The organism is Micromonospora sp. NBC_00858 (assembly GCF_045207365.1).
Taxonomy (GTDB): domain Bacteria; phylum Actinomycetota; class Actinomycetes; order Mycobacteriales; family Micromonosporaceae; genus Micromonospora.
In genome coordinates, this window is the sequence record NZ_CP108828.1 from 3,892,343 (window position 1) to 3,950,013 (window position 57,671).

The window sequence follows — 57,671 nt, forward strand, 5'->3', positions numbered from 1 at the left end:
GGCGACGCGATCCGGTTTGCCGCGTCCGTCCCTCCCGCCCCGCCGGGCACAGTGACATCGCCCGATAAGGGCTGCTGGCGGCGGGGTGGACCTCGTACACCACATTCCCAGTCGCTAGCCGTACACTCTGGCGGGCGTGTGGCGCGGCACACGTGACGCCTGATGGGCCGGGACGCCCGGCCGCCGGCGACGACCAGGTAGAGGAAGGGGAGCACGGGTGGCTTCCAGCAGGGACCGGCAGCGCAAACTGGCGCGGGCCAAGCTCGACCGGCAGTTGGCCCGCCGAGCCGCCTCCACGCGGCGCCGTCGGCAGATCCAGGCCGGTGTCGGCGCCGCTGTGGTCCTCGTGCTGATCGTGGCCGGCTCGGCCTGGGCGCTCGGGGCCTTCGACTCCGACCCGAAGCAGAACACGGCCGCGGAGGACATCTGCCTCTGGACGCCGCAGGACGCGACGGCCAACACCAACCTCAAGGACGTCGGCACGCCGGAGACCAAGGGCCTGCCCACCGACGGCACCCGGGCGATGACCGTGACCACCAACCAGGGCGCGCCGATCACCGCGGAGTTGGATCTGACCAGCTCCCCGTGTGCCGCGGCGAGCATCACCCACCTGGCGAGCCGGTCGTTCTACGACAACACCAAGTGCCACGAGATCACCGCCGACGGCGCCCTGCGCTGCGGCGACCCCAGCGGCACCGGCCTCGGCGGGCCGACCTACTCGTTCTACGACGAGGACGTGCCGACCGTGCCGTCGGCGTCGCCGTCGGCCAGCCCGGCGCCCGGCCAGCCGCCCACGTACCCGAAGGGGACCGTGGCGATGATCTCCAACCCGCCGGGCAGCAACGGCAGTCAGTTCCTGATCTTCTTCAAGGACTTCACCACCACCGACCCCAAGTTCCCGGTGATCGGCCGGGTGACCGGCGGGCTGGACGTGGTGGAGAAGATCGGTGCCCTGCCGACCGTGGACAATGGGACGGGGGCCCAGGTCAAACCCAAGACCGACGTGGTGATCCAGAGCCTCACCGTTGGTGAGCCGGTCACCGCCGCGGCACCGTCGCCGTCGGCCTCCGGCGCCCCGGCCAGCAGCCCGAGTGCCGGCTGACCGGTCGCCCCACCCCACCCGAGCGGCACCCAGCAGCAGACAGCCAGGAGGATCCAGGCGTGACGTCCACCAGAGATCGGCAGCGCGCCGCGGCACGCGCCCGGCTCGAGAAGGAGATGGCCGAGCGCTCGGCCAAGGCCCGCAAGCGCCGGCAGACGCAGGCGATCATCGGCGCGGGCGCTGCGCTGGTGCTCGTGGTCGCCGGCACCGTCTGGCTGGCGATGAGCCTCGGCGGTGACGACGACAAGACCGACACCGCCGCCCAGGCGCCCGGCGCGTCCGAGTGCGTGTACAACCAACTGCCCGCGGACCAGCGGAGCCCGCAGATCAAGGACGTGGGGCTGCCGAGCAACCAGCAGTCCGGCACCGGCGTGCAGACCATGACGATCGACACCAATCTGGGCCCGATCACCGCCAAGGTCGACCGGTCGCTGGTGCCGTGCACGGCGGGCAGCTTCAGCTACCTCGCGGAGAAGAACTTCTTCGACAACACCAAGTGCCACCGTCTGGTGACCGAGGGCATCAAGGTGCTGCAGTGCGGTGACCCGAGCGCCACCGGCAACGGCTGGCGGGAGACCGACGGCATGGGTGGCCCGAGCTACAAGCTGCCCGAGGAGAACCTGCCCACCGACAAGCGTCCGCCGTACCCGGAGGGCGTCATCGCGATGGCCAACTCGGGCCAGCCGGGCAGCACCGGCAGCCAGTTCTTCATCGTGTACGGCGACTCACCGCTGGACCCGGCGTACACCGTGCTCGGCACCGTCACCGGTGGCCTGGACATCGTCAAGGACGTGGCCAAGACCGGCGACGACGGGGCGTTCGCCCAGCAGGCTGGCGGTGGCCACCCGAAGAAGGAGGTCATCATCAAGGACCTCGCCATGAGCGCGCCGCAGGGCTGACGCCCGAGAAGACGACGAAGCGCCCGCCGGCTGAGCCGGCGGGCGCTGTCGTGTCCGGTAACTCTGTCGTGTCCGGGGATCGGCGCCGCCCGGGGACGGCGGCACGCGGTCAGGCGCCGGAGGTGACCCGGTACGCGTCGAAGACGCCGTCGACCTTGCGGACCGTGGCCAGCAGGTGGCCCAGGTGCTTCGGGTCGGCCATCTCGAAGCTGAACCGGCTCACCGCCACCCGGTCCCGGGTGGTGGTGACGGTGGCGGAAAGGATGTTGACCCGCTCGTCGGAGAGCACCCGGGTGACGTCGGCCAGCAGCTTGTGCCGGTCCAGAGCCTCCACCTGGATGGCCACCAGGAACGTCGAGGCGGAGGTGAGCTTCCAGCTGACCTCGACCACCCGCTCGCTCTGGGCCCGCAGGTCCTCGGCGTTGGCGCAGTCGTCGCGGTGCACGCTCACCCCGCCGGAGCGGGTGACGAAGCCGAACACCGAATCCGGGGGGACCGGGGTGCAGCAGCGGGCCAGCTTGATCCAGACGTCGCTGACGCCCCGGACCACCACGCCCGGGTCGTTGCTGCTCTGCCGGCTGCGCGGCGGCCGGGTGGCGACGGCGGTCTCGGCGATGTCCTCCGCCGCGCCCTCCTCGCCGCCGTACGCGGCCATCAACTTCTGCACCACCGACTGCGCGGAGACCTGGCTGTCGCCGACCGCCGCGTAGAGCGAGGCCACGTCGGCGAGGTGCAGGTCCCGAGCGATCGACATCAGCGCGTCAGAGGTGAGCATCCGCTGCAACGGCATGCCCTGCTTGCGCATCGCCTTGACGATCGCGTCCTTGCCGGCCTCGATCGCCTCCTCGCGGCGCTCCTTGTTGAAGTACTGGCGGATCTTCGTACGCGCACGCGGGCTCTTGACGAAGCCCAGCCAGTCCTGAGTCGGGCCGGCGGTCTCGGACTTCGAGGTGAAGATCTCGATCACGTCGCCGTTGGACAGCGTCGACTCCAGCGGCACCAACTTGCCGTTGACCCGCGCCCCGATGCACTTGTGCCCGACCTCGGTGTGCACCGCGTACGCGAAGTCCACCGGCGTCGAACCCGTCGGCAGCGGGATGACGTCACCCTTCGGGGTGAAGACGTACACCTCCTGGCTGGACAGGTCGAAGCGCAACGCGTCCAGGAACTCGCTCGGGTCGGCCGCCTCCCGCTGCCAGTCCAGCAACTGCCGCAGCCAGGTCATCTCGTCGATGTGCGCCGGCGGGCCGACGATCTGCGTGCCCTTGTGCTCCTTGTACTTCCAGTGCGCGGCGATGCCGAACTCGGCGGTGCGGTGCATCGCGTACGTGCGGATCTGCATCTCCACCGGCTTGCCGGTGGGCCCGATGACCGTCGTGTGCAACGACTGGTACATGTTGAACTTGGGCATCGCGATGTAGTCCTTGAACCGACCCGGCACCGGCTGCCAGTTGGCGTGGATCACACCCAGCGCCGCGTAGCAGTCCCGAACTGTGTCGACCAGGATCCGCACCCCGACCAGGTCGTAGATGTCGTTGAAGTCGCGACCCCGCACGATCATCTTCTGGTAGATCGAGTAGAGGTGCTTCGGCCGACCGGTCGTCTCCGCCTTGATCTTGGCGGCCTTGAGGTCGGTCTGCACCTTCTGGGTCACCTGCCGCAGCAGTGCCTCACGCTGCGGCTGGTGCTCCCCGATCAGCCGGTTGATCTCCTCGTACCGCTTCGGGAACAGCGTGCCGAAGGCGAGATCCTCCAGCTCCCACTTGATGGTGTTCATACCCAGCCGGTGGGCCAGCGGGGCCAGGATCTCCAGCGTCTCCTTGGCCTTCTGCTCCTGCTTGGGCCGGGGCAGGAAGGTCAGGGTGCGCATGTTGTGCAGCCGGTCGGCCAGCTTGATCACCAGCACCCGCGGGTCCTTGGCCATCGCCACGACCATCTTGCGGATCGTCTCGGCCTTGGCCGCGTCGCCCAGCTTGACCTTGTCCAGCTTGGTGACACCGTCGACCAGCAGGGCGACCTCGCCGCCGAAGTCGGCGCGCATCTGGTCGAGGGTGTACTCGGTGTCCTCGATCGTGTCGTGCAGCAGCGCGGCGACCAGCGTGGTGGTGTCCATCCCCAGGTTGCCCAGGATGGTGGCCACCGCGAGCGGGTGCGTGATGTACGGGTCGCCGGACTTGCGGTACTGCCCGGAGTGCCACCGCGCGGCCGTGTCGAAGGCGCGCTGGAGCAACCGGGCGTCGGCCTTGGGGTGGTTTACCCGGTGGCTCGCGATGAGCGGCTCCAGCACCTCGCTGACCTGCGAGGTCTGCCACGGCGCGTTGAACCGGGCCAGCCGGGCCCGGACCCGGCGGCCGGTGGGCGCGTTGGACAGCCCGAAACCACCGCTGGGCGACGGGTCGATGCCGGCATCGGTCGGGAACGGGACCACGACACCGTCGGCACCGGGGGACGCCTCGACGGCACCCGATGCGGCACCGATCGGAAGCACCGTGCCCTCGGCCGGAGCCCTGCCTGAGCCGTTACCGGTGCCCGTCACCCGGGCCGGCGCGTCACCGTTCCGGTCGGTCACCGAGCCGTCAGCGTCGCCTGTCGGGTGCACCGTGCCCTCCACCGGAGGGACGACATCGTGGGACACCGGCCTCCTCACCGCTCGCCGGAAACACACCGGCCGTACGTCGGCCGGCCTGGTCTCGCGCCGCCGGACGGCGTACCGCCGGCGTCAGCAAAGGGCAATGCTACCCGCACGGACGGTCCCCTGCCGCTCCGCCGGACGGTCGGCGCCCGGTCCGCCCGACGGGTCGCTGTTCAAACGGTCAGCAGGGCATGGACGGGACGCGGGGCCAGCCGCTCGCGGGCGCCCAGGAAAGCGAGCTCCAGCAGAACAGTGAAGCCGGTGACCGTCCCCCCGGCCCGCTCGACCAGGTCCAGCGTCGCCTCGGCGGTGCCGCCGGTGGCCAGCACGTCGTCGACCACCAGCACCCGGTGCCCGGCGGTGAAGGCGTCCTCGTGCACTTCCAGGGTGGCCTCGCCGTACTCCAGCGCGTAGGAGACCGAGTGCGCCGGGCGGGGCAGCTTGCCGGCCTTGCGCACCGGCACCACGCCCACCCCGGCCGCGTACGCGACGGCCGCCGCGACGACGAACCCGCGCGCCTCGATGCCGACCACCACGTCGAAGCCATCCCGCCCGTGGTACGCGACGATCCCGTCGACCACCTCGCGGAACACCTTGCCGTCGGCGAACAGCGGCATCAGGTCCTTGAACATGACACCGGGCTGGGGAAAGTCGGGCACATCCAGCACCCGGCTGGCGATCAGCTGGGCGGCCTCCGGGCCGCTGTCCCCGCGCGCCGCGGTGCTGTGGGTCTCCGTCACGGCTGTTCCGCTTCCTCTCCAACGACGACGGCGTCCGGCAATGCTGCTCGCACAGCATGCCGGACGCCGTTCGGGCGTTTCCTCCCGGGTCTGCCCCCGGGGGCCGTCAGCGCCGCTTGGCGCCACCCGGCCGGTTGCCGCCGCCACCCGGGCGACCGCCCCGGGCACCGGTCGGCCGCTTGCCGGCCGGCCGAGCGCCCACCTTGGGGGCGGCACCGGCCAGCGCGGCGGAATCCGAGTCGAGCTGGGCGTCGGTCGCGTCGGCCTGGGCCGGGTTCGGGGCGCCCTTCGGGGTGACCTCGCCACGGGCCAGCGCGCCCCGGCGGGCCAGCACCCGCTTGTTGTGCGCCTGGATCCGCGGGTCGTAGTTCTTCAGCAGCGCCAGCAGCGGCGTGGCCACCAGGATGGAGGTCACGAACGCCACCGCCATACCGACGAACAGCACCAGGCCGAGGTCCTTCAGCGTGCCGGCGCCGAGCAGGCCGGCACCGATGAAGAGCAGACCACCGACCGGCAGCAGGGCGACGACCGAGGTGTTCAACGACCGCATCAGGCTCTGGTTGACGGCCAGGTTGGCCGCCTCGGAGTACGTCTGGTTGTTGTTGGCCGTGATGCCCCGGGTGTTCTCCTGGACCTTGTCGAAGACCACCACCACGTCGTAGAGCGCGAAGCCCAGGATCGTGAGGAAACCGATGATCGTCGACGGGGTGACCTCGAAGCCGACCAGCGAGTAGATGCCGGCGGTGAGGATAAGGTTCATGAACAGCGAGGAGACGGCGGCGACCGCCATCCGCCACTCGAAGCGCAGGATCAGGTAGACCATCACCAGCGCGATGAAGATGACCAGGCCGAGGACGGCCCGCTCGGTGACCTGGCTGCCCCACGCCTCGCTGACCTGGTTGCCGCTGACCTGGTTGACGTTGATGCCGAAGTCCTGCGCGATGCGCGTCTGCACCGCGTTGGCCTGCTCGGCGCTGAGCTGCCCGGTGCGCAGCTCGTAGGAGTCGCCGCCGGGGCCGCCGACCTTCTGCGCGGTGGCCACCTCGATACCGGTGTTCTCGGCGGCGAGAGCCGAGTTGACCTCCTCCTCGGCCTGTTCCAGGGTGCCGACGCTGGCCGGCACCTGGAACGAGTTACCACCGGCGAACTCGATGCCGAGGCTGAACCCACGGATCGAGAAGCTGAGGATCGCGATCAGGATCAGGATCCCGGCGACGCCGAACCAGAGCTTGCGCCGGCCGACGACGTTGAGACCGGCCTCGCCGTTGTAGAGGCGGCTCGCCAGACCATTCTGAGCCATCTCAGGCCTCCTTGGCGCGCGGGTTGCGGGGCTGAGTCTGCTGGCTGCGGGCCGGAAGTGCCCGGCCCAGACCGCTGACCCGCGGGGACAGGAACGCCCGGGTCCGGGCGAACATCGTCATGATCGGGTGCCGGAAGAGGAAGACCACGACCAGGTCCAGCACGGTGGCCAGGCCGAGGGCGAACGCGAAGCCCTTGACCGTGCCGACCGAGACCACGTAGAGCACCACCGCGGAGAGCAGGGTGATCGCGTTGGCCGAGATGATCGTCTTACGGGCCCGGATCCAGGCCCGGGGCACCGCGCTGCGCGGACTGCGCCCCTCCCGGATCTCGTCCTTCAGTCGCTCGAAGTAGATGACGAACGAGTCCGCCGCCACACCGAGCGAGACGATCATGCCGGCGATGCCGGCGAGGGTGAGCGTGAAGCCGATCTGCCGGCCGAGCACCACCAGCGCACCGAAGACGAGCAGCGCCGAGAGGATCAGGCTCAGGAAGATGACCGAGCCGAGCAGCCGGTAGTAGAAGAACGCGTAGATGATGACCAGCAGCATGCCGATGCCGGCCGCGAGCAGACCCGCCCGCAGGTGGCTGGCGCCCAGGGTGGCGGTGACGTTCTGCCGCTCCTGCTGCTCGAAGGTCACCGGCAGCGCGCCGTAGCGCAGCTGGCCGGCGAGCGCGCTGGCGTCCTTCTGGGTGAAGTTGCCGGTGATCTGGGAGTTGCCGGTCAGTACGCCCTGGATCTCCGGGGAGGAGACGATCTCGTTGTCCAGCACGACGGCCACCCGGCACTTGCCGTCCTGACCCAGCGCGGTCGCGTCGCAGGCCTGGCCCTCGTTGTTGAACGCCTCACGGGTGAGAGCGGTCCACTTGCCCTGGCCGTCACCGGTGAAGTCCAGGCTGACCACCCAGGCGTTGGTCTGGTCGAGCACCGCGTCGGCGTCGTCCACGTCGGTGCCGAGCACCTTGGCCTGGTCGAGCAGGTACTTCGAAGCGCCGTCCTCGCAGGAGACGGCCTGCTGCTTCGGGTCGGAGATCGACGCTGGCGGGCGCTTGTCGAGCTGCGCGCAGCCGATCGTCGGCACGTTGAACTGCATCTGCGCCGGCAGCACGGCCACCTCTTGCGGCGACAGCGTGCCGAACGGCTTGAGCTTGTCGGCCAACGACGGGTCGGCGGTCAGGTCGGCCGGGGCCTGCAAGCCGTTGGCGGCCTGCCACGACGCGGCGCCGACCTTCTGCTCGACGGCCTTGCGCTGCTCCTCGATGCTGGCCGGCACCGGCTCCTCGCTGGCGCTCGGCGACGGCGCGGCGGCACTCGGCGAGGCCGAGGCGGAGGGGGACGGCGTGGCGCTGGCGCTGGGCGCCGGGGCCATCCCACCCTGCCCACCGCTGGGTGACGTGGTCACCTTCGGCGCGGCGCTGCCGGACGGGGTCGGCAACGCGCTGCCGGACGGGGCGGGGCTGGCGCTGCCCGACGGGGCGGGCGTGGCGGCCGGCGGCGGCACGGCGGCCGTCCCGCTGCCGTCGGCGGCCTTGAGCACCTTGCGGAAGCGCAGCTCGGCGGCGCTGCCCACGTCGGTGAGGTCCCGGTTCTCACCGGGCAGGGAGATGACGATGTTCCGGTTGCCCTCGGTGACCACCTCGGCCTCGGCCACGCCGAACGCGTTGACCCGACTCTCGATGATCTGGCGGGCCTCCTCGAGGTTTTCTGCCGTCGGGGGCTTGCCATCGACGCTGTTGGTCGCCTCCAGCGTCATCCGGGTGCCGCCGATCAGGTCCAGGCCGAGCCGAGGCTCGAGCCGGTCCTTGAAGCTGCCGCTGGCGCCGCCCGCGAAGAACACCAAAAGGTAGAGGACGACGAAGATGAACCCGAGCACGGCGAGCTGCCTGCCGGGCCGCATCTGTCCCTGAGGTGGTGCCACGGTTGTCCTGTCTCCCTGTACGGTCGCGCCGCTGCGCGCGGCGGCGGCGGGTGTCGGGCCGGGGGTCCCGGTCGACGGTCTGACCTGGGCCGGCGAGGTGCCGACACGATGGCCGGACGCGCCGACGCGAGACGCCGACGGTCACGGGGACGTGCCGATGCCCGGCGTCGACCCAACTATCCAGTTTTCACGTCGCGTCCGCTGCCCCATCGGGCGCGGTGGCCCCGGGGGACTGGTCGACCGGCCGTACGCCGGACCCGCCCCCGGGAGGAAGGATCACTCCTTGGTGGAGTCCGCGTCCTCGGTGACCGGCTCGCTCGGCAGCTCCGCACGGGTGATCACCCGGGCGATGGCCGGCCGGGCGTACCGGGTCTGCACGCCCGGAGCGACCTCGAGCAGGACACTGTCGTCCTCGATGCCGGTGACGGTGCCGTAGAGCCCGCCGATGGTCACAACCTCGTCGCCGGGGCCGAGGTTGGACTGCATCGACTCCGCCTCGCGGCGCCGCTTCTGCTGGGGTCGGATCATCATGAAGTACATGACACCGAAGAGCAGGGCGATCATCAGGATCGGCGTAAAGCTGCCGGCCCCGCCGCCCGCTGCTGCGTAATACACGGTTACTGAACCTTCCCATTGGCCACCTGCCCGGCACGTGGGGGTGCCGGAGCGGAGGCGGATTCTCACGTCCTGTACAGACCGCGGCGAAGTCTAATCCCTGCACCTGAGAACACCGAATGCGGCACAGATCACGTTCACATCACGCCTGATCGGCATCCGACGAGAACAGATCGGGCGCCGATGGGACATCCGCCCCAAATGTACCATTCGGCGGCGTACGCCCCAGATGCCGCCAGGCGGCCTCGGTGGCCACCCGACCCCGCGGGGTACGGGCCAGCAGACCGGCGCGGACCAGGAAGGGCTCACAGACCTCCTCGACCGTGTCCGGCTGCTCCCCCACCGCCACGGCGAGGGTGGACAACCCCACCGGACCACCCCGGAACGAGTCGACCAGCGCGGTCAGCACCGCCCGGTCGAGCCGGTCCAGGCCCAGCGCGTCCACGTCGTACACAATCAACGCGGCACGGGCGGTGGCGAGATCGACCACCCCGTCGGCCCGCACCTCCGCGTAGTCGCGGACCCGACGCAACAGCCGGTTGGCGATCCGCGGTGTCCCCCGGGACCGGCCGGCAATCTCGGTCGCGCCCTCGGCCGTGATCGGCACTCCGAGAATCCGCGCCGAGCGGTGCAGCAGCGTCTCCAGGTCAGCCGGGGCGTAGAAATCCAGGTGTGCCACGAAGCCGAAACGATCCCGCATCGGCCCGGTCAACAGACCCGACCGGGTGGTCGCGCCGACCAGGGTGAACGGCTCGACGTCCAGCGGGATGGCGGTGGCGCCCGGCCCTTTGCCGACCACCACGTCGACCCGGAAATCCTCCATGGCGCTGTAGAGCAGCTCCTCGGCAGGCCGGGCGATCCGGTGGATCTCGTCGATGAACAGCACGTCGCCCTCGCCGAGGCTGGTCAGGATGGCCGCCAGGTCACCGGAGCGCTCGATCGCCGGGCCGCTGGTCACCCGGATGCCCGCGCCCAGCTCGGCGGCGACGATGTTGGCCAGGCTGGTCTTACCCAGGCCGGGCGGGCCGGAGAGCAGGATGTGGTCCGGCGGCGAGCCCCGCCGCATGGCGCCCTGCAACAACAGGTCGAGCTGGTCGCGGACCCGGTCCTGAGCGATGAACTCGGCCAGCCTCCGGGGCCGGACGGTGGCCTCGGCGTCCCGGTCCGCGTCGCTGACGTACGCCGAGACAAGCCCCTCGGTCTCACTCATCGGTTGCGACCCAGCAGGCGGATGGCCTGCCTGAGCAGGACCGGCACGGGCGGAGTCTCGCCGTCGACGGTCTCCGCAACTGCGGCCACCGCCTGGTCGGCCTGCCCAGCCGTCCAGCCCAGCCCGACCAGCGCCTGGCGGACCTGCTCGGGCCAACTGCCCCCGGTCACGCCGCCCACGCCGTCGGCGCCGATCGCCACCGGGCCGATCCGGTCGCGCAGCTCCAGCACCAGGCGCTCGGCGCCCTTCTTGCCGATCCCGGGCACCCGGGTCAACGCGGCGGTGTCGGCGTTGGCGATCGCCTTGCGGACCGCGTCCGGGGTGTGCACGGCCAGCACCGCCTGGGCCAGCCGCGGGCCGACCCCGCTGGCGGTCTGGAGCAGCTCGAACAGCGCCTTGGCGTCGTCGTCGGCGAAGCCGTAGAGGGTCAGCGAATCCTCCCGGACCACCAGGCTGGTGGCCAGCCGGGCGGTCTGGCCGACCCGCAGGTCGGCCAGCGTCCCCGGGGCGCAGTGCACGGCCAGGCCGACCCCGCCGACCTCGATCACGGCCTGGTCCGGACCTGTCGCGGTCACCGTGCCGCGCACGCTGGCAATCATCGTGCCCCTCCTCGTCGTGCCCGGTCGGCCGCCGCGGCCAGTTTGGAACGGGTGCCGCCCCGCCACACGTGGCAGATGGCCAGGGCGAGCGCGTCGGCGGCGTCGGCCGGCTTGGGCGGCTCGGCCAGCCGCAGCAGCCGGGTCACCATCGCGGTCATCTGCGCCTTGTCGGCCTGACCGGAACCGGTCACCGCCGCCTTCACCTCGCTGGGGGTGTACGTCTGCACCGGCAACCCGGCGCGCGCCCCGGCCAGCACGGCGATGCCGCTGGCCTGCGCGGTGCCCATCACCGTGCGCACATTGTGCTGGCTGAACACCCGCTCGACGGCGACGCTCTCCGGCTGGTGCTCGGCGACCAACTCGGTCAGCGACCGGTCCAGGTGCAGCAGCCGCAGCGACAGGTCGTCAGCCGGGTCGGTGTAGATCACGTAGTAGGCGACCAGGGTGCAGGGCCGACCGGGCACGCCCTCGACCACGCCCACCCCGCACCGGGTCAGCCCCGGGTCGACACCGAGCACCCGCACGCCGCCCCTCCCCAACCATCACCAGTACGTGTGTTCGACACCCTACTGCCCGCCCTCCCACCCGCCTCAACAGACACGCCCGCCCCAGTCGATCATGGATTTGTGGTGGGTGACAGAGGCCGCAAATCTGGATCGATCGGGCACCATAACACCATGATCGACGGGAGCGGGGGTGGCCACACAGCTTTGGTTCGGAGTATGTGTCGCTGCCCCATGTGCCCAGGGCCACACAGCTCGTAACTTCTTGCGCCATGACGGCAGAACCCGTGGCGGTCCCCCACGTCGTACAGGTCGACCTCGCCGGTCGTACCGCCCTGGTCACCGGGGGCGGCAGCGGCATCGGGCGGGCCTGCGCCCTGCGACTGGGCGCGGCCGGCGCCAAGGTGCTCGTGGTGGATCGCAACCTGGAGGCGGCCGAGGCGGTGGCCGCAGAGGCCGGCGGCCACGCCGAGGGGATGGACCTGGCCGACACCGCGGCGGTGGACCGGCTCGACGTGGACGTGGACATCGTCGTCAACAACGCCGGGCTCCAGCACGTGGCGCCGCTGCAGGACTTTCCCGTCGAGCGTTTCGAGTACATCCAGCGGGTGATGGTCGAGGCGCCGTTCCTGATCATCCGCCGCGCCCTGCCGCACATGTACGCCCGGGGCTGGGGCCGGATCATCAACATCTCCTCGGTGCACGGGCTGCGCGCCTCGCCGTTCAAGGCGGCCTACGTCTCCGCCAAGCACGCCCTGGAAGGGCTGTCGAAGGTGGTCGCGCTGGAAGGTGCCGCGCACGGGGTGACCGCCAACTGCATCAACCCGGCGTACGTGCGCACCGCGCTGGTGGAGAGCCAGATCGCCGACCAGGCGGCCAGCCACGGCCTCCCGGAGACTGAGGTGATCGAGAAGATCATGCTGACCCGGGCCGCCATCAAGCGGCTGATCGAACCGGAGGAGGTGGCCGAGCTGATGGCGTACCTCTGCTCCGCGCCGGCGGCCTTCATCACGGGCGCGTCGATCGCGCTCGACGGGGGCTGGACGGCCAACTAGTGGGCCCGAGCACAATGTCGACCATGTCGTCGCCGGTGGAGTTCCTGGAACTGCTCGCCCGCGAGGCCGCGCCGGTCGAGTTCGAGGGACCGCTGGTGGCCGCGCGGGCCGCCGGGCTGCCCGCCGACCGACTGGCCGAGCTGGAACAGGCCAGGACGGTGGCGCTGCGGGTCCGCGCGCTGCTGGAGCGCCGGCGCCGCCGGGAGACCGAGCTGTCCGGCCTGTACGACACGGTCAGCGACCTCGCCGGGCTGCGCGACCTGGACGACGTGCTGCGGGCGATCGTGCACCGGGCCCGCAACCTACTCGGCGCCGACGTGGCCTACATGACGCTCGACGACGAGGAGCGCGGCGACACCTACATGCGGGTCACCGACGGGTCGGTCTCGGCCCGCTTCCAGCGGCTGCGGCTGCCGATGGGCGCTGGCCTCGGCGGCCTGGTGGCCCAGTCCGGAGCCCCGTACGTCACCGCCAACTACGGCGAGGACGAGCGCTTCCACCACACCGGGGAGATCGACGCCGGGGTCGGCGAGGAGGGTCTGGTGGCGATCCTCGGGGTGCCGCTGCGGCTCGGCTCCACCTCGATCGGGGTCCTCTACTCGGCCAACCGCTCGGCCCGCCCGTTCGCCCGGGAGGAGGTGGCGCTGCTGGTCTCCCTGGCCGCGCACGCCGCCGTGGCGATCGACACCGCCCGACTGCTGGCCGAGACCCGCTCGGCGCTGGCCGAGCTGTCGGCGGCGAACACCACCATCCGCGCGCACAGCAGCTCGGTGGAGCGGGCGGCGGCCGCACACGACCGGATGACGGGGCTGGTGCTGCGGGGTGGCGGGGTGGAGGACGTGGCAGCCGCGGTGACCGAGGTGCTGGACGGGGCGCTGCTGGCGCTGGACGCCGAAGGCCGGCTGCTGGCCCGGGTCGGCGAGATCGACGAGCCGGACCGGGCGGACATCGTCGAGGCGGTGGCCGCGTCTCGGACCGAGGGGCGCAGCGTGCGCCGAGGCCCGCTCTGGTACGCGGCGGTGGTGGCTGGCACGGAGAACCTGGGCGCCCTGGTACTGCGACCGGACGACGAGCTGGTCGACGCCGACCAGCGAATCCTGGAACGGGCCGCGCTGGTCACCGCACTGCTGCTGCTGTTCCGACGCACCGTGGCCGAGGCCGAGGGGCGGGTACGCGGCGAGCTGCTGGACGACCTGATCGCCCGGCCGCTGCGCGACACCGACGCCCTGCACGACCGCGCCCGCCGGCTCGGGGTGGACCTGGACGCGCCGCACGTGCTGGTGGCGGTGGGCGACGACGCGATCGCCGCCACCGGCTCTGCCCGGCAGCGGGTGTTCTCCTGGGCCACCACGTACGCCTCGGCCCGGGGCGGCCTGGCCGCGGCGCGCGACGGCCGGGTGGTGCTGATGCTGCCCGGGCGGGACGCGGGTGCCAGCGCCCGTGCGGTGGCCCGGGACCTGTCCCGGGTGACCGGCCGGCCGGTGACCGCCGGGGCGAGCGGCCCGTCGACCGGGCCGGCGTCGCTGGCCGGCACCTTCCACGAGGCGGACCGCTGCCTCACCGCACTCGGCGCGCTGGGCCGCTCCGGCCAGGGGGCGAGCACCGCCGAGCTGGGCTTCGTCGGGCTGCTGCTGGGCACGGTCGGTGACCGGGGCGAGAAGGACGTGGCGCAGTTCCTCACCGCCACCGTCGGGCCGGTGGTCGACTACGACGCCCGGCGGGGCACGGCGCTGGTGCGGACGCTGGAGGCGTACTTCGGGGTGGGCGGCAGCCTGGCCCGGGCCGCCGAGCAGTTGCACGTGCACGTCAACACGGTGACCCAGCGGTTGGAACGGGTGGGGCAGTTGCTCGGCGCCGACTGGCAGAAGCCCGAGCGGGCGTTGGAGGTGCAGCTTGCGCTGCGCCTGCACCGGCTCCGCGCCCCCGCCGGCTGACCACCGGCCGGCAGGCCGGACCGGTCAGCCAGCGGGCCGGGTCAGCGGGCCCGGATGCCCTCCAACACGGTGTCGACGACCTGCTCTGGCAGGGTCCGCTCGTCCAGCTCCGGGTTCCACTGCAGCACGCGCTGGATCAGCATCGGCCCGGTGAGCAGCGCCATGGTCACCTCCAGGTCGAGGTCGGGCCGGAGCACCCCCTCGCTGACGCCCCGTCGCAGCACCTCGCGCATCAGCTGCCGGCGCGGGGCGATGATGTTCTGGTAGAGCTGGAACTGGTCCGGGCTGCGGTTCACCGCGGGCACCAGGCAGGGCATGATCTTCGCCGCGCGCGGGTCGACGTTCTTCCCGATCGCGCCGACCAGCAGGATCAGGTCGTCCCGGACGGTGTGCCCCTCGGGCTGCGGCAGGACGCCCTTGAGGCGGCGCAGCGCGTCCAGCAACAGGGCGTCCTTGCCGGCCCAGCGGCGGTAGATGGTGGCCTTGCCGACCCCGGCGCGGGCAGCGATCGCCTCGATCGAGAGCGCTTCGATGGTGCTGCCCTCGGCGAGCAGGTCGAGGGTGGCCTCGATGATCGCCTCATCGGCGCGGAGGCTCCGCGGTCGCCCGGGCGACCGCGGAGCATCAGCTGTGGACGTCATGTCGGACATTGTCCCCGAACCTAGGCCGTCCCGGCCAACTCGGGCTCTGCGGCCGGCGCCGCCGGTACGGCAGCCGCGGCCTCCCGGCCCGGCATCCAGCGCAGCACCACGAGGATCCCGAGCGCGGCGACCACCGCGGACAGCGCTGCCGCCCAGTGCATGGCGGTGACGAAGGCGTCGTTGGCCGCCGAGATCAGCGTCGGCGCCGCCGGGCCGAGTTGCCCGGCCGCCGCGTACGCCCCGGAGATCGACTCGTTGGCCGCCTCGCGGGCCTGCGCGGGCAGGCCGGTCAGCGCACCGTCCACGTCGGCCCGGTAGACCGCGGAGAGCACCGAACCGAGGACCGCCACGCCGAGCGCGCCGGCCACCTGGCGGACGGTGTTGCTCACCGCGGAGCCCACGCCGGCCTTCTCGCGAGGCAGCGCCGACATGATCGACTCGGTAGCCGGCGGCATGATGTTGGCCATTCCGACGCCCTGGAAGAAGAACACGACCAGCACGATCCAGATCGGGGTGGTCGCGTCGACGAAGGCGAACGCGGCCAGTGCCACCGTGGTCAGCGCCAGCCCGACGGTGGCGACCGCCCGGCCGCCGTAGCGGCGGACCATCGCGGCGCTGCGCGGCGCGAAGATCAGCTGGGCGCCGGCGAACGGAAGGAAGAGCAGGCCGGTCTGCAGCGGGCTGTAGTCGCGCACCAGCTGCAGGTAGAACGAGCTGAAGAACATCACGCCCATCGCGGCGAAGAACACCAGACCGACGATGGCCACCGGTGCGGCGAACCGGGGCAGCGTGAACAGCCGGACGTCCAGCGACGGGTGGTCGCTGCGCCGCTCGTGCTGCACGAACCAGGCCAGCACCGCCAGGCCGACCAGGATCGAGCCCCAGGCCACCGGCCGGCCGAAGCCGTGCTCGCCGCCGTCGATGATGCCGTAGGAGAGTGCGACCAGGCCGATCACGGAGAGCAGGACGCCGGGCACGTCGACGCGGCCCGGGCGCGGGTCGCGCGACTCGGGGACTAGCAGCGCGACCAGGATCACGCCGGCGGCCACCACCGGCACGTTGATCAGGAAGACCGAGCCCCACCAGAAGTGCTCCAGCAGGGCGCCGCCGAGGATCGGGCCGATCGCCACGGCCAGCCCGACCGCACCGGCCCAGACGCCGATCGCCCGGCCGCGCTCACGTGGGTCGAAGACGTTGGAGATGATCGACAGCGTCACCGGCATGATGGCCGCGCCGCCGACCCCCATCAGGGCGCGGGCCGCGATCAGCTGGGCCGGGCTCTGGGCGTACGCGGAGAGCAACGACGCCAGCCCGAACAGCGCCAGGCCGATCATCAGGAAGCGCTTGCGGCCGGCGCGGTCGCCGAGCACCCCGAAGGTGAACAGCAGCCCGGCGAAGACCAGAGTGTAGGAGTTGATGGACCACTCCAGCTCGCCCTGGCTGGCGCCGAGGCCGTGCACCGGGTCGGCCAGGGTGCGCAGGGCGACGTTGAGGATCGTGTTGTCGAGGACGACCACGAGGAGGCTGATCACCAGCACCCCCAGGATCGCCCACCTCCTCGGGTGTCCGGTGTTGTCGTGCAGCTCCATGCCCGGTTCTCCCCCCGGTTTCACCCGCCGCGCAATACGATACGGGCCAGACTCGTAACTGCGGACAGCGTAAGGCCGGCATTAACGATACGGAACGGATCCGTATCGTATGTGGTGGGCGTCACGCTCGGCCCACGCCCGCTCGATGCGGTCGGGAGGTCGCCGGGCAGGCTGCGGCCCGGCTCCGGCAGTACACGTCCAGCCCGACCCGGACGCCCTCGCACGGCATCCGCCAGCATCGGATCGGTCAGCACCAGACGCACCCCCGGGTAGGTGTTCCCTACTACCCGGGGGTGCGCTGAAACAGCGCGCGGTGGACGCGCCGTCGCGGGATTTACCGGCGGCGCGCCGCCAGTCTGCGGGCCAGCGCGGCGGCGCTGCCCCAGATGCCGCGCCGGAACAGCACCACGACGAGGACGAAGATGCCGCCGGTGACCAGGCCGATCGCCTCGAACCCGGAGAACGACAACCAGTCCTCCAGCCGGACCACGATCCCGGCGCCGAGCACCCCACCCCAGAGCGTGCCGATCCCGCCGAGCACGACCACGATGACCGCCTTGCCGGAGGTGGTCCAGTGCAGCACGTCCAGTGAGACGAAGCGGTGGCCGACCGCGAACAGCCCGCCGCCGAGCCCGGCGATGAACCCGGAGAGCACGAACGCGGTGAGCTTGTAGCGGTGCACCGGATAGCCCAGCGCCCGCGCCCGGGCCGGATTGTCCCGGATGCCGACCAGCACCCGACCGAACGGCGAGTGCACGATCCGCCAGGCGGCGGCCAGCCCGAGCAGCACGATCGGCAGGATCGCGTAGTAGAAGTAGTAGTCGTCGGTGAGGTCCCAGCCGAACAACTCCCGGGGCACCCCCTGCAGGCCGTTCTCGCCCTGGGTCACCGAGCGCCACTCGTTGGCGACGTAGTAGACCATCTGCGCGAAGGCCAGGGTCACCATGGCGAAGTAGATGCCGGTCCGCTTGACCGCCAGGTAACCGATCGGCACCGCCAGCACGGCGGCGGCGAGCGCCCCGGCCAGCACCGCCAGCGGGAACGGCAGGCCGGCGTGGATGGCCACCAACCCGGTGACGTACGCCGAGGTGCCCCAGAACGCGGCGTGCCCGAAGGACATCAGCCCGGTGAAGCCGAGCAGCAGGTCCACGGCGACCGCGAACAGCGCCCAGCAGAGGATGTCCACCGCCACCGCCGGGTAGAGGCCGTTGGGCAGCCAGGCGGCGGCGGCCAGCCCGACGGCGAGCAGCGCGTACCGCACCCAGCCAGGGGCGCGGGCCACGGCGACCAGTCCGGACGGTGGCGCCGCTCGGGGCGCGTCCGCCGGGGTGTCCACAGTGCTGGTCATGCCGGCGCCTCCTCACGACCGAACAGGCCGGCCGGCCGCCAGAGCAGCACGACGGCCATCACGATGAAGACGATCGTCTGCGACACGATCGGAAAGTTGGACAGGTACGCCTCGCCCCACGCCTGGACCAGGCCGATGCCGAAACCGGCGGCGACCGAGCCGAAGATCGAGCCCAGCCCACCGATCACCACCACCGCGAAGACCACGATGATCAGATCGGCGCCCATCAGCGGGTTGACCGCGCGCATCGGCGCGGCCAGCACGCCGGCCAGCCCGGCCAACCCGATGCCGAAGCCGAAGACCGGCGTCACCCAGCGTCCGACGTCGATACCGAACGCCCGGGTCAGGTCGGGCCGCTCGGTGGCCGCGCGGACCACCATGCCGATCCGGGTCCGGGTGAGCACCCACCACACCGCGACGCAGAGCAGCACCGCGAAGCCGAGGATGAACACCCGGTAGGTCGGGAAGTCGAAGAGCCCGAAGTTCACCGTCCCGCTCAACAGCGACGGGGTGGCGTACGGACTGGACTGCACGCCGTAGCGCAGCTTCACCAGATCCTGCAGGATCAGCGTCAGGCCGAAGGTGAGCAGGAAGTTGTAGAGCGGGTCGAGTCTGGTCAGTCGGTGGATCACCGCCCGCTCCAGCGCCATGCCGAGCAGGCCCAACCCCACCGGCATGATCACCAGAGCCGCCCAGAACGGCACGCCCGCCTCGGTGAGCAGCACGTACGCGCCGAACGCGCCGAGCATGTAGAACGCGCCGTGGGCGAAGTTGACCACCCGCAGCATGCCGAAGATGACCGCGAGCCCGAGGGCGAGCAGGGCGTAGAACGCCCCGCTCACCAACCCGTTGAACGTGTTCTGCGCGAATCCTGACACAGCGTCACACGCTCACAGCTTGCAGTCCGCTGACGGCGCGCGGAACGCCTCCGCGGCGGGGATCGTCTTGAGAACCTTGACGTAGTCCCACGGCTCGGTGACCTCGGACTGCGGCTTCACCTGGGCCAGGTACGCGTCGTGCACCACCCGGTGGTCCTCGGCGCGGATCTTGCCGTTGCGCAGGAAGACGTCCTCGATTGTCTTGCCTTCCAGGCCCTTGACGACGGCGTCCGCGTCGTCGGTGCCGGCGGCCTGCACCGCCTCCAGGTACTGCAACGCCGCCGAGTAGTTGGCCGCGTGCGCGAAGGTCGGTCGGGTGCCGGCCTTCTGCTGGAACCGGTCGGCGAACTCCCGGTTCTTCGCGTCGAAGTTCCAGTACCAGGCGTCGGTGTACGTGGTGCCGGCCAGCGCCGCCGGGGTGAGCGAGTGGATGTCGGTGAGGAACATCAGCCCCACCGCGAGGCCGACGCCCTTGTCCCGCAGCTTGAACTCGTTGTACTGCTTCACCACGTTGACCAGCTCCGCACCGGCCTGCATGGTGCCCAGCACGTCCGGCTTCGGGTTCAGGTTCGGCGCCTTGAGCAGGAACGTGGAGAAGTCGCCGCTGGTGTTCGGGAACGGCGCGCCGTCCTTGCCGACGACCTTGCCGCCGGCCGCCGTGATGGCGGTGGAGAAGCTCTTCTCCATGTCCTGACCGAAGGCGTAGTTCGGGTACAGGATGTACCAGTTCTTGCCGATCTGCTCGGTGGTGGTCTTCCCCGTGCCGTTGGCCAGCATGTACGTGTCGTAGGCGTAGTGGAAGGTGTACTTGTTGCAGCTCTTGCCGGTCAGGTCGGTCGTCGCGGCGCCGATGTTGAAGTAGAGCTTCTTCTTCTCCTTGGCCACGTCGGCGACCTTCAACGCGGCCGACGAGGTGGGCACGTCCAGGATCAGGTCGACGCCCTTGCGGTCGTACATCTCCTGGGCCTTGGAGTTGGCCACGTCCGGCTTGTTCTGGTGGTCGGCGGTCTCCACGGTGATGTCCTTGGTCACCGCCTTGTCGCCGTACTTGGCGGTGAAGTCGGCGATGGCCATCTCCACCGCCGTCACCGAGTTCTTCCCGGACAACTCCGAGTACGCCCCCGACTGGTCGTTGAGCACGCCCAGCACGATCTTGTCGCCGGTCAGCTTCTGGTCGCCGCCCGCCTGGGGTCCACCGCCGCCACAACCGGCGACCAGCACCACCGCGGCCGACGCCGCGGCCACACCCACCGTCCTGCGCATGCCCACTCCATCCATTCCGCGCTTCGTCGCGCGGATCGTTGTTGAGAGAAAAATCAGATCCCGAGGTACGCCAGCAGCTCGCGTTCCCGCGAGCGCACCTCGGAGTTGTCCATCGCCTCGGCGACGCGTCCCTCGGCCAGCAAGTAGTGCCGGTCGGCGACACCGGTGGCGAAGTGCAGGTTCTGTTCGACCAGCAGCACGGTCACCCCGTGCCGCTTGGCCTCCCGCAGCAGGTCACCGACCTGCTGCACGAGCAGTGGGGAGAGCCCTTCGGTGGGCTCGTCGCAGAGCAGCAGCCGGGCACCCATCCGCAGCACCCGGGCCAGCGCGAGCATCTGCTGCTCGCCGCCGGAGAGCATGGTGGCCGCGGAGTCGCGCCGGGTGTAGAGGGCGGGGAACGCCTCGTACACGCGCTCCAGCGACCACGGGTCGGGACCAACCCGGGGCGGCAGCGTCAGGTTCTCGGTGACGGTCAGCGTGGCGTACGCCCCGCGGTCGTCGGGTACCCAGCCCAGCCCGAGCCGGGCCCGCCGGTGCGCCGGCAGCTTCCCGACGTCGCGCCCGTCCAGTTCCACCGTGCCGCGCTGGCCGGAGTGCAGGCCCATCACGCAGCGCAGCAGGGTGGACTTGCCGGCGCCATTGCGCCCGACCAGGGTGACCACCTCGCCGGCGGCGACCTCCAGGCTGGCGTCCCGCAGCACCTGCGCCTCGCCGTACCAGGCGGAGAGGTTCTCAATGCGCAGCATCAGCGGCTCCCAGGTAGGCGGTGATCACGCGTTCGTCCGCGCGGACCTGCTCGTACGGGCCCTCGACCAGGACCTTGCCGGCCTGCAGCACGGTGACCGTGTCGGCGAGCCGGCCGACCACGCTCATGTTGTGCTCGACCATCACCACGGTCCGGCCCTGGCGGACCCGGCCGATCAGCTCGACGGTGCGGTCGACGTCTTCGAGGCCCATCCCGGCGGTCGGCTCGTCGAGCAGCAGCACCTTCGGGTCCAGTGCCAGGGCGATCGCCAGCTCCAGTGCCCGCTTGCGCCCGTACGCCAGCGACTCGGAGGGGGCGTCCGCCAGGTCGGCCAGCCCCACCATGGCCAGCAGCTCGTCGGCACGCTCGGTGTAGCGGCCCATCAGCTTCGCCGAGCGCCAGAACCGCCAGCCCAGCCCGCTCGACGACTGGAGGGCCAGCGCCACGTGCTCCCGGGCGGAGAGCTGCGGGAAGAGGCTGGTGATCTGGAACGAGCGGGCCACGCCGAGCCGGGCGACCTGCTCCGGGGGCAGCCCGGTGACGTCCCGCCCGGCCAGCTCGATCCGCCCGCCGCTGGGTCGCAGGAAGCCGGTGAGCAGGTTGAACAGGGTGGTCTTGCCGGCACCGTTGGGGCCGACCAGCGCGTGCACACTCTCCGGCGCGACGTCGAGGTCGACGTCGTCGACCGCCCGGAAGCCCCGGAAGTCTCTGGTCAGCCCTCGGGCCGACAGGAGCGCTTGCCCGGTCATCGCCTCATCCTCCGCATGGTCGCGGCGACGGTCGATTCGGTGACCGTGGTCACAGGGCCGTCGCGTGGAGGAAACGTACGGCCGCCCCCGCGAGTCGAGCCATGTCGATGGCATCCATATTCGGCCGGCAGGAGACGTGCGCAAACGCCACTCCCCGGCGTCGCCGCCTTGACCGAGCCACCTAGGTTGATGATCCACACAGCCCAGCGAAAGGCCCCCAACCCATGCCCGTCGGCTTCACCATGGCGATCGTCTTCGCCGTCGCCCTGGCGATCAGCGCCGTCCTGGCGCTCGTCGCCCCCAGAAGCGCGGTGAAACGGACGGCAGCCCTCGCGGCGCTCGGCCTCCTCGCCGTCACCGTGCTGATCGGCGTCGCCTCCAGCGCCCACTCGGTGCCCATCCGCTCGGTCGGCATCGTCACCAGCTTCGGCAAGCCCACCGGCGAGGTGACCGGATCCGGCCTGAAGTGGGTGGCCCCCTGGCAGAAGGTCGGCGAGTGGGACGCGGGCCGGCAGAAGTACGACCACATCGGCGGCAACAACTGCGTCCGGGTCCGCACCGGCACGCTCGCCGACGCCTGCGTCGAGGTGCTCATTGAATGGCAGGTCAAGCCGGAGAACGCGCCGAAGCAGTTCATGGACTACAAGGGAGACTTCACCAGCTTCCGGGGCCAGCGGGTGGGCGTGCAGCTCGACAGCGCGGTCAACGACGCGTTCGCCGCGTACAACCCGCTGGAGAAGATCGACGCACAGACCGGTGACCTCAACGTCGACCTGAAGCCGTTCGCGGCGAACATCAAGGCCAGCGCGGACACCCGGCTCGCCACCGACGTGGACATCCTCTCGGTGACCATCACCCGGGTGAACCACGACGAAAAGACCGAGAGCAACATCAAGGCGTTCCAGGACAAGCTGGCACAGACCCGCAACCTGGAGCAGGACCGCAAGAACGCCGAGATCTCCAAGCAGATCACCGAGACCAACGCGAAGGTCGACAAGGTGACCCGCTGCCTGGAGATCGCCGAGAAGAACGGCGCCAACCCGGGTCTCTGCATCAACCCGGGCATCGTCACCGGCAAGTGACCGGGACCGGCCCCACCCGCACCGGGTGGGGCCGGGTCACCCGACGATCGTCACGCGCTGACGGCGTAGTCCGGCAGGGCCAGCCCGCCGGCCTGGCTGAAGACGAGCCGCGCGGTGAGCTTCCGCAACGGGCGGGAGGTCATCGCGCGCATAGCTGTGTCGCGCAGGCGAATCGCGGTCCGGGTCGCCGGCAGGAAGCCGGAGATGCCTCCACCCGGAATTTCCTGCCCGCGCGCCACGTGCGCCCGCAGCATCTCCTCGTAGCCCCGAGCGGCCGGACGTACGCCGACTCGGGGCCGAAGGCCAGCGCCCGGGTACGCGAGTGCGAGCCGTCTGCCCCGACGACCAGGCCCACGGTGCGCGGGGCGGATCGCGCGAAGGTGAGCCGCACCCCGTCCCCGGTCTGCGTGAGCGTCTCGATCGAGTCGTCGAAGAGGTACTCCACGTCGGCGCGGGTCTCCTCGTACAGCAAGCGGGCCAGGTCGCCGCGCTCGATCTCGATGTCCGCCACGACGCCCTCGCCGTCGAAGGCGTGCACCGGCATCCGGCTGCGCACCCGACCCCGCACGTCGACGTACGCCATGCCCTGCTCCCGGACGCACTCGGCCCGTATCCGGGCGGTCAGCCCCATCCGGTCGACGACCTCACGGGCGGTCCCCCGCACGTCCACCGCCTGCCCGCCGGGGCGGAGCCCGGCCGCTCGCTCCACGACGGTGACGGCGAAGCCGTGCCGGCGCAGCCGCCGCGCTGATCGAGCAGCGGCCGCCGGCCGGACCTCAGCTCAGCCCGGGAAGCTGACCACCCAGCGGGCGCCCTCGCCCCGGGTCAGCCGATCGAACGCGGCTGGCGCCTCGTCGAGGGTGACCACCCCACTGACCAACGGCGCGAGGTCCAGGGTGCCGTCGAGCGCGGCCCGGGCCAGCTCGGGCACCTCGCGGTCAGGGTCGGACGAGCCGTACACCGAGGAGCGCAGCGTACGGGCGGAGTGGAAGATGTCCAGCGCGCCGAGGCTGACCATGTCGTCCTTGGCGCCCATGCCGACCACGGTCACCGCTCCCCCGCGCCGGGTGAGCCGCCAGGCCGCTCGGATGGTGGCGGCGCGACCGACGCACTCGAAGGCGTGGTCGACGCCCCGACCCTCGGTGCGCGCCCGCACGTCCTTGGAGAGCCGGTCGTCGGAGAGCAGGAAGTCGGTCGCGCCGGCAGCGAGCGCCAGGTCGCGCTTCGCCTCGGCGACGTCGACGGCGAGGATCGGCGTGGCGCCGGCCCGGCGGGCCGCGGTGAGCACGGCGAGCCCGACCCCGCCGAGCCCGATCACCGCCACCGACTCGCCGGGAGCCACCCGGGCGGTGCTGCGGACCGCGCCGGCGCCGGTGAGCACCGCGCAGCCGAGCAGAGCGGCCCGCTCGGGGGGCAGCCCGGTGGGGATCGGGATGACGGCGCTCTCGGGCACGACCACCGCCTCGGCGAGCGCGCCGAGGCCGAGGGTGAGGTGCAGCGGGGTGCCGTCGTCGGTCTCGCCGCGCGCGACGGTCGGCGCGGTGTTGGCGGCGCAGAGCCACGGCTCGTCGTGCTGACACCACCAGCAGGCCCGGCAGGCGGGCGCCCAGTTGAGCACCACCGGCGTGCCGACCGCCAGCCGGCTGCCCGGCCCGGCCTCGGCCACCACCCCGGTCGCCTCGTGCCCGAGCACCAGCGGGAACTTCGCGGCGAGGGTGCCGTTCACCATGGACAGGTCGGAGTGGCAGACGCCGGCGGCGTGGATCGTCACCCGCAGCTCACCGGGGCCGGGCGCGGGCAGGCGTACCTGCTCGACCCGCAGCTCGGCGCCGGACCCGCGCGCGACCAGCGCCCGCACGGTGACCGGGCCGCTCATCGCTGGATCGCCTTCAGCTCGCAGAACTCGGCGAGGCCGTGCACGCCCAACTCCCGGCCGAGGCCGGACTGCTTGTAACCGCCGAACGGGGCGAGCGGGTTGAACTGCGCGCCGTTGATGTCGACGGCGCCGGTGCGCAGCCGCCGGGCCACCGCCAGCGCGGCGTCCGTGTCGGCCGACCAGACCGCCCCGGCCAGCCCGTACTTCGAGTTGTTGGCGATGGCCACCGCCTCGTCGGTGTTGTCGAACGGGATGACGGCGAGCACCGGGCCGAAGACCTCTTCCTGGGCGAGCGCGCTGTCCGGATGGACGTCGGCGAAGACGGTCGGGGCGACGAAGTGCCCCCGGGCGGGCACCGGGGCGTCCGGGCCGCCGACGACCTGTCGGGCGCCGTCGGCGAGGGCCCGGTCGACGTAGCCGCGGACCCGCTCGGCCTGGGCGGCGGAGACCAGTGGGCCGAGCCGGGTGGCCGGGTCGAACGGGTCGCCGAGGCGGTAGCCGGCCACCGCCGCGGCGATCAGGTCGAGCGCCTCGGCGTACCGGTCGCGGTGCACCAGCATCCGGGTCCACGCGGTGCAGGTCTGGCCGGAGTTGATCAGGGCGTTGCCGACGCCCACCTTGACGGCGGTGGCCAGGTCGGCGTCGGGAAGGATCACGTTGGCGGACTTGCCGCCCAGCTCCAGCGCGACCCGGGCGATCCGGTCGGCGGCGAGCCGCATGATCCGCGCGCCGGTGGCGGTGGAGCCGGTGAACGAGACCAGGTCGACGTCGGGGTGCCCGGCGAGCGCCTCGCCGACCACCGGGCCGGTGCCGGGGACCAGGTTGAGCACGCCCGGCGGCAGCCCGGCCTCGGTGACGGCGTCGAAGAGCAGGTACGCGGTCAACGGGGTCAGCTCGCTGGGCTTGAGCACCACCGTGCAGCCGGCCGCCAGCGCGGGCGCCAGCTTCGCCATCACCTGGTGCAGTGGGTAGTTCCACGGGGTGATCGCGCCGACCACCCCGATCGGTTCGCGGACGACGAGGGAGTTGCCGATGCTCTCCTCGACCGGGGGGCGGGCGGCGAGCGCGACGTGGTCGCGCAGCACGGTCAGCGGCAACCCGACCTGCACCCGTGTGGCGAGCTTGAGCGGCGCGCCCATCTCCGCGGTGATCGTGCGGGCGAGGTCGTCGGCGCGCGCGGCGAGCGCGGTGTGCAGCCGGTCGAGGTGAGCGGACCGCTCGGCGGGGGCGGCGGCCGACCAGCCGGGGAAGGCGGCGCGGGCCGCGGCGACGGCGCGGGCCACGTCGGCCGGGGTGCCGGCCGGCACCTGCCCGATCAGCTCACCGGTGCTCGGGTTCTCCACTCCGATCACGTCGCTGGCGGTGGACTCGGTCCACTCGCCGGCGATGTGCAGGTGGCGCCGGAGGCGCAGGGCGTCGGGCAGCACCTGCGACGGCGGGGCGGCGAGGTCCATGTCGTCCCTTCGGGGGTGGGCGATGGGCGAGGAAACTAGCGCTGGGAGTTTGGACGCTACCCGCTGGGCCGGGCGGACTCCACCGGGTCGAGTGGGCCGACGGTGCGGGCGTACTCGGCGGCCAGGCCGTGCAGCAGGGCGTCCAGGCCGAGGGCGAAGGCGCCCTCGTCCACGCTCTGCTGGTGCTCGGCGAGCCGGTGCGCCTGGCGCAGGTGCGGATAGTGCGCGGCGTACAGCTCGGGGTCCTCGACGAAGCCCCGGGCGAACGAGCCGAGCGCCGACCCGGCCACGAAGTAGCGCAGCGCCGCCCCGATGTGGGTGGCCCGGGCCGGCGGCCAGCCGGCACGCACCAGCCCGCCGTAGACCGCGTCGGCCATGGCCAGCGCGGCGGGCCGACGCCCGGGCCCCTGAGCCAGGAACGGCACGATGTTCGGGTGCGCGGTGAGCGCCCGTCGGTACGACCAGGCCCAGTCGCGCAGCGCGGCGGCCCAGTCCCGGCTGGCGAAGCCGCTGGTGTCGACGGCGGCGGCGACCGTGTCGGCCACCGCGTCCAGGATCTCGTCCTTGGTGGCGAAGTGGTTGTAGAGCGAGGGACCGCGCACGCCCAGCTCGGCGGCGAGCCGGCGGGTGGAGAACGCCGACAGGCCCTCAGCGTCGATCACCGCGGCGGCGGTCTCGACGATGAGCTGCCGGGTGAGCCGGGGCTGACGTGGTCGGGGCACTGCGCTCCTCGCGGTCTCGGCAGTAGGGGCTGGACGCAGCAAAACTTACACCGCTAGTTTAAGGGTGACCGGCTGCGCCAACGCCAGGAGGACCACCGTGGACTTTTCGCTGACCGACGAGGAGCGGGCGGTACGGGACACCGTCCGGTCGTTCATCCGCCGCGAGGTGATGCCGCTGGAGGCGGAGGTGCTCCGCCGGGAGCGCGCGCACCAGCCGGGCCTGGACCACTCCGAGGTGCGCGAGCTGCAACTCAAGGCCCGCAAGTTCGGGTTCTGGGGCCTGGCCACGCCGGAGGAGTACGGCGGGATGGACCTGCCGGCCGTACTCCAGTCACTGATCTGGACGGAGCTGGGCCACACCTTCGTGCCGTTCCGCTTCGGCGGCGAGGCGGACAACATTCTGTTCCACGCCACCGAGGAGCAGAAGCAGGAGTTCCTCATCCCGACCATCGAGGGCGAGCGGCGCTCCTGCTTCGCGATCACCGAGCCGGGCGCCGGGTCGGACGCGGCGAACATCCGGCTGTCCGCCCGCCGCGACGGCGACGACTGGATCCTCGACGGCGAGAAGACCTTCATCACCGGCGGCAACGACGCCGACTTCGCCATCGTGGTGGCGGTGACCGACCGGGAGAAGGGCGCCCGCAACGGCGGGGCCACCGCGTTCCTGGTGGACCGGTCAATGGGCTGGCGCTCGGAGTTCATCCAGACCATGGGCGAGGGCGGCCCGGCGTCGCTGATCTTCGACGGCGTCCGCGTGCCGCACCGCAACATCCTCGGCGAGATCGGGCAGGGCTTCACCCTCGGCATGGAGTGGATCGGCAAGGGCCGCTACACCATCCCGTCGCACGCCATCGGCATCGCCGAACGGGTCCTGCAGATGGCGATCGACCACGCCAACACCCGGGAGACCTTCGGCGCGAAGATCGGCACCAACCAGGCCATCCAGTGGATGATCGCCGACTCGGAGACCGAGCTGGAGGCCGCCCGCTGGCTGGTGCTGAAGTCGGCGTGGACGGTCGACCAGGGCATGGACCCCCGACACGCCTCGTCGATGGGCAAGCTCTACGGCGCCGGCATGGTCAACCGGGTGGTCGACCGGGTGCTCCAGATCCACGGCGGCATGGGCTACACCCGGGAGCTGCCCATCGAGCGCTGGTACCGGCAGGTCCGGCTGTACCGGATCTTCGAGGGCACCGACGAGATGCAGCGGCTGATCATCTCGCGGGACCTGCTGCGCGGGTACACGAAGATCGGCGGTCACCTGGCCTGAGCGGGCGTGGCGCTGACCGGCTCAGCCGGTCAGCGCCGTCAGCGCGGCGTCCACATCGGCCTCGGTGGAGTAGAGGTGGAACGACGCCCGGACCCGCCCGGCCCGTACCGCCGCGCGGATTCCGGCCGCCGCCAGCCGCCGCTCCGCGTCGGGCACGTCGACGGTGACGATCGCGCTCTCCCCCGGCGGGCGGCCCAGCCCGGTCAGGAACCGGTTGGCCAGCGCCACGTCGTGCGCCTGGATCGCCGGCACGCCGATCTCGGCGATCAACTCCAGCGCGGGCGCGGCACCGACCCAGCTGAACCAGGCCGGTGAGATGTCGAACCGGCGAGCGTCGTCGGCCAACCGCAGCGGCGGGCCGTAGTAGGAGGCGTGCGGGTCGCGGCCCGCGTACCAGCCGGCGGCGTCCGGGCGCAGCCGGTCACGCAACGCCGGGGCCAGATAGGCGTACGCGCAGCCACGCGGGCCCATCACCCACTTGTAACCGCTCACCACCACCACGTCGGCCAGGCTCCCGTCGAACGGCAGCCAGCCGCACGCCTGGCTCGCGTCCACCACGATCAGCGCACCGTGCGCGCGGGCCGCAGCCACGATCTCGTCGTACGCCGCGACGTGGCCGTCGGCCGACTGCACCAGGCTGAACGCGACCAGGTCGGTGTCGGCGTCGATCGCGTCGACCAGCCCTTCCGGCGGCACGGTGCGGACGTTGACGCCGCGCTCCTCCTGCACGAGCCAGGGGAAGAGGTTCGAGGTGAACTCGACCTCGGGAACCAGCACCGTCGTTCCGGCCGGCAGCGACGCCGCGACCGGAGCCAGCATCTGCGAGGCGGTCGCGCCGACCGCCACGTCCTCGCCCGGCACCCCGATCAGGCCGGCGAACGCGGTCCGGGCCCGGCTCACGGAGTCCCCCCAGCCCTCCCAGGACGTCCGGCCGACCCGCCAGTCGGCCAGAGCCTCCTGCATCGCCGTCCAGGCCGGCTCGGGCGGCAACCCGTAGGAGGCGGTGTTCAACCAGCCGGGCTCCGGCTGCCAGAGCTTCTGTGCCTGCTCAATGTCCACGCGACCGACGCTAGGCGGAGCGCCCTGGCATGGGCACGGCCAATTGGCGACCGGCGGCCTGCTGCCTGCTGGCCACCGCCCGCAGCGGTCTGGGACGTGGGCGGGCGGGCACCCACCGCAGAATGGGGCCATGACGAGCATCGGTGTGGTGCGCACATTCGCTGCGGACGAGGGTTGGGGCGTCATCGAGGGCCCGGACGTGGATGATCGGGCTTCGCCGCCACAGGGAGTAATCCCCCGGATCGCGAGCGAAGGGAATCTCTCCGGCTTCACCGCCAGCCAGCTCCTGGGCGTACTGAAGGCCGTCACGATCATCCTGACCCTGCCGCAGTCGGCCGCTGATCACGTCGACGCGCTCGTGATTGCCAGCGGTCAGGGCGAAGAATGGCGTTTCACCCATGCGATCCGCGCCTGGGAGGCGAACCCCGGCCTCCGCTACCTCCTGGTGGCGAACGGGAACCCGGCCGAGGAGACCTACGTCGAGATCACGCTCGACTATCTGCGCAGCCTCGGCCTGCGGCGTACCAGAGGGGTCTTCCTCCAAGCCGACCCGGCTCCCAACACCGGCCTGCAAGCGGCATGGATCGTCGACCAGGTCCACGGCCGCGGCATCACCAGCCTCGCGCTCGCGGTGTCGCCCTACCATTTGCCCCGCGCCTACCTCACGGTCCTCAAGGCATTCATCAGGAGCGGTCGTCGCCTCCCGATCATCCCCGTCCCCGTGGCCGTCGCCCCGGACACACCCGTTCCGGAAACCGGCGCCAACGCCTACGACCTCATACCCGGGGAGGTGGAACGCATCCTCAGCTATCAGGACAAGGGATGGGTCGCCACATCCGAGGAGCTCCAGCAGTACCTACGGTGGCTGTGGAGTCAGCACGGATCCCTGCTCGGCAGGGCTGCGGGCTGAGCTTTCGCTGTGCCCGCGTCGGGAGCGCTATCCCTGGTGGGAGCCGGTCGGCAAGCCCTAGCAGGGCACACAGTCCCTGAAGAGCATGATGACTCTGAGGTATAGATATGGCACTGAGGTATCACGCTCACTAGCGACACCATGCCGGGCCAGCAGCGCCGTCGAGCGCACGGATCCGAGCGCATCCCACCCGCTCGGGCTCACGCCTTCCCGTCTCGGTCGGCCGAATCAGGGGCGGGCGGGTGGATCCGGGCGAGGCCGTCGGCGAGACTGGCGAGCCACCGATCGGCCTCCACCAGATGCCGGACCGAGGACCGCGAGTCGACCTCGCCGAGCAACGGGCGGATCCGGTCGAGTTCGTCGACGCAGCCGGGCGGGGTGGGCACCGGCCCCGAAGGCCGGCCGTGCTCGACCTGGTCGGCGAGGTCGTCGTACGCCGAGCGCAGCTCGCCGGCGGACTCCCGCAGCAACTCCGTGGCCGGCGGCCAGCCGGCGAGGCAGCCGGGCGGGTTACGCCGCAGCAGCGACTCAGCGCCGGACATCACGTGGTGCCCGGCGCCCAGGACCGCGTCCCAGTCCACCCGCCGGCTCGACGGATCGTGCCGCTCCGAGTGGTACTGGCAGTGCGACGAGCCAACCAGGATCATCCGCTGACCAACCCGGTGGAAGGCACGCTCGGGCGGAGGACCGCCGAGCAGCGCCTGGACGGTCTGCTCGACCGCGTCTCCGCTGGCCGCCAGGTAGCGGGCGGCGTTGCGCCGAAGGTCGTGGCTTGCGCCGCGCGGCCACATCGCCACGCCGACCAGCACGCCGATCACCGCGCCGAGCACAACGTCGACCAGGCGGGCCTCGGCGAGCCGCCATCCTTTGGGGCCGAGTTGGGCGAAGACGAACGTCAGCAGCAGGGTGAACAGTGCCTGTTGCCAGACCGGACCCAGCAGGCGACCGACGCCGAAGGCCAGCATCAGCGCGAACGGCAACGCGACGGCGTAGACGATCGGCTCGTCGATGACGAACATCAGCAGTCCGCTGACGACGGCGCCGGCGATCGTGCCCAGCACCGCGGGCCGCAGCGCGGTGCGGGTGTCAGCGGCCGAGGTGCGCAGGACGGTGAGGGTGGCCAGCAGCACCCAGAAGCCGTGGGTGAGCTGCAACACCCCGGCGGCCACCCGGGCGATGGCCAGCGCCACGGCCAGCCGCAGCGAGCTGTGCAGGTGTTCGGAGCGGGGCGCCAGGTGGGCGCGGAACTGCCGCCAGTACAACGTCCATGGACTGCGCCTCGCGTACTCGAAGAGCCCTGAGTAGGTATCCCCGTCGTCGAGTCGCGATCCGCTGGCCACCCGGGTCCCGACGGCGAAGACCCGCACCTGGTCGGCGAGGGCCAGCGCGGTGGCGTCCCGGCACAACCGGAACACGTCCGGCACGGCGCGGCCGCCGTCCTGCCCAGCGGGGTACGCCCCCTCAGCACGCCCGATCGCGGCGTCCAGGTCGCCGAGGTCAACCGGCGGCCCACCCGGCGACAGGCTCCGGCCGGCGACACGGGTCGTGTCGGCGCACGACCGCAGCAGCCGCGCCGCCGCCAGGTCCGGAGACCGCACCGGTGGGCCGTCAGCCGTCAGCCGATCCGCCTCCGCGAGGACCTCCCGCAGCGCCGACGCGCAGATCCGCAGCGCCCGATCACGAGCGCCGGCGGCGATCGGTGCCCACGCCGCGGGAGTACGGCTCAGCGCGAGCCCCGCCACCGCGCCGTACGCCCGCTCGCGGTGCGTCTCCCGACCGCCGTGACCGCCGTGCGGGTCGGTCAGCGCGTCCGACGTGGCATTGAGGAACGCCGCGACGCCATCCGACGCGTCGGTGAGTCGTTGCCGGTAGGAGACCGGAACCGGATCGGGCCAGAGGACCACCTCGGCCACAGCGAGCAGCACGATGGCGAGCGTGACCCCACCAAGCCGCTGCGGCAGCGTGCCCGGTTGGTACGGCGGGAACGACGCCAGGATGTAGAAGAGCTGGAACGCGCTGCCCAGCCCGACGAGGCGCGGGTTGCCGACCCCGGCGAACGCCACGACGAACCCGATGACCAGCATCCCGCCGGCCGCCGCCCAGGTGCTCCACGCCAGCAGCGTGCCCACGGTGATCAGCGCCCAGACCACCGGCAGCGACGTGATCAGGATCCGCGCCCGCTGGCGCGCCGGACCGGGCAACTGCGCGAACGACCCGGCGGCGACCGTGCCGAACAGCCCGTACGTGGCCAGCACCGGGTTCCCCGCGCCGTAGCGGCAGGCGTAGAAGACGAGGGAGGCGACGAGTGTCAGGCGTGCAGCACGCCGCAGGACGGCATCCCCCGGGTCACGACGACGAAGCCGGCCCAGGAGGCTGGTTCCGAGCACGCCTGGTCCCCCGGGTTCGTCGCCACGCCCCTATCCCCGGTTGACCATCTTCCCCGGTGGCGGCGGCTTTCGCTGCGAATCGTCAGCTATGCCCCCCACTCGGCCCAAGGGCTCAGCTGGCCCGCCTTTCTGGTTGGCGTTCCCGTTGCACTGGGGCCGGGTCGCCGTCGGAGCGGACGTGACCGTCGGCAATGGACGCGGCGACACTGACAGCGTGCACCGCGATGGCGGGCATCATCGCCGCTGACAGCAGCCTACTTCTGGTTGAACGTCTGCTTCGCGTTGAACACGCAGGTCCAGATCATCATCGGCGCGCCCGCCGCGTGGCCGTCGACGTCCAGACACCTGCCGGTCAGGCGGTTGAAAAGTGAGCGGCGCCCGTCCTTCTCGATCCACTCCCACTTCTGGGCATGCACGGTGGTGCAGTTGGCGGACTGCACGGCAACGCCGTCGCGCTTCTCACCCCAGGCGACGTCCAGGCAGAGGCTGCCCACCCGGATGGTGCCGTCGGACGAGAAGGACCACCACTGGTTCCGCACCTCCTGGCACTTGCGCAGCGTAACCCGCACTCCGTCGCGTTCGCCGCTGTTGAGGCAGAGCCCGGTCTCCTTGCCGACGATCTGCTTGGCGCCGGCCGGCCGGACCGGCGCAGCGGGTGGTGGAGCCGCCGTCGCCGAGGGCTGCTGCCCTGGGATCCCCGCAGCGGCCGTCGAACCACTGCCCGACCCGGTCGACGGGCGCCCCGCACCTCCTGCCGGTGGGACACTCGCCGATCCGGACGGCGGACCGGCGGCTAGCGGCAGCCCCTGGAAGCCATCCGTGATCAGCTCGAAGATCCCCCGGCTGACCGACCACTCGGCGTCCGAGGTGGTCCAGCCGATCGTGTACGCGTGCCCATTGCGATCGACGAAGGCGCGGCTCGTCGCCCGCATCGGCGTGCCGTTGGCATCGGTGTACGTCCACTCCCACTCAGCCGCCCGCACCTGGTAGTTCAGCGCGGCGAGCCGGACCCGCCGGTAGTTGCCGTACCGTTGACGCTCCGACTTTTCCCGCGTTCGTAGCCCGGCGACCAGATCTGCGGGGATCGGCCGGAGTTCGTCGAGGACGAACTGTCGGCTGCCGCCCGACTCGCGGAATTCGACCCCCTCGCCAACGCGTTGCGACCGCCAGCCGTCCGGCACCGGCACGAGGAAGCGGGGGTCGTCCCGGTGGTAGCGCCAGCCGGCCGACGGCGGCGGCAGCACCTGGGACACCGCCTCTTCGGCGATTGGAGAGGGATTGGCGGTCGGCGCTCTGCCCGCTTCGCCGAATGGTCGGCCGCTCAGCAGTGACGCGCTCACCACCAGCACGACCAGTACGGCAGCGGCGATCGAGCCGACCAGCCAACCCCGACGCCGCCGGGCCGGGCCGCTGGTCGGACCGGCCGCGGGGTCCGGCGGCGCGGCCGACTCGGGAATTGACGAGCTCGGGTCGGACCCGGACGATGTCGCGGAGACCGCCGGCAACGAGTCCGTCGTCAGGGCAGGAGGCGGCGACGTGGCGTTCGCCGGTGGGTCGGTCGACGGATCGACCGGCCCGCCGGACCCGGCGGTGACGAACTCGGGCACGATCGATCGGGGCGTGCCGTCGCCGGTGTTGATCCGGGTGAACGGCACGGCCGGTCCCGACGCGGCGGGCGTCGGGCCGACCGGGTTGCCCTGGTCGGCGGCGTGCCGCAGGAGGCGATCCGCCTCCTCGGCGCCGATCCGTTGATCCGGCTCTCGACGCAACAGTCCTTCAAGGAGCGGGGTCAGTTGGCCGGCTCGCTGGGCCGATGGTGGCGCCTCGGTGGCGAGCGCTGCCAGCGTCGCCATCGGAGACGAGCGGTGATACGGGGTGCGGCCCTCGACCGCCGCGTAGAGGGTGGCGCCGAGCGACCAGAGGTCGGCGGCCGGGCCGACGTCGCCGTCGGTGACCCGCTCCGGTGCGAGGTACGCCGGTGAGCCGAGCACCATCCCGGTCTGGGTCATCCGCGGATCGCCGGGGAGGGTGGCCAGCCCGAAATCGGTCAGCACCACCCGGCCGTCGTCGGCGAGCAGCACGTTGGCCGGCTTCACGTCCCGGTGCAGTACGCCGGCCCGGTGTGCGGCCCGCAGCGCACTCAGCACGCCCAGCCCGATCCGCGCGGCGCGGGCCGCCGACATCGGCCCCTCGGCTTCGAGCACCTCATGCAGGGATCGGGACGGGACGAGCTCCATCACGATCCACGGGTCGTCGCCCGAGTGCAGCACGTCGAAGACGCGTACCACGTTGATGTGGCCCAGGCGGGCGACGGCCCGCGCCTCGCGCATGGACCGTTCGCGCATCTCGCGGCGTTCGTCGTCGCGCAGGCCGGGCGGCGCCACCAACTCCTTGATGGCCACGTCTCGCTGGAGCATCTCGTCCCGGGCCTGCCACACGCGGCCCATCCCGCCCTGGCCGAGCGGACGGACCAATCGGTAACGATCGGCAATCATTTGTCGAGAAGCGTCGGGCACGACAGGAAATGTACCCGGCAATGATTACATGCCCAATTTCTCCGGCAGGCGAGAACCCGACAGTTACGTATGTCACACGTCGGCTCGGCGGTTCCCACCCCACCATTTCGACCAACTCCACCATGGACACCAGCATTGTTGCCCAGCGCGATGTTACCAACACGTAGATCGACTACGCGGCCATGAACACCGAATGCATCGAATCCACAGTAACCAAACATGCGTGGCTCCCGGTCCCTCCGGAATCAACCCAGGCAGCGTGAACAGCCCGTCTACGGGCTGAAGGCTCCGGTGCCTGCTGGTGTTGCTCGCCCGCCAGTCTCCCCAACTGATTCACGCCACCGCACCGCGTCGCCTGTGGACGGCGAAGCTCAATGCAGACGCGGGAGCAATGGCGAGTGGTTTATCGACTAGCGGGATAAGACGTAGCGGTGTCTGACGACACGGTGTTGTCCGCGGAGAAATCAAAAAGGCCGATCCAGCGAATCGGCTATGGTGCAGAAGATGACCGGGCTGATCATCATCTTGATCAGGTTGACGAAGCCGGTGCCGATCGGCGTGAGTTCCTTGCCCTCGGCTTCCGCAACTTCACCAACTACATCGCCCGATCCCTACTCGAGACAGGCGGATTCAGACCCCGACTACACCCTGCATTGGTGAAATGCCGCTCTTCCCGGGGGTCGGCCAAAGATACGACGGAAACCGGCAACCAGTGATCTTGAGTTGAACTTGCCGCAGGTGAGGTGCTGGGGCGGATCGGCGTCGGCTGCCCGACCACGGACAGCGATGCGCAAACGCAGCCGGAGGCCCGATCTTGTGTCACCGTTCGCAGTGGACTTCTTCGCGTACCCGCTCAGATCGGTCAACGGCGCACCCGATAGCGCAGGTGAAGCACCCGGTTGCTCTGAATCACCACGTCAGGATCCTCCAACAGGTGCTGCGCGTGGACCGACCCGAAGTAGCGCTTGCCGGACCCGAACACGACGGGTACGACGTCCATGCGCACCTCGTCGATCAGGCCCGCGGCAAGCACCTGGCCACCGACGTCGCCGGCGGCGACCTCGACCATGCGGTCACCCGCAAGCTCCTGCGCCTTGGCCACGGCTGCCTCGACGCTGTCGACGAAGTGAAACGGCGCCTCGGGGTCCCAGCCCTCGGGCTTCGGCCGGTGCGTCACGACGACCACGTGGTCGATCCCGCCCGGAGGCTTCCCGTCCCAGCCGTCCGTCATGTCGAAGACGTGGCGGCCGGCGATTGTCACCCCGATCTGGTCCCAGTACGGCCGGGTGTAGTCGTAGGACGTCTGCGACACCTTTAGCACGCCGCTCTCGTCCAACGGGACGTCACCGCTGGACAACCAGTCGAACAGCGGTCCGGGCTGGTCATTCTCGTCCGCGATGAAGCCGTCCACCGATACCGAGCTGTACATGACCACCTTGCCCACGGGGCTCTCCTTTGCTTTGGGGTGCCCCCAAATTAGCGTGTCGTGAGCTGTCGCTCTTGTAAGAAATCAATCGGCCGGCAGCGGCCAGCCGTCCAGCGCGTGGCCGGGATGTTCGCGCAGGAATCGCCGCCGGACTTCGACGTACCGGGTCGGCGTGAGCCCGGTGAACGCCCGGAACTCGTGGCCGAAGTGGGCCTGGTCGAAGTAGCCTGCGCCACCGGCGAGGTCGCCCCAGTCGATCGGTCCGGCGGGGTTGATCGCGAACACGGTGGCGGTGAAGCGGTAGGTGCGGGCCAGCCGCTTCGGCGTGACGCCGATGAGCTCCTTGAACCGCTGTGCCAGATGAGTGCTGCTGACACCGGCTGCCACCCTCAGGTCGCCGATCGCCACCGCCCCGCTGGTCGCCGCGATGACGCTGCTCGTATGGCGGACCAGCCCCAGGCCGGCGGTCTCGCACAGCCGTCGCATCAGCTCCTCCTCGAGCAGCGTCAGCATCTCGTGCGGTCCGTCCGCCGTGGCCAGCCGGTCTCGCAGCTCAGCAATGGCGGGCCGGCCCCAAACCTGCTCTACCGTCACCGGCCGGTCACACAGCTCGGCCGCGGGCATCGGCAGGAACGGCGCCGGCCCCCACGGCTTGAAGTGCACGCCGACGGACCGGGTCCGGGATGGGTAGCCGAACTCCCACGCGCGGGTGGGCATGGTGACCACGCAGCCGTCGGCGTACTCGGCCGTCTCGATGTCGGTGCCGGCGCGGATGCGGAACGGCGCCCCGAGGTTGACGATGAGCAACGCCGCCGGACTTGCCGGCAGCGTCAGCCGGGCGTACGGCGGCGCACCCTCCAGGTAGTAAAGGTCGTCGATCAGCCCGTCCAGCGGCGGTCGCGGCACTCTGGACACGTACTCCACGCCCACAGCATCGCCGCCACCGTGTTCGCGATCAACCCCGCCGGCATCGCGGGCCGAAATGGTCCAGCCGCGCTGCCGCCAGCATCGAGCCGGCGCCGATCCCGGACGAGCGCCGGGCCGCGGACATTTGTGTGGGATACGCGTGCTGCGTGAGCGATGGAGGATTCTCGGCCCTCCAGTGTCGCCCCGCATGGGGGAGGCGCTAAACCACCTCTGCTGGTTTACCGTGCCCTGCTACGCGGCCGCGGGCAATCTCGCGTTTGGATGCCGCAGGCGGCGACTCTCCGGGTTCGACAAATCCGCCGGGGATTTCCCAGTGCTTCTTGTAGCTCGGGCGTACGAGGAGCACGCGGCCTTCTTCGTCGAGGAAGAGGGCGCCTGCGGCGATGCGCGGGGTTGCCATGGGTGGCATCTCGTTGGCCGGCATCAGGGCAGCCTAGATGCGCTGGGTCTGGTCGATCACCTTGAGCCGCCGCGCCAGGCCGACCAGTTCAGCCGACGGCTTGCATCCTTGGATCGCGCGGCGGCCATCGAACTGGAGATGAACTGGGTGCCGTAGAGGACTGGCGTAAACGCAGGGGTCGCGCCGGCCCTGGCCTGGCGCGACCCCTGTTGGTTCCGGACTCCGGAGTCAGGCCGGCACACCGACCGGCGTTGCCGCCTCTTCGGACCGCCGCGTCGCCGACTCGTCCTCGTCGTCATGCTCGTCCAGCATCGTGGCCTCGTCGAACGGGTCGTCGCCGCGCAGCACCCCAGCCGCCCGATCCCGATCGAACTCCCCGGTCCAGGTCCCGACCAGCACGGTCGCAACCGCGTTACCGGCGAAGTTCGTCAACGCCCGAGCCTCCGACATGAACCGGTCGATGCCCACGATCAGCCCAACCCCGTCAACCAGGTCCGGCCGGTGCGACTGAAGGCCACCGGCCAGCGTCGCCAGCCCAGCGCCGGTAACCCCGGCAGCACCCTTGGAAGCAATGATCATGAACAGCAGCAGCGACACCTGCTCGCCGATCGACAGCGGCTTGCCCAGCGCGTCGGCGATGAACAGCGACGCCATCGTCAGGTAGATCGCCGTGCCGTCCAGGTTGAACGAGTATCCGGTCGGCACCGTGATGCCCACGACCGGCTTGCTCACCCCGAAGTGCTCCATCTTCGCGATGAGCCGCGGCAACGCCGACTCCGACGACGAGGTCGACAGGATCAGCAGGAACTCCCGGCCCAGGTAGCGCAGCAGCGAGAAGATCGAGATCCGGGCCACGAACCACAGCAGCGAGCCCAGGAAGACCAGCACGAAGATCAGACAGGTCGCGTAGAAGCCCACCATGATCTGCGCGAGGCTCTTGAGCGCGTCGACACCAGTCGCGCCGACCACGGCGGCCATGGCACCGAACGCGCCGATCGGCGCCAGCCACATGATCATGGCGAGCACCTTGAACACCACCCGCTGGATCACCCCGATGGCGTTCAGCACCGGCTCACCGCGCCGGCCCATGGCCTGGACGGCGAAGCCGACCAGCAGGGCGACCAGCAGCGTCTGGAGCACCTCTCCCTCGGTGAGCGCGGAGAGCAGCGTGGTCGGGATGACCCCGAGCAGGAAGTCCACCGTCCCGCCGGCCTCGTCACCAGCGGCGGCCTTGCCCGCACCGGCGAGGTCCTGACCCAGATTCAGGCCGGAGCCCGGGTGAATGAGGTTGCCGACCACCAGGCCGATGGCGAGCGCGACGGTCGACATGGTCAGGAAGTAGCCGAGGGCGAGGCCGCCGACCTTGCCGACCTTCGCGGCCTGCCGGACGGAGCCGACGCCCAGCACGATGGTGCAGAAGATGACCGGGCTGATCATCATCTTGATCAGGTTGACGAAGCCGGTGCCGATCGGCTTGAGTTCCTTGCCGAAATCGGGGGCGACGAGGCCGACCACGATGCCGGCCAGCACGGCCACGATGACGGCCAGGTAAAGGTACCGGGTACGGTCCCGGCGGACCGGCGGTGCCGGTGTGGTGGTGGATGCGGTGGTGTCCATGTCGACAATGTGAAGCGCGTCTCACACGTTGACAGCCTTGCGGTCATTCTGTTCACCGCGACATCACCGGTGACGCCGTCCAGCGACACAGGCGCAACGAGGAGGTGGTGGAGGTGGCCCGACGGCAGTGGAGCATCGCAGGGCAACTGTTCGCCCTCCAGGCCGTGGTGGTGACGCTGCTGGTGCTGGCCGGCGCGGCGGGGGCGTTCTGGCTGGCCCGCAGCGACTCCCAGCAGGCCGCACAGGAGGAGGTGCTCGCGGTGGCACAGACCGTGGCCCGCTCTCCCGACGTCCGCGAGGCCCTCACGACCGCCGACCCGGCCGGCACCCTCCAGCCGTACGCCGAGTCGACCCGGCTCGCGACGGGCACCGACTTCGTGGTGGTGATGGCCCCCGACCGGACCCGCTTCTCGCACCCGACCCGGGAGCTGATCGGCCAGCCGTTCGTCGGGGAGATCGAGCCCGCCCTGGCGGGCCACCCATTCACCATCACCAACGTCGGCACGCTCGGCGAGTCGGTGCGCGCGGTCGTTCCGGTGTACGACGACCAGCGGCGGATCGTCGGGCTGGTCTCGGTGGGTATCACCACCCGGGCCATCAACCGGAAGCTGCTCGGTCAACTGCCGGTGCTGCTGGGTGTCGCCGCACCGGCGCTCGCCCTCGCCGCGTCCGGCTCCTGGCTGCTCAGCCGCCGGCTGCGCCGCCAGACGCACGGTCTCGGGCCGGCCCAGATGACCCGGATGTACGAGTACTACGACGCGGTCCTGCACTCGGTGCGGGAGGGCCTCGTCGTGTTGACGACCGACCGCCGGGTGGCACTGATCAACGACGAGGGGCGCCGGCTGCTGGGCCTCGACGGGGACGCGCCCGTGACCGACCAGCCGGTGGCCGGGATCGACCTGCCGCCCGCGGTGGCCGAGCTGCTCACCTCCCGGCGGGACGCCCTCGACGAGCCCATCCTGGCCGGCGACCGGGTGCTGGTGGCCAACCAACGGACCACCCGCTTCGAGGGCGCGGTGCTCGGCACCGTGCTGACCCTGCGCGACCAGACCGAGCTGCGCGCCCTGGCCAGCGAGCTGGACTCGGTCCGCGCGCTGACCGAGGCGTTGCAGGCGCAGACCCACGAGTCGGCCAACCGGCTGCACACCGTGCTGACCCTGGTGGAGCTGGGCCGCGCCGACGAGGCGGTCCGGCTCGGCACCCGGGACCTGGCGCTGGCCCAGCAACTGACCGACCGGGTGGTCGGCGCGGTGACCGAGCCGGCGTTGGCCGCGTTGCTGCTCGGCAAGTCGGCGCAGGCCAGCGAGCGCGGGGTGGACCTGGTGATCGAGCCGGACTGCCGCCTCGACGACAGCCCCCTGCCGACCGGCGACCTCCTCACCGTGGTCGGCAACCTGGTCGACAACGCCCTCGAAGCGGTGGCCGGTACGCCAGCCCCCCGCCGGGTACGCGTCTTCGTCGGCGCGGTCGACGACGAGCTGGTGGTACGGGTCGCCGACAGCGGCCCCGGGCTGGCCCCGGACCGGGTGGCGGACGCGTTCCGGCGCGGCTGGTCCACCAAGAGCACCGGCCGGGGCCTCGGCCTGGCGCTGGTCGGGCAGGTGGTCCGCCGGCACGGGGGCCGGGCCGAGGTGGGCCGCTCGGACGACGGCGGCAGCCTGTTCACCGTCCGACTGCCGGTCGTCGGGGCCCGCCGATGACCGACATTCGGGTGCTGGTCGTCGAGGACGAGCCGCTGCTCGCGGAGGCGCACGCGGCGTACACCGAGCGGGTTCCCGGTTTTGTGGTGGTCGGGGTGGCGCACACCGCGCGGGCGGCGATGGCGGCGCTGCGCGCCAACGACGGCGGCGACGTCGACCTGGTGCTGCTCGACTTCCGGCTGCCCGACCTGCACGGCCTGGACGTCTGCCGGGCGCTGCGCGCGGCGGGCAGCAGCGTCGACGTGCTCGCGGTGACCTCGGCCCGGGACCTCGCGGTGGTGCGCACGGCGGTCTCTCTTGGAGTGACCCACTACCTGCTCAAGCCGTTCACCTTCGCCGCGTTTCGCGACAAGCTGGAGCGGTACGCCGACTACCGCGCCCAGGCGCTCGCCGACGGTGAGGTGGCCGCGCAGCACGAGGTGGACCGGATGTTCGCCACCCTGCGCGGCACGGCCGGGCACAGCCTGCCCAAGGGGTTGGACGCGCAGACCCTGAACCGGGTGCGCGCCGCCCTCACCGACGGAACCCGCGCGGACGTGGGGCTGTCGGCGACCGAGGTGAGCGCGCGGACCGGCATCTCCCGGGTGACCGCCCGCCGCTATCTGGAGTACCTGGTGACCGTCGACCGGGCGGCGCGCCGGCCCCGCTACGGCACGCCTGGTCGACCGGAGGTCGAGTACCGGCCTCGGTGAACGGCCCAGGCGGACAATCGGGCTGGCCAGCGCTGGTCGCCGGTATTAGCAGTGGACCTTCGTGTTCAGGCAATCTGGCGGAGGTCGTCGCCATAGTCGAAGATGATCCGCATCCGGGCGCCGAGTGCTCGTGCGTAACGGCTCAGCGTCGCGACCTCGTTGGCCTCCAGATCGCCATTTTCAATCTGGCTGACTCGGCCGGGCGTGACACCCATCAGCTCGGCCACCTGCCGCTGCGTCAGACCCAGCCGCTTCCGCTCTCCAGCAAGGTGGAACGCGCTGATCCACGCTTCGGTTCGGGCACGTTCTGCGTCGAGCGCTTCATCGTCTCCGTCGTGCAGCTCAGCCCGGATGTCGTCCCAGTCATGGAACCCGCTCATCAGCCCTCCCTCCGTTTCCTCTCGAAGGCTAGCCAGCCCTCGTACGCGATCTCAGCGACCGGAATCGCTTTCTCGTACCATCGATTCCAGTCCCCTGCCTTGTTGCCGGCCACCAACAGCACTGCCTGGGACCAGGGATCGAAGACGAACAGCACTCGAACAGCGACGTCCCGTCCGGACCTCGGTCGTAGTTCCTTGAGGTTGCTGATGCTCGAACCTCTGAGGGTGTCGACCAGGGGGCGCCCGAGGCCCGGCCCGGTCTCCGCGAGCATGTCGATCGCTACGTTGACCGACCGGTACGTCGCCGGGTCAGCCTGCCGCAGAGACCGCAACCAGTCCCGGACATCGGTTGTCGTCCTGATCGCCCAGCGACGTGGCGGCTCATGAGACATAGGAAAACTATAGCCTTACCTATACACGATGTCCCAGCGGAGCCGGGTCTGTTGCCCAGGGCGGCGGTCGACGAGCCGCCATAGCTTGACCGCTCGCCACAAGATCGAAGCGGGCCGCCCTATTGCCGTGGCGGGGGGAAGGTCCGTTGCTAGACTCGGCGGAGTTGGGTGTCAACGGTTGACGAGGGAGACCAGACATGGCGGGTGACGACGACATCTCCGGGTGATACCGGATGTCTCAGGCCACCGTTCGGCGCGCGTCAGCGCAGCCGCCGTGGCCATGCCGTCGTTCCACCGGTCCCCGTTTCGTCTCGGGCAGCTCCGGCGCGCCCACCCCACCCTTTGAGGTCACTCGCATGTCCGATGCGTTCATCGTCTGCTCGAACCTGTCCTTCTCCTGGCCGGACGACACTCCGGTCTTCTCGGAGCTGTCCTTCACCGTCCCCGGCGGCCGCACCGGCCTGGTCGCGCCCAACGGCGCCGGCAAGAGCACGCTGCTGCGGTTGATCGCCGGAGAGCTGCGCCCCAGCAGCGGCAGCGTCACCGTCGACGGTGTGCTCGGCTACCTCCCGCAGACCCTGCCCCTGGCCGGCGATCTGACCGTGGCCGAGGTGCTGGGCGTCGCCGAGCGGATCGCGGCGCTGCACGCCATCGAGGCCGGCGACGCCAGCGAGGAGCACTTCGCCACGATCGGCGACGACTGGGACATCGAGGAGCGCACCCGCGCCGAGCTGGACCGGCTCGGCCTGGGTGAGCTGTCGCTCGACCGACGTCTGCACACCCTCAGCGGCGGCCAGGTGGTCTCCCTCGGCCTGGCCGCACAACTGCTCCGGCGCCCCGACGTGCTGCTGCTCGACGAGCCCACCAACAACCTGGACCTGGAGGCCCGGCACAAGCTCTACGACGTGCTGTCGGAATGGACCGGCTGCCTGCTGCTGGTCAGCCACGACCGGGAACTGCTGGACCGGATGGATCGCATCGCCGAGCTGGACCGTGGCGAGATCCGCTGGTACGGCGGCAACTTCACCGCGTACACCGAGGCGGTGCGGGCGGCACGGGAGGTGGCCGAGAGCAACATCCGCAACGCGGAGCAGGAGGTCAAGCGGGAGAAGCGGGAGATGCAGCAGGCCCGCGAGCGTGCCGACCGGCGAGCCAGCAACGCCAGCCGCAACCTGAAGAACGCCGGCCTGCCGAAGATCTTCGCCGGGACCATGAAGCGCGGCGCGCAGGAATCCGCCGGGCGGTCCCAGGAAACGCACTCCAACCGGGTCGGCCAGGCCCAGGCGCGGCTCGACGAGGCCGGCCGGGCGCTGCGCGAGGAGGACCGGATCGTCGTGGACCTGCCGGACACCACCGTCCCGGCCGGCCGCACGGTCTTCTCCGGGCTCGGCATGCGGGTCCGCTTCGACGACCGGGAGCTGTTCGCCGGCGACGGCGCCGACCTGGTGATCCGGGGGCCGGAGCGGATCGCGCTCACCGGCCCCAACGGCGCCGGCAAGTCGACGCTGCTGCGCCTGCTCGACGGCGACCTTGAACCGGCGGACGGCGAGATCCGGCGGGCCGACGGCCGGATCGCGTACCTGTCGCAGCGGCTGGACCTGCTGGACCTCGACCGCACGGTGGCGGAGAACTTCGCCGCGTACGCGCCGAGCCTGCCGGACGCGAAGCGGATGAACCTGCTCGCCCGGTTCCTGTTCCGGGGCGCCCGGGTGAACCTGCCGGTCGGGGTGCTCTCCGGCGGCGAGCGGCTACGCGCCACCCTCGCCTGCGTGCTCTGCGCCGAGCCGGCACCGCAACTGCTGCTGCTCGACGAGCCGACCAACAACCTGGACCTGGTCAGCGTCGCGCAACTGGAGAGCGCGCTGACGGCGTACCAGGGCGCGTTCGTGGTGGTCAGCCACGACGAACGGTTCCTCGCCGAAATCGGCGTGCAGCGCTGGCTGCGGCTGGCCGACGGCCAGCTGCGGGAGATCGCGGCCCTCGACCGGGGCTGAGCCTGGCGGCGTCCTCGGCCCGGTCAGCTCACGTTGGCCGGGCCGAGGACGCTCTTCAGGTCCCCCATCAGCGCGGTGGTGGCCGCCACCCGGAACGGACCCAGCCGCAGGGTGGTGGTGCGCCCGCCGTTGAGCAGCTTGATGTGCACCTCGGTGTCGCCGGGGTGCAGCACCAGGGTCTCCTTGAGCTTCTCCACCAGCGGTGGCGTGCAGCGGTGCACCGGGATGGTGAGGGTGACCGGCTTGTTGGTGGCGCTGGTGCTGACGTCCGGCATGGACATGTCCATTGCCATGATCCGCGGGGTGTCGTCGCGGCGGTCCACCCGTCCCTTGACCACGACGATGGCGTCTTCGGCGATGTACTGCCCGATCACCTCGTACGTGTTGGGGAAGAACAGCGTCTCCACCCCGCCGGCCAGGTCCTCCAGCGTGGCCGAGGCCCAGGCCCGGCCCTGCTTGGTGACCCGGCGCTGCACCCCGGACAGGATGCCGGCGAGGGTGACCACCGCCCCGTCGGGCACCGCGCCGTCCTCTGCGAGGGAGGCGATGGTGGTGTCGGCCGCCGCGCCGAGGATGTGCTCCAGGCCGAACAGCGGGTGGTCGGAGACGTACAGGCCGAGCATCTCGCGCTCGAAGGCCAGCTTGTCCCGCTTGTCCCACTCGCTGTCGCCGATGGTGGGCATCACCGTCGTGCTGCCGGTGTCGGCATCGCCGAAGCCGGCGCCGAAGAGGTCGTACTGGCCGACCGCCTCCTTGCGCTTGACGTCGGCGTACGCGTCGATGGCGTCGGCGTGCACCGCGAGCAGGCCCTTGCGGGGGTGCTCCAGCGAGTCGAAGGCGCCCGCTTTGATCAGCGATTCGATCGTCTTCTTGTTGCAGACCACCGCGTCCACCTTGGACAGGAAGTCGTAGAAGTCGGCGTAGTCGCCCTTCTCCTCCCGGCAGCGCATGATCGACGCGACCACGTTCGCGCCGACGTTGCGCACGGCGGCCAGGCCGAAGCGGATGTCCTTGCCGACCGGGGTGAACGGCCCGGCCGAGGTGTTCACGTCCGGTGGCAGCACCTGGATGCGCATCCGGCGACACTCGGACAGATAGAGCGCCATCTTGTCCTTGTCGTCGCCGACGCTGGTCAGCAGCCCCGCCATGTACTCGGCCGGGTAGTGCGCCTTCAGGTACGCGGTCCAGTAGGAGACCAGCCCGTACGCGGCGGAGTGCGCCTTGTTGAAGGCGTACCCGGCGAACGGCACCAGGACGTCCCAGACCGCCTGGATCGCCTCGTCGGAGTAGCCGCGCTCGCGGCAGCCGTCCCGGAACGGGATGAACTCCTTGTCGAGGATCTCCTTCTTCTTCTTACCCATCGCCCGGCGCAGCAGGTCGGCCTGACCGAGGGTGTAGCCGGCGAGGATCTGCGCCGCGCGCTGCACCTGCTCCTGGTAGACGATCAGGCCGTGGGTGGGCGACAGGATCTCCCGCAGCGGCTCCTCCAGCTCCGGGTGGATCGGCGTGATCTCCTGGAGGCCGTTCTTGCGCAGCGCGTAGTTGGTGTGCGAGTCGACGCCCATCGGGCCCGGCCGGTACAGCGCCAGGACGGCGGAGATGTCCTCGAAGTTGTCCGGCTTCATCAACCGCAGCAGCGAGCGCATCGGCCCACCGTCGAGCTGGAACACGCCGAGGGTGTCACCGCGGGCCAGCAGCTCGTAGGCGGCCTTGTCGTCCAACGGCAGGGCCAGCAGGTCGAGCTGCTTACCGTGGTTGAGCTTGATGTTCTTGACCGCGTCATCGATGATCGTCAGGTTTCGCAGGCCGAGGAAGTCCATCTTCAACAGCCCGAGCGACTCGCAGGTCGGGTAGTCGAACTGCGTGATGATCGCCCCGTCGGCGTCGCGGCGCGTCAACGGGATGTGCTCGATGATCGGCTCGGCGGACATGATGACACCGGCCGCGTGCACACCGGTCTGCCGGATCAGCCCCTCGATGCCCTTCGCGGTGTCGATCACCTTGCGCACGTCCGGGTCGGACTCGTACAGGCCGCGGATCTCGCCGGCCTCGGCGTAGCGGGCGTGCTTCGGGTCGAAGATGCCGGTGAGCGGGATGTCCTTGCCCATCACGGCCGGCGGCATCGCCTTGGTGATCCGGTCGCCGACCGCGTACGGGAACCCGAGCACCCGGGCCGAGTCCTTGATCGCGGCCTTCGCCTTGATCGTGCCGAAGGTGGCGATCTGGGCGACCTTGTCCTCGCCCCACTTGTCGGTGACGTACTTGATCACCTCGCCGCGCCGACGCTCGTCGAAGTCGATGTCGACATCCGGCATCGAGACCCGCTCGGGGTTGAGGAACCGCTCGAAGATCAGGCCGTGCAGGATCGGGTCGAGGTCGGTGATGCCCAGCGCGTACGCGACGAGGGAGCCGGCGGCCGAACCACGGCCCGGCCCCACCGCGATGCCCTGGTTCTTCGCCCACTGGATGAAGTCGGCGACCACGAGGAAGTACGACGGGAAGCCCATCTGGTTGATGACGCCCAGCTCGTACTCGGCCTGGACGACGTGCCCCTCCGGGATGCCGCCCGGGTAGCGGCGGGCCAGGCCGGCGAAGGTCTCCTTGCGGAACCAGGACTCCTCGGTCTCCCCCTCCGGGACCGGGAAGCGCGGCATCAGGTTGTGGAACTCGAACATCCCGGTCGGGTCGACCTTCTCGGCGACCAGCAGGGTGTTGCGGCAGCCCTGCTGCCACAGCTCCGAGGAGTCGACCCCGCGCATCTGCTCGGCGCTCTTGATGAAGTAGCCGCCGCCCTCGAACCGGAACCTGTTCGGGTCGTCGATGTTGCTGCCGGTCTGCACGCAGAGCAGCACGTCGTGCGCCGTGGCCTGCGCCTCGTGGGTGTAGTGCGAGTCGTTGGTGACCACCGGCGGGATGTCGAGCTTGCGGGCGATCTCGGTGAGACCCTCGCGGACCCGGCTCTCGATGGAGAGGCCGTGGTCCATGATCTCCAGGAAGTAGTTGTCCTTGCCGAAGATGTCCTGGTAGCTCGCGGCGACCTTGAGCGCCTCGTCGAACTGACCCAGCCGCAGCCGGGTCTGCACCGCACCGGAGGGGCAGCCGGTGGTGGCCATGATGCCCTCGGCGTGCTCGGCGATCAGCTCCATGTCCATCCGGGGCCACTTGACGTAGTGCCCCTCCATGGACGCGCGCGAGTTGAGGGTGAAGAGGTTCTTCAGGCCCTGCGCGTTCTTCGCCCACATGGTCTTGTGGGTGATCGCGCCGTTACCGGAGATGTCATCGCTCTTCTGCTCCGGCCGGCCCCACTTGACCCGCGCCTTGTGGTAGCGCGACTCCGGCGCCACGTACGCCTCGACGCCCAGGATCGGGGTGATCCCGGCGGCCATCGCCTGGTTGTAGAAGTCGTTCGCGCCGTGCATGTTGCCGTGGTCGGTGATCGCCACCGCCGACATGCCGAGCCGGTTGGCCTCGGTGAACAGGTCCTTGAGCCGGGCCGCTCCGTCGAGCATCGAGTACTCGGTGTGCACGTGCAGATGCGCGAACGAATCGGCCATGCGTGGCGCCCCCCGGCGGTGTGGATCTTGATGGTCGGAACCGACCGGGACCTACCCTACCGAGGTGATCTCGGCGGCTCCACCGTCCGCGCCGAGGGTGGCCCGCGTCTCCTCGCAGCGCCTAGTCTCGGGGGATGGCGAGGTACTACGACGTGCACCCGGAGAACCCGCAACCCCGGGTCATCCGCCAGGTGGCCGACCTGATCCGCGACGGCGGGCTGGTCGCATACCCGACCGACTCCTGCTACGCGCTCGGCACCCAACTGGGCAACCGCGAAGGGCTGGACCGGATCCGCGAGATCCGCCACCTCGACGATCGGCACCACTTCACCCTGGTCTGCAGCGACTTCGCGCAGCTCGGCCAGTTCGTCCAGATCAGCAACTCGGTCTTCCGCCTCGTGAAGGCCTCCACCCCGGGCAGTTACACCTTCATCCTGCCGGCCACCCGCGAGGTCCCGCGCCGGATGTTGCACCCCCGCAAGCGCACGGTCGGTGTCCGTGTACCCCGGCACACCGTCACCCAGGCGCTGCTGGCCGAGTTGGGCGAGCCGCTGGTGTCGAGCACCCTGGCCCTGCCCGGCGAGGAGGAGCCGATGACCCAGGGATGGGAGATCAAGGAACGGCTCGACCACCTTCTCGACGCGGTGCTCGACGCCGGCGACTGCGGCAAGGACCCGACGACGGTGGTCGACCTGTCCGGCCCCGAGCCGGAGATCCTGCGCCAGGGTGCGGGCGACCCGTCGCGCTTCGAGTAGCGGCGCTCAGGTCGTCGCCGGCGCCTGGGCCGGATGCCGCTGGGCTCTCAGGAGTTCGCCGACGGCGACGTGCAGCAGCACGAGGCCGGCGGCGACGCTCACCGCCAGACCGGGCAGGCGCACCGCGAGCGGCCCGAGGGCGATCGCCGCGACGAGACCGACGACGTGGGACAGCGGCACACGCTGGTAGACCTCGTGCTCCAACACCGCCCGGCCGCAGAGGAAGAGCCCGGCACCGCCCAGGATGAGCGCGGTCATGGGGGTGCCCGGCTGCTCCCCCGGCCACGCGATGACGCGTTCGACGCCCGCGGCCGTGCCAACCACCCCGGCCACCATCAACCAGTGGGCGTACGGATTGGTCTGCACGAGCCGGCCTCGGTGAGGTGACGACTCGATGGCGGCGCGGAGCGTCGCGCCCGCTCCTCGTGCGTAACTCCACCACAGCACCACGGCCGTCAGGAACGCCGTGCCGAAGGCGCCGATCCGGCCCGCGGTGAACGGCTGGTGGCTCAGGCTGAGGACGCTCACCAGGATGAGTTCGCCCAGGGTGAGGATGTAGATCTGCTGGTACCGCTCGGCGAGGTGCTCGGGCGCCACCTGGTACTGCGGCAGGGGTGGCCGGCCGGGGATCGGGAAGCGGAACCCGAACGCGATGTAGTCGACGGCCAGCGCCGCCAGCCACACGACCAGCCGCCACCCGGGGTCGGACACCAGGCCGCCGACCACCCAGAGGATCCCCGAGCCGAGGCTCCAGACCAGGGCGCGCACGGACCGCTCCTGCTCCGACCGGCCGCGCAGGGACCGGATGAGCGTCAGCCCGCGGCCCAGGTTGATCGCGGCCCAGGTCCCGCCGAAGATCAGCCCGTGGTCGCCGAACGCGGCCGGCAGCGCGGCCGACATCAGCATGAGGCCGAACATGACACCCAGGATCAGGTACGGGATCGGTCGCTTCCGCGGACTGTAGGTGTCGGTGATCAACGTGGTGGTCACCCATACCGCCCAGAGCGTCGACAGGACGAGTAGGCCCTGGCTGATGCCGGTCCAGGTCTGGTCGGCGGCCATTTTCGCCGACGTCAACGCCAGGCCGGCGACGACGGCGAGGTCGAAGAACAGCTCCAGCAGATCCGCCCGCTGCGAGCCGCTCGGGATGCGGGTCAACGGCAGACGTGGCTCCTTCGTCACCGGCTCTCCGCCATGGGGACAGCTTCACATCCAGGGCCGGACCGCCAGCCACATTCGCCGGACCCGAGCGGACACGATGTTATCGGTCTAGACAACACTGTGTGTCACACAGTATGGTGTGACACATGGTTAGCGAGGACGTTCTGAGGACGCACCTACAGGAGTTGCGTCGAGGCACCGTCGTGGTAGCCAGCCTGGTCGCGCTGCGCCGACCGGACTACGGCTACGCACTGCTGCAACGGCTCACCGACCACGGCTTCCCGGTGGACGCCAACACGCTCTACCCGCTGCTGCGCCGCCTGGAGGACCAGGGCCTGCTGACCAGCGAGTGGAACACCGAGGAAAGCCGGCCGCGCAAGTTCTACCGGACCAGCGACGAGGGCGAGTCGATGCTGAGCCGGCTCCTCGACGACCTCGCCGCCGTACAGACCTCTATCACCGGGCTGATCCAAGGAGTAGACCGATGAACACCCTGACCGACCGCTATCTCGCCGCCACCCTGCGCTCGGTGCCCACCCAGCGCCGGGACGAGATCGCCACCGAGCTGCGCGCCTCGATCGAGGACATGATCGAGGACCGGACCGGCGGCGGCCAGGACACCACCACCGCCGAGCGGGAGGTGCTCACCGAGCTGGGCAACCCGGACCTGCTGGCCGCCCGGTACACCGACCGACGGCTGCAGCTCATCGGCCCGACCTACTACCTCGTCTGGCTGCGGCTGCTGAAGGTGCTGCTCAGCCTCGTCCCGGCGATCGTCGGCACGGTGGTCGCGGTCATCGACGTGGCGGACGGCAAGGGCTTCGGGGCCATCGGCTCCGGCATCGGCACCGCCATCGAGGTGGCCGTGCAGATCGCCTTCTGGCTCACCCTGACCTTCGCCCTCATCGAGCGCTTCCAACCCGTCTCCGGCCTGCCCGATTGGACCGTCGACCAGCTGCCCGACGTCCCCGCGCACCGGGACATCTCTCTCGCCGACACCATCGCCTCGGTGGCCATGCTGGCGCTGACCATCGGCTACCTGCCCTTCCAGCACTACCAGTCCTGGGTGCACGAGACCGACGGTGGCAACATCCCGATCCTCGACCCGGCGCTGTGGTCGTTCTGGTTGCCGGCGCTGATCGCGGTGCTGTTGGCCACCATGGTGTTCGAGATCGTCAAGTACCGGATCGGGCGCTGGACCTGGACCCTGTTCGGGGTGAAGGCCCTGCTCAACCTGGCTTTCACGGTGCCGGTGGTGTGGTTGGCGCTCTCCGACCGGCTGCTCAACCCGGCCCTGGGCGATCGGCTGAGCTGGCTGGCGGAAGGGGACAACCGGAACACCCTCGGAGCTGCCATCGCGGTGGGCGCGGCCGTGGTGCTGGTCTGGGACCTGATCGACACCGCCACCAAGAGCCGCCGCCAGTCGGCGCGGGCGTGAGCAGCAGCCGACCAGGCGGCCCGGCGCGGACCCCGCGCCGGGCCGCCGCCCGTCCACCGGACCAGGCCACCGTCGTACGGACCGGCGAGCGGCCGTGGCGGTTGGCGTGGCCGGCGTGGCATCGTTCCCGGATGACCGTGGCACAGCGTGACGAATGGCGTCGCCCGGCTCCGACACCGGAGCAGCGCCGGATCGATCTCTGGATCGGGCTGGCGGTGACCCTGCTGGCACTGGTGAGCCTCACCCTGGCGCGCAGCACCGGGGCGTTCCTGCTGGGCCCGCCGCCGTCCGGGCCGGAGCAGGTGCTCTGGACCGTCGCGGTCACCCTGCCGCTGGTCTGGCGGCGGCGCTGGCCGGCCGCCACCCTGCTGGTCGTCTCGGTGGCGTTCATCGCCGCGCAGGCACGGTCGGCTCCGGAAACCCAGCTCTCCTCGTGGGCCCTGTTCTGTGCCATCTACACCGTCGGCGCCTGGGGACGGGACCGCCGGCTCGCCCGCCAGCTGCGGATCGGCGTGATCGCCGCCATGTTCGCCTGGATGGGTATCTACTACGCGGTGAGCATCGGCCACATCCCGCCCGGTGCCTTTTCCGACGCGGTCGGGCCGGTGCCACCGGTGCTCGCCGCGATGGTGAGCGGCGTCCTGATCAACGTGTTGTACTTCGGCTTCGCGTACTTCTTCGGTGAGACCTCCTGGGTGGCCGCGCGGCGCGAGCACGAGCTGCGCGCCCAGGCCGAGGAGCTGCGCCGGTCGCAGGCCGAGGCCCGTGAACGGGCGGTGCTCGGCGAACGGGTGCGCATCGCCCGGGAGCTGCACGACGTGGTCGCACACCACGTGTCGGTGATGGGGGTGCAGGCGTCCGCGTGCCGCCGGGTGTGGGACCGCGACCCGGGCAAGGCCCGGACGGCGCTGAGCGCCATCGAGCAGAGCGCCCGCACCGCCGTCGACGAGCTGCGCCGGATGCTCGGCGTGCTGCGCGCCCCCGACGGCGACGCCGCGGCACCGCCGCCGTCGACCGGGACGGTCGACCGGATCGACGAGCTGGTCGAGCGGGCCCGCGCCGCCGGGCTCACGGCCACCGTCGGGGTGTACGGCGAACCGGTCCCGCTACCCGCCTCGGTCTCCCAGACGGCGTACCGGGTGGTGCAGGAGGCGGTGACCAACACGCTGAAGCACGCCGGGGCCAGTCTGCTCGACGTGCGGATCCGCTACCTGGCACGAGAGGTGGAGTTGGACGTGAGCGACGACGGACGGACCGGCACTGCGCTCCACGCGGACGGGCTCGGCCTCATCGGCATGCGGGAGCGGGTAGCCGCCCAGGACGGCGTCCTGGAAGCCGGCCCGCGCCCCGGCGGCGGCTGGCGGGTCCGCGCCCGACTACCGCTGCCCGCCGAGACGTCGAGGCTGGGCGAAACCGCCGCGGCCGGCGCGGGGTGGTCGGCGTGACCGCCCCGCCGGCCGACGCCACGCTGCCCGGCGCGGACGACCCGATCCGGGTGCTGCTCGCCGACGACCAGCACCTCGTCCGCACCGGCTTCCGGGTCATCCTCGAGGTGGAGGACGACATCGAGGTGGTTGGCGAGGCGGCGGACGGCGCGCGCGCCGTCACCATGACCCGGGCCACCCAACCGGACGTGGTGCTGATGGACGTGGAGATGCCCGGGATGGACGGGCTGGAGGCCACCCGGCGGATCACCGGGGACGGGCCCGACGCACCAGCGGTGCTGATCCTCACCACCTTCGACCGCGACGACTACCTGTTCGCCGCGCTGCGGGCCGGGGCCAGTGGCTTCCTGCTGAAGAACGGCACCCCGGAGGAGCTGATCGAGGCGATCCGGGTACTGGCCAGGGGCGACGGTCTACTCGCCCCGGAGATCACCCGTCGGGTGATCTCCACCTTCGCCCGCCCCGGCGACCCGACGGGCACCGCCCACCAGGGGCCGGCCGCCGAGGCCGCACTACGCGAGCTTCGCGCGAACGGGAGGTGCTGGTGCTGCTCGCCGCCGGATCCAGCAACGCGGAGATCGCCACGACCATGCACCTGGGCGAGGCGACGGTGAAGACACACGTGAGCCGGGTACTGGCCAAGCTCGGCCTACGCGACCGGGTGCAGGCGGTGGTCTTCGCGTACGAGAACGGGGTGGTCCGCCCCGGCGGCTGACCGGCATCCGCCGCGAGGTGGACCCGCCGGCTCAACCGCCGGGCGGACGGCGGACCGACGTGTTCTCTCTACCGTGGGTGCGTGACCAGAACGCTCCGCCTCGACGGCGTCGACCGCAGCTTCGGCGACCGGCAGGTACTCAAGAACGTCTCCTTCGAGGTGGCCGCCGGCCGGATGACCGGCTTCGTGGGCGCCAACGGCGCCGGCAAGACCACCACCATGCGGATCGTCCTGGGCGTGCTCGCCCCGGACGCCGGCGAGGTCACCTGGCAGGGTGCCCAACTGACCCGGGAGGACCGGCAGCGGTTCGGCTACATGCCGGAGGAACGCGGCCTCTATCCGAAGATGAGCGTCCGGGAACAGGTGACCTACCTCGGCCGCCTGCACGGGCTGAGCGCGGTCGCGGCCCGGCGCAGCACCGACACGCTGCTGGAACGGGTCGGGCTCGACGAACGCGGCGACGACCTCCTGGAGACGCTGTCACTGGGCAACCAGCAGCGCGCCCAGATCGCCGCCGCGCTGGTGCACGACCCCGAGGTGCTGGTGCTCGACGAGCCGTTCTCCGGCCTGGACCCGCTGGCCGTCGACACGGTCGTGACGGTGCTGCGGGAGCGGGCCAAGGCGGGCGTGCCGGTGCTCTTCTCCAGTCACCAGCTCGACGTGGTCGAGCGACTCTGCGACGACCTGGTGATCATCGCGGACGGCACGATCCGGGCCGCCGGCAGCCGGGAGCAACTGCGCGCGACGTACACGGTGCCCCGGTTCGAGCTGGTGGTCGACACCGACGCGGGCTGGCTGCGCGACCAGCCCGACGTGACGCTGGTGGACCTGGACGGCGCCCGCGCGGTCTTCGACCTCGCGCCGGGCGCCGACGAGCAGGCCGTGCTGCGGGCGGCCCTTGCCCGGGGCCCGGTGCGCGCCTTCCGCCCGGTCACCCCCTCGCTCACCGAGATCTTCCGAGAGGTCACCCAGTGAACACCTACCAGGCCACCCGGCTGGTCGCCGCCCGCGAGATCCGGGTCAAGCTGCGCGACCGTACCTTCCTGTTCGGCACGCTCTTCTTCCTGCTGATCGCCGCGGCCGGCACGATCCTGCCGCCGTTGCTCTCCGGCGGGCCGGCGAGTGTCGCGGTCACCCAGGACGCCGCCGGCCCGCTGCGGGCGGCCGGCCTCGACGTCCGCGTGGTGCCCGACGACGGCGCCGCCGAACAGGCCGTCCGCGACGGCGACGTGGACGCCGCGGTGGTCTCCGGCCCGGCGGTGCTCGCCATGGACGAGGCCCCCGACGACGTGGTGCAGGCGTTGAGCAGCGCTCCGCCGCTACGGCTGCTGGACCCGGACGCGGTCGACCCGGTGGTGGCGTTCCTGGTGCCGTTCGTCTTCGCGTTCGTCTTCTTCCTCACCTCGCAGACCTTCGGCCTGCAGATCGCGCAGAGCGTCACCGAGGAGAAGCAGACCCGGATCGTGGAGATCCTGGTCGCGGCCATACCGGTACGGGCGTTGCTGGCCGGCAAGGTGATCGCCGGCGGCATCCTGGCGCTCGGGCAGATCGCGCTGATCGCCCTTGTCGCCGTCGTCGGCATGCAGATCGGGGACAGCGGCGACCTACTCACCCTGCTGGCCCCGGCGATCGGCTGGTTCGTGCCGTTCTTCCTGCTCGGCTTCGTGCTGCTGGCCGCGATGTGGGCGGCGGCCGGAGCACTGGTCAACCGGCAGGAGGACATCGCCGGTGTGTCGACGCCGGTGCAGCTCGCCGTCATGCTGCCGTTCTTCGCGGTGATCTTCTTCAACGACAACCCCGCCGCCATGAAGGTGCTGTCGTACCTGCCGATCTCGTCGCCGACGGCGATGCCGCTGCGGCTCTTCACCGGGGACGCGGCCGGCTGGGAGCCGATCGTCTCGCTGGCCATCCTGCTGGTCGGCGCCTGCGCCTTCGTGGTCGCCGGGGCCCGCATCTACGAGGGGTCGCTACTGCGGACCAACGGCCGGACCTCCCTGCGCGCCGCCTGGCGCGAGCGGGAGACCATCGGCTGACCGGTGACCGGCCCGGGCGGGCGTCGGTGTCCTGATCGGACACCGGCGCCCGTTCGCGCTCAACGGGCGGGCGGCACCCGGTCCCAGCCGGCGGGCAACCGGGGCACCGGCCAGGACGGGTCGGGCCGCCAGGACGCCCACGCCGGGTCCCACCAGCGCTGGCCGGCGTCGAGCAGCGCGGCTATCCGGTCGCCCTCGCCGCGGATGGCTTCCGCCATCCCCGGGTAGCGCCCCTCGACGAGGCGCTGCGCGAACATCTCCACGTCCTTCCAGACGTACCGGTCGGCGTCCGCGCCCCACCACAGGTCCAGCTCGTGGTCCAGGGTGTCCACCCCGATCGGGGTACGCCGCAGCGGATCCTGGAGGTTGAAGTACCAGCCGGCGAAGTCGCGCTCCGGGCCCGTCCAGAAGACGTCCACCGAGTGCGCCTCGCCGGGGCGTTGCAGCATCAGCTTGCCGTGCCCCTGCCAGGCGCGGTGCCCGGCGGTCTGCCAGGGGTGCCGCCCGCACGGGAAGGTGCCGGACTCCGGGAAGCCGAACTCGGCACCCGGTGGGAGGTAGAGGGCGAGCAGGTCGGGCGAGTCCTCGACGCAGATCGTCGGGCAGCCGAACCAGACCTCGCCGAGCAGAACCTCGCGCCGGACGACCACCTCGCCCGGCGCGAACCGCACGGTCAGGCGTCCACCGCGGCCATCACGTCGTCGCTGACGTCGAAGTTCGCGTAGACGTTCTGCACGTCGTCGCAGTCCTCCAGGACGTCGATCAGCTTGAAGATCTTGCGCGCGCCCTCCTCGTCCAGCGGAATGTTCATGCTGGGGATGAGGGAGGACTCCGCCGACTCGTACTCGATGCCAGCGTCCTGAAGCGCGGTGCGGACCGCGATCAGGTCGGTCGGCTCGGAGACCACCTCGTACGCCTCACCGAGGTCGTTGACCTCCTCGGCGCCGGCGTCGAGGACGGCCATCATCACGTCGTCCTCGCTCGTGCTCTCCTTGGGGACGATCACCACGCCCTTGCGGGAGAACATGTACGACACCGAGCCGGCGTCGGCGAGCGAGCCGCCGTTGCGGGTCAGCGCGGTGCGCACCTCGGTCGCCGCCCGGTTGCGGTTGTCCGTGAGGCACTCGATCAGCATCGCCACGCCGTTCGGGCCGTAGCCCTCGTACATGATGGTCTGCCAGTCGGCGCCGCCGGCCTCCAGGCCGGAGCCGCGCTTGACCGCGCGGTCGATGTTGTCGTTCGGCACCGAGCTCTTCTTCGCCTTCTGGATGGCGTCGTAGAGCGTCGGGTTGCCGGACGGGTCGCCACCGCCGGTCCGCGCGGCCACCTCGACGTTCTTGATCAGCTTGGCGAACATCTTGCCGCGCTTGGCGTCGATGACGGCCTTCTTGTGCTTGGTCGTCGCCCACTTTGAGTGGCCGGACATCTGTTACCTCCGTTGCTACCCGCCGTCTGCATCGAGGGCACCGCGCACGCCCCGCTTCCGCCGGCGCACGCGGAGGTGCCGGTCAGCTCTGGTGGAAGCCGTGGCGGGCAGATGGCGCTGCCGAATCTCGGCAATCCTACCGACGTCCCCGGGGTCGCTGTCATGCACCGCGCGTGGCGGCTCCGCCCCGTCCGCTCCAATCGGAGCAGACGGGACGAAAGTCCCGGACGGCTACGACGACCCCAGCAGCGCCCGGTCTGCCGGGCGCAGCGCCCGGGACCAGGTCACGACCTCGGCGAGCATCGTCGACAGCTCCGCCTCCCGGCCGTCGCCCGGCGCGAAACGGCCGGCGGTCCGGTCACCAGGGTCGGCCCCGGTGAAGTCGAAGTCGGTGAAGATCGACAGTGCCACACCCGTCGGCACCACCACGGTCCGCACCTCGGTGAGGATCGCCCGCAGGTGGTCGGCGGCCCGATTGCCGCCCTGCACGCCGTAGCTCAGCACTCCGGCCACCTTGCCGGTCCACTCCGCGTACAGGTAGTCGATGCCGTTCTTGAGCGCGGCCGGTATCGAGCGGTTGTAGTCCGGGGTGACGAAGACGAAGGCGTCGCAGCCGTCCA

Annotated in this window: 50 protein-coding genes and 2 pseudogenes (1 of these 52 cut by a window edge); 17 read left to right on the forward strand and 35 right to left on the reverse strand. The window is 71.0% G+C overall.

Annotation, left to right across the window (positions count from 1 at the left end):
* The first annotated feature begins 217 nt into the window (after positions 1 to 217).
* Both OG990_RS18145 and OG990_RS18150 read left to right on the forward strand, forming a co-directional pair.
* Complete coding sequence (locus OG990_RS18145; protein WP_328413976.1) at positions 218 to 1,102, forward strand: peptidylprolyl isomerase; 885 nt, start codon at positions 218 to 220, stop codon at positions 1,100 to 1,102.
* 59 nt (positions 1,103 to 1,161) lie between these two features.
* Positions 1,162 to 2,001 (forward strand): peptidylprolyl isomerase, encoded by an 840-nt coding sequence (locus OG990_RS18150; protein WP_328413975.1) that lies wholly within the window; start codon positions 1,162 to 1,164, stop codon positions 1,999 to 2,001.
* 109 nt (positions 2,002 to 2,110) lie between these two features.
* On the opposite strand, the gene OG990_RS18155 is transcribed toward OG990_RS18150, so the two are convergent.
* The 8 genes from OG990_RS18155 to ruvC all read right to left on the reverse strand — a co-directional run bounded on the left by OG990_RS18155 (position 2,111) and on the right by ruvC (position 11,539).
* Entirely contained in the window at positions 2,111 to 4,636 is a 2,526-nt protein-coding gene (locus OG990_RS18155) for a RelA/SpoT family protein (protein ID WP_406076331.1), read from the reverse strand.
* A 170-nt stretch (positions 4,637 to 4,806) separates the two neighbouring features.
* Positions 4,807 to 5,373: an adenine phosphoribosyltransferase gene (locus OG990_RS18160; protein WP_328413974.1), complete on the reverse strand. Its 567-nt coding sequence runs from the start codon at positions 5,371 to 5,373 to the stop codon at positions 4,807 to 4,809.
* 106 nt (positions 5,374 to 5,479) lie between these two features.
* The gene (gene secF, locus OG990_RS18165; RefSeq protein WP_386991773.1) at positions 5,480 to 6,673 is read right to left on the reverse strand and encodes a protein translocase subunit SecF; all 1,194 of its coding nucleotides are present in this window, start codon (positions 6,671 to 6,673) and stop codon (positions 5,480 to 5,482) included.
* A 1-nt stretch (position 6,674) separates the two neighbouring features.
* On the reverse strand, positions 6,675 to 8,591 hold the full coding sequence (gene secD / locus OG990_RS18170) for a protein translocase subunit SecD (RefSeq protein ID WP_406076333.1): 1,917 nt from the start codon (positions 8,589 to 8,591) through the stop codon (positions 6,675 to 6,677).
* A 276-nt stretch (positions 8,592 to 8,867) separates the two neighbouring features.
* Positions 8,868 to 9,206 (reverse strand): preprotein translocase subunit YajC, encoded by a 339-nt coding sequence (gene yajC / locus OG990_RS18175; protein WP_355605724.1) that lies wholly within the window; start codon positions 9,204 to 9,206, stop codon positions 8,868 to 8,870.
* Positions 9,207 to 9,348: 142 nt separating this feature from the next.
* Complete coding sequence (ruvB, locus tag OG990_RS18180) at positions 9,349 to 10,416, reverse strand: Holliday junction branch migration DNA helicase RuvB (RefSeq protein WP_406076336.1); 1,068 nt, start codon at positions 10,414 to 10,416, stop codon at positions 9,349 to 9,351.
* Positions 10,413 to 11,015 carry a Holliday junction branch migration protein RuvA gene (gene ruvA / locus OG990_RS18185; protein WP_406076337.1) on the reverse strand — a complete coding sequence of 201 codons (603 nt, stop codon included), beginning with the start codon at positions 11,013 to 11,015 and terminating at the stop codon, positions 10,413 to 10,415. Before ruvA ends, ruvB begins: the two co-directional genes overlap by 4 nt.
* Positions 11,012 to 11,539 (reverse strand): crossover junction endodeoxyribonuclease RuvC, encoded by a 528-nt coding sequence (gene ruvC, locus OG990_RS18190; protein ID WP_328413963.1) that lies wholly within the window; start codon positions 11,537 to 11,539, stop codon positions 11,012 to 11,014. Before ruvC ends, ruvA begins: the two co-directional genes overlap by 4 nt.
* A gap of 251 nt (positions 11,540 to 11,790) precedes the next feature.
* On the opposite strand from ruvC, the gene OG990_RS18195 reads away from it, so the two are divergent.
* The gene (locus OG990_RS18195; protein ID WP_406076339.1) at positions 11,791 to 12,573 is read left to right on the forward strand and encodes a 3-hydroxybutyrate dehydrogenase; all 783 of its coding nucleotides are present in this window, start codon (positions 11,791 to 11,793) and stop codon (positions 12,571 to 12,573) included.
* Positions 12,574 to 12,587: 14 nt separating this feature from the next.
* The gene (locus OG990_RS18200; protein ID WP_406076341.1) at positions 12,588 to 14,507 is read left to right on the forward strand and encodes a helix-turn-helix domain-containing protein; all 1,920 of its coding nucleotides are present in this window, start codon (positions 12,588 to 12,590) and stop codon (positions 14,505 to 14,507) included.
* Positions 14,508 to 14,548: 41 nt separating this feature from the next.
* Here the strand turns inward: OG990_RS18200 and OG990_RS18205 are convergent, their stop codons facing one another.
* The 7 genes from OG990_RS18205 to OG990_RS18235 form a co-directional block, all read right to left on the reverse strand.
* Positions 14,549 to 15,157 (reverse strand): TetR/AcrR family transcriptional regulator, encoded by a 609-nt coding sequence (locus tag OG990_RS18205; protein WP_406076342.1) that lies wholly within the window; start codon positions 15,155 to 15,157, stop codon positions 14,549 to 14,551.
* 11 nt (positions 15,158 to 15,168) lie between these two features.
* Positions 15,169 to 16,737 (reverse strand): MFS transporter, encoded by a 1,569-nt coding sequence (locus tag OG990_RS18210; protein WP_355605707.1) that lies wholly within the window; start codon positions 16,735 to 16,737, stop codon positions 15,169 to 15,171.
* A 334-nt stretch (positions 16,738 to 17,071) separates the two neighbouring features.
* Positions 17,072 to 18,085 carry a branched-chain amino acid ABC transporter permease gene (locus OG990_RS18215; protein WP_328426025.1) on the reverse strand — a complete coding sequence of 338 codons (1,014 nt, stop codon included), beginning with the start codon at positions 18,083 to 18,085 and terminating at the stop codon, positions 17,072 to 17,074.
* Complete coding sequence (locus tag OG990_RS18220; protein ID WP_109818387.1) at positions 18,082 to 18,963, reverse strand: branched-chain amino acid ABC transporter permease; 882 nt, start codon at positions 18,961 to 18,963, stop codon at positions 18,082 to 18,084. The genes OG990_RS18215 and OG990_RS18220 overlap by 4 nt, the downstream gene beginning before the upstream one ends.
* A 12-nt stretch (positions 18,964 to 18,975) precedes the next feature.
* Positions 18,976 to 20,226, reverse strand: coding sequence for an ABC transporter substrate-binding protein (locus tag OG990_RS18225; RefSeq protein WP_328426020.1), 1,251 nt, complete (start codon positions 20,224 to 20,226; stop codon positions 18,976 to 18,978).
* A 53-nt stretch (positions 20,227 to 20,279) separates the two neighbouring features.
* Entirely contained in the window at positions 20,280 to 20,972 is a 693-nt protein-coding gene (locus tag OG990_RS18230) for an ABC transporter ATP-binding protein (protein WP_328426018.1), read from the reverse strand.
* Positions 20,959 to 21,720, reverse strand: a complete 762-nt coding sequence (locus tag OG990_RS18235) for an ABC transporter ATP-binding protein (RefSeq protein ID WP_328426016.1) — start codon at positions 21,718 to 21,720, stop codon at positions 20,959 to 20,961. Before OG990_RS18235 ends, OG990_RS18230 begins: the two co-directional genes overlap by 14 nt.
* A gap of 224 nt (positions 21,721 to 21,944) precedes the next feature.
* Between OG990_RS18235 and OG990_RS18240 the strand changes: the two genes are divergently transcribed.
* Complete coding sequence (locus OG990_RS18240) at positions 21,945 to 22,802, forward strand: SPFH domain-containing protein (RefSeq protein ID WP_328426014.1); 858 nt, start codon at positions 21,945 to 21,947, stop codon at positions 22,800 to 22,802.
* Between the two features lie 139 nt (positions 22,803 to 22,941).
* On the opposite strand, the gene OG990_RS18245 is transcribed toward OG990_RS18240, so the two are convergent.
* The 4 genes from OG990_RS18245 to OG990_RS18260 are packed head-to-tail and all read right to left on the reverse strand — an operon-like array spanning position 22,942 to position 26,854.
* Positions 22,942 to 23,541, reverse strand: a complete 600-nt coding sequence (locus OG990_RS18245; protein ID WP_406081804.1) for an FAD-dependent monooxygenase — start codon at positions 23,539 to 23,541, stop codon at positions 22,942 to 22,944.
* A gap of 42 nt (positions 23,542 to 23,583) precedes the next feature.
* A complete protein-coding gene (locus OG990_RS18250; RefSeq protein WP_406076345.1) occupies positions 23,584 to 24,678 on the reverse strand; it encodes an alcohol dehydrogenase catalytic domain-containing protein in 1,095 nt (364 codons plus the stop codon).
* Positions 24,675 to 26,132 carry an aldehyde dehydrogenase family protein gene (locus tag OG990_RS18255; protein ID WP_406076347.1) on the reverse strand — a complete coding sequence of 486 codons (1,458 nt, stop codon included), beginning with the start codon at positions 26,130 to 26,132 and terminating at the stop codon, positions 24,675 to 24,677. Before OG990_RS18255 ends, OG990_RS18250 begins: the two co-directional genes overlap by 4 nt.
* 56 nt (positions 26,133 to 26,188) lie before the next feature.
* Positions 26,189 to 26,854: a TetR/AcrR family transcriptional regulator gene (locus OG990_RS18260; RefSeq protein WP_328426004.1), complete on the reverse strand. Its 666-nt coding sequence runs from the start codon at positions 26,852 to 26,854 to the stop codon at positions 26,189 to 26,191.
* Between the two features lie 97 nt (positions 26,855 to 26,951).
* Between OG990_RS18260 and OG990_RS18265 the strand changes: the two genes are divergently transcribed.
* A complete protein-coding gene (locus tag OG990_RS18265) occupies positions 26,952 to 28,124 on the forward strand; it encodes an acyl-CoA dehydrogenase family protein (RefSeq protein WP_328426002.1) in 1,173 nt (390 codons plus the stop codon).
* Between the two features lie 21 nt (positions 28,125 to 28,145).
* On the opposite strand, the gene OG990_RS18270 is transcribed toward OG990_RS18265, so the two are convergent.
* The gene (locus OG990_RS18270) at positions 28,146 to 29,183 is read right to left on the reverse strand and encodes an aminotransferase class V-fold PLP-dependent enzyme (RefSeq protein ID WP_406076349.1); all 1,038 of its coding nucleotides are present in this window, start codon (positions 29,181 to 29,183) and stop codon (positions 28,146 to 28,148) included.
* A gap of 130 nt (positions 29,184 to 29,313) precedes the next feature.
* Here OG990_RS18270 and OG990_RS18275 point away from each other — a divergent pair, with 130 nt between their 5' ends.
* A complete protein-coding gene (locus OG990_RS18275) occupies positions 29,314 to 30,093 on the forward strand; it encodes an ElyC/SanA/YdcF family protein (RefSeq protein ID WP_406076351.1) in 780 nt (259 codons plus the stop codon).
* A 200-nt stretch (positions 30,094 to 30,293) separates the two neighbouring features.
* On the opposite strand, the gene OG990_RS18280 is transcribed toward OG990_RS18275, so the two are convergent.
* The 8 genes and pseudogenes from OG990_RS18280 to OG990_RS18315 form a co-directional block, all read right to left on the reverse strand.
* On the reverse strand, positions 30,294 to 32,480 hold the full coding sequence (locus OG990_RS18280) for an FUSC family protein (RefSeq protein WP_406076352.1): 2,187 nt from the start codon (positions 32,478 to 32,480) through the stop codon (positions 30,294 to 30,296).
* Positions 32,481 to 32,734: 254 nt separating this feature from the next.
* The gene (locus OG990_RS18285) at positions 32,735 to 33,412 is read right to left on the reverse strand and encodes an RICIN domain-containing protein (protein WP_406081805.1); all 678 of its coding nucleotides are present in this window, start codon (positions 33,410 to 33,412) and stop codon (positions 32,735 to 32,737) included.
* 546 nt (positions 33,413 to 33,958) lie between these two features.
* Positions 33,959 to 34,975: pseudogene (locus OG990_RS18290) on the reverse strand (serine/threonine-protein kinase); the annotation flags it as partial.
* A 485-nt stretch (positions 34,976 to 35,460) separates the two neighbouring features.
* Entirely contained in the window at positions 35,461 to 35,550 is a 90-nt protein-coding gene (locus OG990_RS18295) for a hypothetical protein (RefSeq protein ID WP_406081807.1), read from the reverse strand.
* Between the two features lie 308 nt (positions 35,551 to 35,858).
* Positions 35,859 to 36,440, reverse strand: coding sequence for a dihydrofolate reductase family protein (locus tag OG990_RS18300; RefSeq protein WP_355605671.1), 582 nt, complete (start codon positions 36,438 to 36,440; stop codon positions 35,859 to 35,861).
* A gap of 66 nt (positions 36,441 to 36,506) precedes the next feature.
* Positions 36,507 to 37,346, reverse strand: a complete 840-nt coding sequence (locus tag OG990_RS18305; protein WP_406076354.1) for a helix-turn-helix domain-containing protein — start codon at positions 37,344 to 37,346, stop codon at positions 36,507 to 36,509.
* Positions 37,347 to 37,548: 202 nt separating this feature from the next.
* On the reverse strand, positions 37,549 to 37,773 hold the full coding sequence (locus OG990_RS18310) for an NUDIX domain-containing protein (protein WP_406076356.1): 225 nt from the start codon (positions 37,771 to 37,773) through the stop codon (positions 37,549 to 37,551).
* Positions 37,774 to 37,977: 204 nt separating this feature from the next.
* Positions 37,978 to 39,366 (reverse strand): cation:dicarboxylate symporter family transporter, encoded by a 1,389-nt coding sequence (locus tag OG990_RS18315; protein WP_355605650.1) that lies wholly within the window; start codon positions 39,364 to 39,366, stop codon positions 37,978 to 37,980.
* Between the two features lie 113 nt (positions 39,367 to 39,479).
* Between OG990_RS18315 and OG990_RS18320 the strand changes: the two genes are divergently transcribed.
* Positions 39,480 to 41,066, forward strand: coding sequence for a sensor histidine kinase (locus OG990_RS18320; RefSeq protein WP_328425972.1), 1,587 nt, complete (start codon positions 39,480 to 39,482; stop codon positions 41,064 to 41,066).
* Positions 41,063 to 41,758, forward strand: coding sequence for a response regulator (locus OG990_RS18325; protein ID WP_328425970.1), 696 nt, complete (start codon positions 41,063 to 41,065; stop codon positions 41,756 to 41,758). Before OG990_RS18320 ends, OG990_RS18325 begins: the two co-directional genes overlap by 4 nt.
* A gap of 65 nt (positions 41,759 to 41,823) precedes the next feature.
* Here the strand turns inward: OG990_RS18325 and OG990_RS18330 are convergent, their stop codons facing one another.
* Both OG990_RS18330 and OG990_RS18335 read right to left on the reverse strand, forming a co-directional pair.
* Positions 41,824 to 42,138 (reverse strand): helix-turn-helix domain-containing protein, encoded by a 315-nt coding sequence (locus tag OG990_RS18330; protein WP_406076359.1) that lies wholly within the window; start codon positions 42,136 to 42,138, stop codon positions 41,824 to 41,826.
* On the reverse strand, positions 42,138 to 42,530 hold the full coding sequence (locus OG990_RS18335; protein WP_355605644.1) for a type II toxin-antitoxin system RelE/ParE family toxin: 393 nt from the start codon (positions 42,528 to 42,530) through the stop codon (positions 42,138 to 42,140). The genes OG990_RS18330 and OG990_RS18335 overlap by 1 nt, the downstream gene beginning before the upstream one ends.
* 356 nt (positions 42,531 to 42,886) lie before the next feature.
* Between OG990_RS18335 and abc-f the strand changes: the two genes are divergently transcribed.
* Positions 42,887 to 44,524: a ribosomal protection-like ABC-F family protein gene (gene abc-f, locus OG990_RS18340; RefSeq protein ID WP_406076361.1), complete on the forward strand. Its 1,638-nt coding sequence runs from the start codon at positions 42,887 to 42,889 to the stop codon at positions 44,522 to 44,524.
* Between the two features lie 23 nt (positions 44,525 to 44,547).
* On the opposite strand, the gene dnaE is transcribed toward abc-f, so the two are convergent.
* Positions 44,548 to 48,078: a DNA polymerase III subunit alpha gene (gene dnaE, locus OG990_RS18345; protein WP_386991825.1), complete on the reverse strand. Its 3,531-nt coding sequence runs from the start codon at positions 48,076 to 48,078 to the stop codon at positions 44,548 to 44,550.
* 134 nt (positions 48,079 to 48,212) lie between these two features.
* On the opposite strand from dnaE, the gene OG990_RS18350 reads away from it, so the two are divergent.
* Positions 48,213 to 48,833: an L-threonylcarbamoyladenylate synthase gene (locus OG990_RS18350; protein WP_328425962.1), complete on the forward strand. Its 621-nt coding sequence runs from the start codon at positions 48,213 to 48,215 to the stop codon at positions 48,831 to 48,833.
* A 6-nt stretch (positions 48,834 to 48,839) separates the two neighbouring features.
* Here OG990_RS18350 and OG990_RS18355 read toward each other — a convergent pair whose 3' ends face one another.
* Positions 48,840 to 50,015 carry a low temperature requirement protein A gene (locus OG990_RS18355; protein ID WP_406076364.1) on the reverse strand — a complete coding sequence of 392 codons (1,176 nt, stop codon included), beginning with the start codon at positions 50,013 to 50,015 and terminating at the stop codon, positions 48,840 to 48,842.
* A gap of 125 nt (positions 50,016 to 50,140) precedes the next feature.
* Between OG990_RS18355 and OG990_RS18360 the strand changes: the two genes are divergently transcribed.
* The 6 genes and pseudogenes from OG990_RS18360 (at position 50,141) to OG990_RS18385 (ending at position 55,625) form a co-directional block, all read left to right on the forward strand.
* Positions 50,141 to 50,482 (forward strand): PadR family transcriptional regulator, encoded by a 342-nt coding sequence (locus OG990_RS18360; RefSeq protein ID WP_110564981.1) that lies wholly within the window; start codon positions 50,141 to 50,143, stop codon positions 50,480 to 50,482.
* Positions 50,479 to 51,432, forward strand: coding sequence for a permease prefix domain 1-containing protein (locus OG990_RS18365; RefSeq protein WP_406076366.1), 954 nt, complete (start codon positions 50,479 to 50,481; stop codon positions 51,430 to 51,432). The genes OG990_RS18360 and OG990_RS18365 overlap by 4 nt, the downstream gene beginning before the upstream one ends.
* Before the next feature lie 131 nt (positions 51,433 to 51,563).
* On the forward strand, positions 51,564 to 52,877 hold the full coding sequence (locus OG990_RS18370) for a sensor histidine kinase (protein WP_355605626.1): 1,314 nt from the start codon (positions 51,564 to 51,566) through the stop codon (positions 52,875 to 52,877).
* A 23-nt stretch (positions 52,878 to 52,900) separates the two neighbouring features.
* A pseudogene (locus tag OG990_RS18375) lies at positions 52,901 to 53,592 on the forward strand (response regulator).
* An 81-nt stretch (positions 53,593 to 53,673) separates the two neighbouring features.
* Positions 53,674 to 54,567 (forward strand): ABC transporter ATP-binding protein, encoded by an 894-nt coding sequence (locus OG990_RS18380; protein ID WP_406076368.1) that lies wholly within the window; start codon positions 53,674 to 53,676, stop codon positions 54,565 to 54,567.
* Entirely contained in the window at positions 54,564 to 55,625 is a 1,062-nt protein-coding gene (locus OG990_RS18385; protein ID WP_406076370.1) for an ABC transporter permease, read from the forward strand. The genes OG990_RS18380 and OG990_RS18385 overlap by 4 nt, the downstream gene beginning before the upstream one ends.
* Positions 55,626 to 55,684: 59 nt before the next feature.
* Here the strand turns inward: OG990_RS18385 and OG990_RS18390 are convergent, their stop codons facing one another.
* From OG990_RS18390 to OG990_RS18400, 3 genes are all read right to left on the reverse strand, one after another.
* On the reverse strand, positions 55,685 to 56,296 hold the full coding sequence (locus tag OG990_RS18390) for a DUF402 domain-containing protein (RefSeq protein WP_406076372.1): 612 nt from the start codon (positions 56,294 to 56,296) through the stop codon (positions 55,685 to 55,687).
* 2 nt (positions 56,297 to 56,298) lie between these two features.
* The gene (locus OG990_RS18395; protein ID WP_121654488.1) at positions 56,299 to 57,051 is read right to left on the reverse strand and encodes a YebC/PmpR family DNA-binding transcriptional regulator; all 753 of its coding nucleotides are present in this window, start codon (positions 57,049 to 57,051) and stop codon (positions 56,299 to 56,301) included.
* A gap of 231 nt (positions 57,052 to 57,282) precedes the next feature.
* Positions 57,283 to 57,671, reverse strand: the 3' portion of a protein-coding gene (locus OG990_RS18400; protein ID WP_406076374.1) for an NADPH-dependent FMN reductase. It continues 265 nt past the right edge of the window; only the last 389 of its 654 coding nucleotides appear in the window; its start codon lies beyond the right edge, outside the window; its stop codon occupies positions 57,283 to 57,285.

Bases quoted from the DNA above. Each gene is read 5' to 3' on its own strand.
- secF (WP_386991773.1), bottom strand. From the start codon at position 6,673: ATGGCTCAGAATGGTCTGGCGAGCCGCCTCTACAACGGCGAGGCCGGT.
- ruvB (WP_406076336.1), bottom strand. From the start codon at position 10,416: ATGAGTGAGACCGAGGGGCTTGTCTCGGCGTACGTCAGCGACGCGGAC.
- ruvA (WP_406076337.1), bottom strand. From the start codon at position 11,015: ATGATTGCCAGCGTGCGCGGCACGGTGACCGCGACAGGTCCGGACCAG.
- OG990_RS18195 (WP_406076339.1), top strand. From the start codon at position 11,791: ATGACGGCAGAACCCGTGGCGGTCCCCCACGTCGTACAGGTCGACCTC.
- OG990_RS18200 (WP_406076341.1), top strand. From the start codon at position 12,588: ATGTCGACCATGTCGTCGCCGGTGGAGTTCCTGGAACTGCTCGCCCGC.
- OG990_RS18205 (WP_406076342.1), bottom strand. From the start codon at position 15,157: ATGTCCGACATGACGTCCACAGCTGATGCTCCGCGGTCGCCCGGGCGA.
- OG990_RS18210 (WP_355605707.1), bottom strand. From the start codon at position 16,737: ATGGAGCTGCACGACAACACCGGACACCCGAGGAGGTGGGCGATCCTG.
- OG990_RS18215 (WP_328426025.1), bottom strand. From the start codon at position 18,085: ATGACCAGCACTGTGGACACCCCGGCGGACGCGCCCCGAGCGGCGCCA.
- OG990_RS18225 (WP_328426020.1), bottom strand. From the start codon at position 20,226: ATGCGCAGGACGGTGGGTGTGGCCGCGGCGTCGGCCGCGGTGGTGCTG.
- OG990_RS18230 (WP_328426018.1), bottom strand. From the start codon at position 20,972: ATGCTGCGCATTGAGAACCTCTCCGCCTGGTACGGCGAGGCGCAGGTG.
- OG990_RS18235 (WP_328426016.1), bottom strand. From the start codon at position 21,720: ATGACCGGGCAAGCGCTCCTGTCGGCCCGAGGGCTGACCAGAGACTTC.
- OG990_RS18240 (WP_328426014.1), top strand. From the start codon at position 21,945: ATGCCCGTCGGCTTCACCATGGCGATCGTCTTCGCCGTCGCCCTGGCG.
- OG990_RS18250 (WP_406076345.1), bottom strand. From the start codon at position 24,678: ATGAGCGGCCCGGTCACCGTGCGGGCGCTGGTCGCGCGCGGGTCCGGC.
- OG990_RS18255 (WP_406076347.1), bottom strand. From the start codon at position 26,132: ATGGACCTCGCCGCCCCGCCGTCGCAGGTGCTGCCCGACGCCCTGCGC.
- OG990_RS18275 (WP_406076351.1), top strand. From the start codon at position 29,314: ATGACGAGCATCGGTGTGGTGCGCACATTCGCTGCGGACGAGGGTTGG.
- OG990_RS18285 (WP_406081805.1), bottom strand. From the start codon at position 33,412: ATGCGGGCGACGAGCCGCGCCTTCGTCGATCGCAATGGGCACGCGTAC.
- OG990_RS18310 (WP_406076356.1), bottom strand. From the start codon at position 37,773: ATGCCGGCCAACGAGATGCCACCCATGGCAACCCCGCGCATCGCCGCA.
- OG990_RS18315 (WP_355605650.1), bottom strand. From the start codon at position 39,366: ATGGACACCACCGCATCCACCACCACACCGGCACCGCCGGTCCGCCGG.
- OG990_RS18325 (WP_328425970.1), top strand. From the start codon at position 41,063: ATGACCGACATTCGGGTGCTGGTCGTCGAGGACGAGCCGCTGCTCGCG.
- OG990_RS18330 (WP_406076359.1), bottom strand. From the start codon at position 42,138: ATGAGCGGGTTCCATGACTGGGACGACATCCGGGCTGAGCTGCACGAC.
- OG990_RS18335 (WP_355605644.1), bottom strand. From the start codon at position 42,530: ATGTCTCATGAGCCGCCACGTCGCTGGGCGATCAGGACGACAACCGAT.
- abc-f (WP_406076361.1), top strand. From the start codon at position 42,887: ATGTCCGATGCGTTCATCGTCTGCTCGAACCTGTCCTTCTCCTGGCCG.
- dnaE (WP_386991825.1), bottom strand. From the start codon at position 48,078: ATGGCCGATTCGTTCGCGCATCTGCACGTGCACACCGAGTACTCGATG.
- OG990_RS18350 (WP_328425962.1), top strand. From the start codon at position 48,213: ATGGCGAGGTACTACGACGTGCACCCGGAGAACCCGCAACCCCGGGTC.
- OG990_RS18360 (WP_110564981.1), top strand. From the start codon at position 50,141: ATGGTTAGCGAGGACGTTCTGAGGACGCACCTACAGGAGTTGCGTCGA.
- OG990_RS18365 (WP_406076366.1), top strand. From the start codon at position 50,479: ATGAACACCCTGACCGACCGCTATCTCGCCGCCACCCTGCGCTCGGTG.
- OG990_RS18370 (WP_355605626.1), top strand. From the start codon at position 51,564: ATGACCGTGGCACAGCGTGACGAATGGCGTCGCCCGGCTCCGACACCG.
- OG990_RS18395 (WP_121654488.1), bottom strand. From the start codon at position 57,051: ATGTCCGGCCACTCAAAGTGGGCGACGACCAAGCACAAGAAGGCCGTC.